The 57,671-nt window shown below is 33.9% G+C and carries 62 protein-coding genes and 1 tRNA gene (1 of these 63 running past the window's edge); 31 read left to right on the top strand and 32 right to left on the bottom strand.

All coding sequences use genetic code 11. From position 1 onward, the window contains the following. Nucleotides 1-567 carry the 5' portion of a Sir2 family NAD+-dependent deacetylase gene (gene cobB, locus ACGH6Q_RS08470; RefSeq protein WP_174798930.1) on the bottom strand. The gene continues 117 nt to the left of window position 1, outside the view, so the window shows 567 of its 684 coding nt (coding positions 1-567); its start codon is at nt 565-567; its stop codon lies off the left edge, out of view. Nucleotides 568-1,081: 514 nt separating this feature from the next. On the opposite strand from cobB, the gene murJ reads away from it, so the two are divergent. Continuing rightward, on the top strand, nt 1,082-2,620 hold the full coding sequence (gene murJ, locus ACGH6Q_RS08465; protein WP_411592600.1) for a murein biosynthesis integral membrane protein MurJ: 1,539 nt from the start codon (nt 1,082-1,084) through the stop codon (nt 2,618-2,620). 309 nt (nt 2,621-2,929) lie between these two features. After that, on the top strand, nt 2,930-4,306 hold the full coding sequence (gene ppnN, locus ACGH6Q_RS08460) for a nucleotide 5'-monophosphate nucleosidase PpnN (RefSeq protein ID WP_034913512.1): 1,377 nt from the start codon (nt 2,930-2,932) through the stop codon (nt 4,304-4,306). A 99-nt stretch (nt 4,307-4,405) separates the two neighbouring features. Here ppnN and radA read toward each other — a convergent pair whose 3' ends face one another. The 4 genes from radA to ACGH6Q_RS08440 form a co-directional block, all read right to left on the bottom strand. Further along, nucleotides 4,406-5,785 (bottom strand): DNA repair protein RadA, encoded by a 1,380-nt coding sequence (gene radA / locus ACGH6Q_RS08455; RefSeq protein WP_065626240.1) that lies wholly within the window; start codon nt 5,783-5,785, stop codon nt 4,406-4,408. A 9-nt stretch (nt 5,786-5,794) separates the two neighbouring features. Next, complete coding sequence (gene serB / locus ACGH6Q_RS08450) at nt 5,795-6,769, bottom strand: phosphoserine phosphatase (protein ID WP_411592599.1); 975 nt, start codon at nt 6,767-6,769, stop codon at nt 5,795-5,797. Nucleotides 6,770-6,915: 146 nt separating this feature from the next. After that, on the bottom strand, nt 6,916-8,205 hold the full coding sequence (gene rsmB / locus ACGH6Q_RS08445; protein ID WP_411592598.1) for a 16S rRNA (cytosine(967)-C(5))-methyltransferase RsmB: 1,290 nt from the start codon (nt 8,203-8,205) through the stop codon (nt 6,916-6,918). Between the two features lie 37 nt (nt 8,206-8,242). Next, on the bottom strand, nt 8,243-9,586 hold the full coding sequence (locus ACGH6Q_RS08440; RefSeq protein WP_411592597.1) for a Na+/H+ antiporter family protein: 1,344 nt from the start codon (nt 9,584-9,586) through the stop codon (nt 8,243-8,245). 185 nt (nt 9,587-9,771) lie between these two features. On the opposite strand from ACGH6Q_RS08440, the gene ACGH6Q_RS08435 reads away from it, so the two are divergent. The 22 genes from ACGH6Q_RS08435 to ACGH6Q_RS08330 all read left to right on the top strand — a co-directional run bounded on the left by ACGH6Q_RS08435 (nt 9,772) and on the right by ACGH6Q_RS08330 (nt 24,416). After that, nucleotides 9,772-10,644 (top strand): shikimate dehydrogenase, encoded by an 873-nt coding sequence (locus ACGH6Q_RS08435; RefSeq protein ID WP_411592595.1) that lies wholly within the window; start codon nt 9,772-9,774, stop codon nt 10,642-10,644. A gap of 110 nt (nt 10,645-10,754) precedes the next feature. Then, entirely contained in the window at nt 10,755-11,519 is a 765-nt protein-coding gene (gene aroD, locus ACGH6Q_RS08430) for a type I 3-dehydroquinate dehydratase (protein WP_411592594.1), read from the top strand. 336 nt (nt 11,520-11,855) lie between these two features. After that, complete coding sequence (gene plsB / locus ACGH6Q_RS08425) at nt 11,856-14,270, top strand: glycerol-3-phosphate 1-O-acyltransferase PlsB (protein WP_411592593.1); 2,415 nt, start codon at nt 11,856-11,858, stop codon at nt 14,268-14,270. 95 nt (nt 14,271-14,365) lie between these two features. Then, a complete protein-coding gene (locus tag ACGH6Q_RS08420) occupies nt 14,366-14,890 on the top strand; it encodes an SMI1/KNR4 family protein (protein ID WP_411592592.1) in 525 nt (174 codons plus the stop codon). 179 nt (nt 14,891-15,069) lie between these two features. Next, nucleotides 15,070-15,498 carry a CPCC family cysteine-rich protein gene (locus tag ACGH6Q_RS08415; RefSeq protein ID WP_411592591.1) on the top strand — a complete coding sequence of 143 codons (429 nt, stop codon included), beginning with the start codon at nt 15,070-15,072 and terminating at the stop codon, nt 15,496-15,498. A 177-nt stretch (nt 15,499-15,675) separates the two neighbouring features. Then, complete coding sequence (locus tag ACGH6Q_RS08410; RefSeq protein ID WP_208610458.1) at nt 15,676-15,984, top strand: hypothetical protein; 309 nt, start codon at nt 15,676-15,678, stop codon at nt 15,982-15,984. 68 nt (nt 15,985-16,052) lie between these two features. Continuing rightward, nucleotides 16,053-16,502 carry a hypothetical protein gene (locus ACGH6Q_RS08405; RefSeq protein WP_085164995.1) on the top strand — a complete coding sequence of 150 codons (450 nt, stop codon included), beginning with the start codon at nt 16,053-16,055 and terminating at the stop codon, nt 16,500-16,502. Nucleotides 16,503-16,580: 78 nt separating this feature from the next. Then, the gene (locus tag ACGH6Q_RS08400) at nt 16,581-16,886 is read left to right on the top strand and encodes a hypothetical protein (RefSeq protein WP_034913541.1); all 306 of its coding nucleotides are present in this window, start codon (nt 16,581-16,583) and stop codon (nt 16,884-16,886) included. A gap of 211 nt (nt 16,887-17,097) precedes the next feature. Further along, a complete protein-coding gene (locus tag ACGH6Q_RS08395; protein ID WP_411592590.1) occupies nt 17,098-17,481 on the top strand; it encodes a hypothetical protein in 384 nt (127 codons plus the stop codon). Nucleotides 17,482-17,488: 7 nt separating this feature from the next. After that, nucleotides 17,489-17,983, top strand: coding sequence for a hypothetical protein (locus ACGH6Q_RS08390; protein ID WP_411578608.1), 495 nt, complete (start codon nt 17,489-17,491; stop codon nt 17,981-17,983). 172 nt (nt 17,984-18,155) lie between these two features. Continuing rightward, nucleotides 18,156-18,485, top strand: a complete 330-nt coding sequence (locus ACGH6Q_RS08385) for a hypothetical protein (RefSeq protein WP_085165003.1) — start codon at nt 18,156-18,158, stop codon at nt 18,483-18,485. Nucleotides 18,486-18,518: 33 nt separating this feature from the next. Beyond that, complete coding sequence (locus ACGH6Q_RS08380) at nt 18,519-18,797, top strand: hypothetical protein (protein ID WP_065575069.1); 279 nt, start codon at nt 18,519-18,521, stop codon at nt 18,795-18,797. A 102-nt stretch (nt 18,798-18,899) separates the two neighbouring features. After that, entirely contained in the window at nt 18,900-19,232 is a 333-nt protein-coding gene (locus tag ACGH6Q_RS08375) for a hypothetical protein (RefSeq protein ID WP_296300422.1), read from the top strand. Continuing rightward, a complete protein-coding gene (locus tag ACGH6Q_RS08370; RefSeq protein ID WP_141672707.1) occupies nt 19,219-19,611 on the top strand; it encodes a hypothetical protein in 393 nt (130 codons plus the stop codon). The genes ACGH6Q_RS08375 and ACGH6Q_RS08370 overlap by 14 nt, the downstream gene beginning before the upstream one ends. Before the next feature lie 41 nt (nt 19,612-19,652). Next, nucleotides 19,653-19,922 carry a hypothetical protein gene (locus tag ACGH6Q_RS08365; RefSeq protein WP_085165008.1) on the top strand — a complete coding sequence of 90 codons (270 nt, stop codon included), beginning with the start codon at nt 19,653-19,655 and terminating at the stop codon, nt 19,920-19,922. A 97-nt stretch (nt 19,923-20,019) separates the two neighbouring features. After that, entirely contained in the window at nt 20,020-21,147 is a 1,128-nt protein-coding gene (locus tag ACGH6Q_RS08360; protein ID WP_411592589.1) for a hypothetical protein, read from the top strand. Nucleotides 21,148-21,249: 102 nt separating this feature from the next. Next, entirely contained in the window at nt 21,250-21,549 is a 300-nt protein-coding gene (locus tag ACGH6Q_RS08355; RefSeq protein ID WP_065575016.1) for a hypothetical protein, read from the top strand. 86 nt (nt 21,550-21,635) lie between these two features. After that, the gene (locus ACGH6Q_RS08350) at nt 21,636-21,956 is read left to right on the top strand and encodes a hypothetical protein (protein ID WP_296302157.1); all 321 of its coding nucleotides are present in this window, start codon (nt 21,636-21,638) and stop codon (nt 21,954-21,956) included. Between the two features lie 3 nt (nt 21,957-21,959). Next, on the top strand, nt 21,960-22,508 hold the full coding sequence (locus ACGH6Q_RS08345) for a hypothetical protein (RefSeq protein WP_065589876.1): 549 nt from the start codon (nt 21,960-21,962) through the stop codon (nt 22,506-22,508). A 667-nt stretch (nt 22,509-23,175) separates the two neighbouring features. Then, the gene (locus tag ACGH6Q_RS08340) at nt 23,176-23,499 is read left to right on the top strand and encodes a hypothetical protein (RefSeq protein WP_143421966.1); all 324 of its coding nucleotides are present in this window, start codon (nt 23,176-23,178) and stop codon (nt 23,497-23,499) included. 52 nt (nt 23,500-23,551) lie between these two features. Next, on the top strand, nt 23,552-23,845 hold the full coding sequence (locus ACGH6Q_RS08335) for a hypothetical protein (RefSeq protein ID WP_065589874.1): 294 nt from the start codon (nt 23,552-23,554) through the stop codon (nt 23,843-23,845). A gap of 19 nt (nt 23,846-23,864) precedes the next feature. Further along, nucleotides 23,865-24,416 (top strand): hypothetical protein, encoded by a 552-nt coding sequence (locus ACGH6Q_RS08330; protein ID WP_065589873.1) that lies wholly within the window; start codon nt 23,865-23,867, stop codon nt 24,414-24,416. Between the two features lie 292 nt (nt 24,417-24,708). Here the strand turns inward: ACGH6Q_RS08330 and ACGH6Q_RS08325 are convergent. Further along, nucleotides 24,709-24,785, bottom strand: a tRNA-Pro gene (locus ACGH6Q_RS08325). Between the two features lie 72 nt (nt 24,786-24,857). Continuing rightward, nucleotides 24,858-25,994, bottom strand: a complete 1,137-nt coding sequence (gene tgt / locus ACGH6Q_RS08320) for a tRNA guanosine(34) transglycosylase Tgt (protein ID WP_065589872.1) — start codon at nt 25,992-25,994, stop codon at nt 24,858-24,860. A gap of 137 nt (nt 25,995-26,131) precedes the next feature. Between tgt and ACGH6Q_RS08315 the strand changes: the two genes are divergently transcribed. Then, nucleotides 26,132-26,806 carry a M48 family metalloprotease gene (locus ACGH6Q_RS08315; protein WP_174798918.1) on the top strand — a complete coding sequence of 225 codons (675 nt, stop codon included), beginning with the start codon at nt 26,132-26,134 and terminating at the stop codon, nt 26,804-26,806. 78 nt (nt 26,807-26,884) lie between these two features. On the opposite strand, the gene queA is transcribed toward ACGH6Q_RS08315, so the two are convergent. Then, nucleotides 26,885-27,925 (bottom strand): tRNA preQ1(34) S-adenosylmethionine ribosyltransferase-isomerase QueA, encoded by a 1,041-nt coding sequence (gene queA, locus ACGH6Q_RS08310; RefSeq protein WP_296302158.1) that lies wholly within the window; start codon nt 27,923-27,925, stop codon nt 26,885-26,887. 152 nt (nt 27,926-28,077) lie between these two features. On the opposite strand from queA, the gene ACGH6Q_RS08305 reads away from it, so the two are divergent. Next, nucleotides 28,078-28,836 carry a M48 family metallopeptidase gene (locus ACGH6Q_RS08305; protein ID WP_411592588.1) on the top strand — a complete coding sequence of 253 codons (759 nt, stop codon included), beginning with the start codon at nt 28,078-28,080 and terminating at the stop codon, nt 28,834-28,836. A gap of 80 nt (nt 28,837-28,916) precedes the next feature. Here ACGH6Q_RS08305 and ACGH6Q_RS08300 read toward each other — a convergent pair whose 3' ends face one another. From ACGH6Q_RS08300 to rpsU, 14 genes are all read right to left on the bottom strand, one after another. Next, nucleotides 28,917-29,369 carry a hypothetical protein gene (locus tag ACGH6Q_RS08300; RefSeq protein ID WP_174798915.1) on the bottom strand — a complete coding sequence of 151 codons (453 nt, stop codon included), beginning with the start codon at nt 29,367-29,369 and terminating at the stop codon, nt 28,917-28,919. Nucleotides 29,370-29,430: 61 nt separating this feature from the next. Continuing rightward, complete coding sequence (ribD, locus tag ACGH6Q_RS08295; RefSeq protein ID WP_411592587.1) at nt 29,431-30,561, bottom strand: bifunctional diaminohydroxyphosphoribosylaminopyrimidine deaminase/5-amino-6-(5-phosphoribosylamino)uracil reductase RibD; 1,131 nt, start codon at nt 30,559-30,561, stop codon at nt 29,431-29,433. Between the two features lie 8 nt (nt 30,562-30,569). After that, complete coding sequence (gene nrdR, locus ACGH6Q_RS08290) at nt 30,570-31,022, bottom strand: transcriptional regulator NrdR (RefSeq protein ID WP_034914085.1); 453 nt, start codon at nt 31,020-31,022, stop codon at nt 30,570-30,572. Between the two features lie 218 nt (nt 31,023-31,240). Beyond that, nucleotides 31,241-32,530 (bottom strand): threonine synthase, encoded by a 1,290-nt coding sequence (thrC, locus tag ACGH6Q_RS08285; RefSeq protein ID WP_296300429.1) that lies wholly within the window; start codon nt 32,528-32,530, stop codon nt 31,241-31,243. Between the two features lie 110 nt (nt 32,531-32,640). After that, the gene (thrB, locus tag ACGH6Q_RS08280; protein WP_034914092.1) at nt 32,641-33,579 is read right to left on the bottom strand and encodes a homoserine kinase; all 939 of its coding nucleotides are present in this window, start codon (nt 33,577-33,579) and stop codon (nt 32,641-32,643) included. Then, nucleotides 33,580-36,036 carry a bifunctional aspartate kinase/homoserine dehydrogenase I gene (gene thrA / locus ACGH6Q_RS08275; RefSeq protein WP_411592585.1) on the bottom strand — a complete coding sequence of 819 codons (2,457 nt, stop codon included), beginning with the start codon at nt 36,034-36,036 and terminating at the stop codon, nt 33,580-33,582. A gap of 348 nt (nt 36,037-36,384) precedes the next feature. Then, entirely contained in the window at nt 36,385-36,714 is a 330-nt protein-coding gene (locus ACGH6Q_RS08270; RefSeq protein WP_034914101.1) for a hypothetical protein, read from the bottom strand. Between the two features lie 137 nt (nt 36,715-36,851). After that, a complete protein-coding gene (locus ACGH6Q_RS08265) occupies nt 36,852-37,607 on the bottom strand; it encodes an SDR family NAD(P)-dependent oxidoreductase (RefSeq protein ID WP_411592584.1) in 756 nt (251 codons plus the stop codon). Nucleotides 37,608-37,787: 180 nt separating this feature from the next. Further along, nucleotides 37,788-38,240 (bottom strand): universal stress protein UspA, encoded by a 453-nt coding sequence (gene uspA, locus ACGH6Q_RS08260; protein WP_065589863.1) that lies wholly within the window; start codon nt 38,238-38,240, stop codon nt 37,788-37,790. A 65-nt stretch (nt 38,241-38,305) separates the two neighbouring features. Beyond that, complete coding sequence (pitA, locus tag ACGH6Q_RS08255; RefSeq protein ID WP_065589862.1) at nt 38,306-39,820, bottom strand: inorganic phosphate transporter PitA; 1,515 nt, start codon at nt 39,818-39,820, stop codon at nt 38,306-38,308. A gap of 70 nt (nt 39,821-39,890) precedes the next feature. Next, nucleotides 39,891-40,862: a bile acid:sodium symporter family protein gene (locus ACGH6Q_RS08250; RefSeq protein WP_034914119.1), complete on the bottom strand. Its 972-nt coding sequence runs from the start codon at nt 40,860-40,862 to the stop codon at nt 39,891-39,893. A gap of 73 nt (nt 40,863-40,935) precedes the next feature. Beyond that, on the bottom strand, nt 40,936-42,777 hold the full coding sequence (gene rpoD, locus ACGH6Q_RS08245) for an RNA polymerase sigma factor RpoD (protein ID WP_411592583.1): 1,842 nt from the start codon (nt 42,775-42,777) through the stop codon (nt 40,936-40,938). 80 nt (nt 42,778-42,857) lie between these two features. After that, nucleotides 42,858-44,639 carry a DNA primase gene (dnaG, locus tag ACGH6Q_RS08240; RefSeq protein ID WP_411592582.1) on the bottom strand — a complete coding sequence of 594 codons (1,782 nt, stop codon included), beginning with the start codon at nt 44,637-44,639 and terminating at the stop codon, nt 42,858-42,860. 143 nt (nt 44,640-44,782) lie between these two features. After that, nucleotides 44,783-44,998: a 30S ribosomal protein S21 gene (gene rpsU, locus ACGH6Q_RS08235; protein WP_034882800.1), complete on the bottom strand. Its 216-nt coding sequence runs from the start codon at nt 44,996-44,998 to the stop codon at nt 44,783-44,785. A 185-nt stretch (nt 44,999-45,183) separates the two neighbouring features. On the opposite strand from rpsU, the gene hemB reads away from it, so the two are divergent. From hemB to ACGH6Q_RS08220, 3 genes are all read left to right on the top strand, one after another. Then, nucleotides 45,184-46,197, top strand: a complete 1,014-nt coding sequence (hemB, locus tag ACGH6Q_RS08230; protein WP_411592580.1) for a porphobilinogen synthase — start codon at nt 45,184-45,186, stop codon at nt 46,195-46,197. A 284-nt stretch (nt 46,198-46,481) separates the two neighbouring features. Next, nucleotides 46,482-47,252 (top strand): IS1 family transposase, encoded by a 771-nt coding sequence (locus ACGH6Q_RS08225; protein WP_174798909.1) that lies wholly within the window; start codon nt 46,482-46,484, stop codon nt 47,250-47,252. Between the two features lie 28 nt (nt 47,253-47,280). Further along, nucleotides 47,281-48,090, top strand: coding sequence for a hypothetical protein (locus ACGH6Q_RS08220; protein WP_296300435.1), 810 nt, complete (start codon nt 47,281-47,283; stop codon nt 48,088-48,090). Here the strand turns inward: ACGH6Q_RS08220 and nudC are convergent. The 6 genes from nudC to epmB form a co-directional block, all read right to left on the bottom strand. Then, nucleotides 48,087-48,890, bottom strand: coding sequence for an NAD(+) diphosphatase (nudC, locus tag ACGH6Q_RS08215; RefSeq protein WP_174798907.1), 804 nt, complete (start codon nt 48,888-48,890; stop codon nt 48,087-48,089). The two genes, ACGH6Q_RS08220 and nudC, sit on opposite strands and share 4 nt — an antisense overlap. Before the next feature lie 58 nt (nt 48,891-48,948). Then, entirely contained in the window at nt 48,949-50,571 is a 1,623-nt protein-coding gene (gene yidC / locus ACGH6Q_RS08210; protein WP_411592577.1) for a membrane protein insertase YidC, read from the bottom strand. Further along, nucleotides 50,571-50,813: a membrane protein insertion efficiency factor YidD gene (gene yidD / locus ACGH6Q_RS08205; RefSeq protein WP_034914994.1), complete on the bottom strand. Its 243-nt coding sequence runs from the start codon at nt 50,811-50,813 to the stop codon at nt 50,571-50,573. The genes yidC and yidD overlap by 1 nt, the downstream gene beginning before the upstream one ends. A gap of 47 nt (nt 50,814-50,860) precedes the next feature. Next, nucleotides 50,861-51,217: a ribonuclease P protein component gene (rnpA, locus tag ACGH6Q_RS08200; RefSeq protein WP_411592575.1), complete on the bottom strand. Its 357-nt coding sequence runs from the start codon at nt 51,215-51,217 to the stop codon at nt 50,861-50,863. Between the two features lie 11 nt (nt 51,218-51,228). After that, nucleotides 51,229-51,369, bottom strand: a complete 141-nt coding sequence (gene rpmH, locus ACGH6Q_RS08195; RefSeq protein WP_025314679.1) for a 50S ribosomal protein L34 — start codon at nt 51,367-51,369, stop codon at nt 51,229-51,231. A gap of 210 nt (nt 51,370-51,579) precedes the next feature. Continuing rightward, entirely contained in the window at nt 51,580-52,608 is a 1,029-nt protein-coding gene (gene epmB, locus ACGH6Q_RS08190) for an EF-P beta-lysylation protein EpmB (RefSeq protein WP_411592574.1), read from the bottom strand. 33 nt (nt 52,609-52,641) lie between these two features. Between epmB and efp the strand changes: the two genes are divergently transcribed. Together efp and ACGH6Q_RS08180 are read left to right on the top strand one after the other, a co-directional pair. Continuing rightward, nucleotides 52,642-53,208 (top strand): elongation factor P, encoded by a 567-nt coding sequence (gene efp / locus ACGH6Q_RS08185; protein WP_034914965.1) that lies wholly within the window; start codon nt 52,642-52,644, stop codon nt 53,206-53,208. Nucleotides 53,209-53,454: 246 nt separating this feature from the next. After that, nucleotides 53,455-54,015, top strand: a complete 561-nt coding sequence (locus ACGH6Q_RS08180; protein ID WP_065589853.1) for a hypothetical protein — start codon at nt 53,455-53,457, stop codon at nt 54,013-54,015. Nucleotides 54,016-54,133: 118 nt separating this feature from the next. Here the strand turns inward: ACGH6Q_RS08180 and ACGH6Q_RS08175 are convergent, their stop codons facing one another. From ACGH6Q_RS08175 to ACGH6Q_RS08160, 4 genes are all read right to left on the bottom strand, one after another. Further along, nucleotides 54,134-54,661 (bottom strand): STY0301 family protein, encoded by a 528-nt coding sequence (locus ACGH6Q_RS08175; protein WP_174798905.1) that lies wholly within the window; start codon nt 54,659-54,661, stop codon nt 54,134-54,136. Between the two features lie 160 nt (nt 54,662-54,821). Continuing rightward, complete coding sequence (locus ACGH6Q_RS08170) at nt 54,822-55,310, bottom strand: STY0301 family protein (RefSeq protein WP_034914955.1); 489 nt, start codon at nt 55,308-55,310, stop codon at nt 54,822-54,824. A 430-nt stretch (nt 55,311-55,740) separates the two neighbouring features. Then, complete coding sequence (locus ACGH6Q_RS08165) at nt 55,741-56,478, bottom strand: carbonic anhydrase (RefSeq protein WP_034914950.1); 738 nt, start codon at nt 56,476-56,478, stop codon at nt 55,741-55,743. Nucleotides 56,479-56,874: 396 nt separating this feature from the next. Next, nucleotides 56,875-57,671, bottom strand: a 797-nt coding sequence (locus tag ACGH6Q_RS08160) for a hypothetical protein (RefSeq protein ID WP_411592572.1), incomplete at its 5' end; no start/stop codon positions are given.

The raw sequence follows: 57,671 nt of genomic DNA, 5'->3' as shown, positions 1-57,671 counted from the left end.
TATTTGGTTAGCGATTTGTACAAAACCAGCAGCAGGATAGACATTACCTGATGTGCCAATGGATATAAAATAATCAGCTTGTGAAAGCGCATCATAAATTTGTTCCATTTGTAGCGGAATTTCACCAAACCAGACTATATGTGGGCGAATGAATTTGTTTTGTTGATAATCCACATCGTTAAAGCAATCAATTATCTGTCCTGTTTTTTCATTACGCACTTTTAATAATTCACCATGCATGTGAATAATATTTTTAGAGCCAGCTTGTTCATGTAAGTTATCCACATTTTGTGTCACAATTAAGAGGTTATCACTACCTAATTTCTGTTCTAATTCAGCTAGCGCAAAGTGGGCTGCATTAGGCTTAACATCTGGATTTTGTAATTTACGGCGTAACATATTATAAAAATCATGTACCGCTGTTGGGTTGCGTATATAGCCTTCGTAAGTTGCTACATCATTAACATCATAACCTTCCCATAATCCATTTTGGGCACGAAAGGTTGATAAACCCGATTCAGCCGAAATACCGGCACCGGTTAGAATAACTATTTTTGGTATCTTCATAATTGGTATATGCTCTTTTTTCAGATTTTCGCCAAAATAAATATTAAGCAGTATTCACCTTATATAACTTAATTTCATTTTTGTGTGACAATATTCAACCATTGGCGGAATGTCGATGAACTTGATTATAATAGATTTCAATATATTCAAATAGCGCTTTATTTGCTTATTCTCGTTTGTGTCAATGTTGATTTCTATTCCGGCTTTGTGTTTATGACATGATTGGCTTACCAAAAGATGTTTATGCGACATTATTAGTAATGTCTTGTATTAGCTTATCGAATTGAAGAACTCAATTTTGATGATTGTTAGTTATTCGCCCTGCCTATAAAGATATCGTTGAATTCGTGCTGTTTACACCTTAAGAAGATCGTTAAACCAAACATTCGCCAGTATTTGCTGGCGGTATCAATAAAATTAAGTTTATTAAAAAAGCATGGTTATTTAAAGTAATAGTTTGTAGACTATGCTTCATTATCAGTTTTAGGCTGTATACTTTGTATATAATTTGAATATGAATCTTTTAAAATCTTTAGCTACTGTCAGCTCAATGACGATGGTGTCTCGTGTATTAGGTTTTGTGCGTGATGCCATTATTGCACGTTTTTTTGGCGCAGGTATGGCCACCGACGCATTTTTTGTTGCTTTTAAACTTCCTAATTTACTCCGCCGTATTTTTGCAGAAGGCGCTTTTTCACAAGCGTTTGTACCAATTTTGGCTGAATATAAAAATCAACAAGGAACTGAGGCAACTCGCACATTTATTGCTTATATTGCTGGATTATTAACTTTAGTCTTGGCGTTGGTCACGCTAATTGGAGTTATCACTGCGCCTTTTATCATTATGCTAACTGCGCCTGGATTTATGCAAGAATCAACTGAAAAATTTGAACTTGCAACTACCATGCTACGCATAACCTTTCCTTATATCTTTTTTATATCGCTAGCTTCATTGGTTGGGGCGATATTAAATACTTGGAATCGGTTTTCAGTCCCCGCATTTGTACCAACCTTGCTGAATATCAGCATGATTATATTCACACTCTTTCTTACGCCTTACTTCAACCCACCAGTATTAGCACTGGCGGTATCGGTGGGTGTTGGTGGGATTTTACAATTGCTTTACCAGCTACCTTATTTAAAGAAAATTGGCATGCTAGTATTACCGCGTATTAGCTTAAAAGATAGCGGTGTTTGGCGGGTTTTAAAACAAATGGGACCAGCAATTTTAGGGGTGTCTGTAGGGCAAATATCTTTAATTATTAATACTATTTTTGCTTCATTTCTAGTTTCAGGCTCGGTTTCGTGGATGTATTATGCTGATCGCTTAATGGAGTTTCCTGCTGGAGTGCTTGGTGTAGCATTAGGCACCATTTTACTGCCATCATTAGCAAAAAGCTTTTCTAAAGGTGATCATAAACAATATTGTGAATTGTTAGATTGGGGATTACGCCTTTGTTTTTTATTGGCTCTACCGAGTACAATTGCATTAGGGGTTATTTCTCGCCCACTTATATCAACGCTATTTGAATATGGACAATTTACCTTAAATGATACCTTAATGACACAGCGAGCCTTAGTTGCTTATTCTATAGGTCTACTTGGGTTGATTTTGATTAAAGTGCTAGCTCCAGCCTTTTATTCGCGTCAGGATATTAAAACACCAGTTAAAATTGCAATTATTACATTAATTTTAACACAGCTAATGAATCTTGCTTTTATTGGTCCATTACAACATGCTGGTCTTTCGCTATCAATTGGCTTAGCCGCTTGCTTTAATGCTGGATTATTATATTGGCAGTTGCGTAAAAAACAGCTTTATCAACCCCAACCTGGTTGGCGTTGCTTTTTGAGTAAAATCGTCATTGCGGTAATTCTAATGTCTGCAATATTGTGGTTCGGTTCACAGTTATTACCTGATTGGTCAACTGGTTCAATGTTGATTCGTATCGGGCGATTATTTTTATTGGTTATTGTGGGTATTTTAGTCTATTTTGCATCATTGATTGCCATGGGATTTAAGATAAAACACTTTATTAAACGAATTGATTAATAATAAGCATTGGATAAAAATAAATTGACTTTTTGTCAAAAAGTTTCAGGTTACTATGTGTTTTAGTAAAAAATTAATAAAGATATAAGATAAAAGTCTCTTTCTTTACTCTATTCATTATAGGTAGTCTAATTTAATCTACTCATAGTTTAGTGGTAGAGACTTTAGTGAGTTTAATTCTGTTTGGATTTTGTTGTATCACTTTAAACTGTTAATCTGTTATCAAGAAGATTTATCAACTTTACCTATTCAGTCAGTTTAAGTATATAATAGTCGCCTTGCTGATAAAATAGTCAAATGGAGGTTGTAATGATCACCCATATTAGCCCATTAGGATCAATGGATTTACTTGCTCAGGCAGAAGTCGATATTCTGAAAAAATCTGCCAATAGCGAACTTTATAAATTATATAGAAATTGTTCGTTAGCAACACTAAATGCAGGTAGTAAAACCGATAATACAAAAGATCTGTTAGATAGATTCCAGTCTTTCGAAATTAATGTGATTAGTAAAGAGCGAGGCGTCAAGTTAGAGTTGGTTAATGCTCCAGAAAGCGCTTTTGTTGATGGTCGGATTATTCGTTCAATTCAAGCTAATTTGTTTGCAGTATTACGCGATATCCTTTTTTTGAATAGTCAAATCAGTGCAGTTAAAGAGCTTATTTCCGATTTCAAATTTGAACGGGATCATTCGTTTTATATTACAAACCTTGTTTTTTCTATTTTACGCAATGCCAATGCGCTCCATGTGGGTGAAGAGCCAAATTTGGTTGTCTGCTGGGGTGGACATTCGATTAACGAAAATGAATACTATTATGCTCGTCAAGTCGGTATGCAACTTGGTTTGCGTGAACTTAACATTTGTACTGGTTGTGGTCCAGGTGTTATGGAAGCACCAATGAAAGGAGCTGCCGTTGGTCATGCGCAACAGCGTTATAAAGAAAGCCGTTTTATTGGTATGACCGAACCGTCAATTATTGCAGCAGAACCGCCTAATGCATTAGTCAATGAATTGATTATTATGCCCGATATCGAAAAACGCCTTGAAGCGTTTGTACGAATGGCTCATGGTATTATTATCTTCCCTGGTGGACCGGGAACCGCTGAGGAGTTGCTTTATATTCTGGGTATTTTATTAAACCCTGCAAATAAACACCAAACCCTACCTCTTATTTTAACTGGACCTAAAGAATGCGAAGATTATTTTGCTTCAATAGATAATTTTATTCGTAGCACATTAGGCGATGAGGCAACTAAACTTTATCAAATTATTATCGATTCACCTGAACAAGTAGCTCGTATTATGAAAGAGGGTGTTAAACATGTTAAAGCTTCACGCTTAAAAACAGGCGATGCTTATGGGTTTAATTGGCTATTAAAAATTGATGAATCATTACAACATACTTTCGAACCTACTCACGCTAATATGGCCTCATTAAATCTTCATCGTGAGCAGCCTGTCGAGCTGTTAGCCGCTGATTTGCGTCGTGCGTTTTCTGGTATTGTTGCAGGAAATGTTAAAGAATTTGGTATGAAGCAAATTGCCGAAAATGGTCGATACAAATTACAAGGTGATATTGAAATTATGCAGCAACTTGATAATTTATTGCGTAGTTTTGTTAAACAAAACCGAATGAAATTGCCAGGAGGAAGCGCTTATCAACCTTGTTATGAAATTTGTTATTAAACAATAATATTAACTCATTTAATAAAATTGAATCCAACTTTAATCCGCCGATAATCTTATTGGCGGATTAATTTTAACTATTACTATTTTATCTGGTTTTTAAAAATCACCTAAAATATCTAGTGCTTCTGACACTTTTTTAACTGCAAAAATCTGCATATTTTCGGGCTTCTTCTTCGGCATATTGGCAATAGGTACAATTGCTTTTTTAAAACCATGTTTAGCCGCTTCAGAAATTCGTTCTTGTCCGCTTGGTACTGGTCGAATTTCGCCACCAAGACCAATTTCACCAAAAATAACGATATCTTGTGGCAACGGGCGATTGCGAAAACTTGATACAAGTGCTGCAATCAATGCCAAATCCGCACTTGTTTCGGTAACTTTTACACCACCAACAACATTAACAAAAATATCTTGATCGGCCATTTGCAATCCCCCATGCCTATGCAATACTGCAAGCAATAATGCAAGCCGATTTTGATCTAATCCTACAGTCACTCGTCTTGGATTACCATACATCGAGTGATCGACTAGCGCTTGGATTTCGACCAGTAATGGGCGAGTACCTTCCCACAATACCATTACCGAACTACCCGGTAGCATTTCATCTCCACGGCTTAAAAAGATTGCTGATGGGTTGCTAACCTCTTTTAAACCTTGTTCTGTCATAGCAAATACACCCAGCTCATTTACTGCTCCAAAACGGTTTTTATGACTGCGTAGAGTTCTAAAACGAGAATCAGCATCACCATCTAATAAAATTGAACAGTCAATACAGTGCTCAAGTACTTTTGGGCCAGCAAGAGAGCCATCTTTAGTAACATGCCCCACCATAATAATAGCAATGCCTTTTGTTTTAGCAAAACGAGTTAAATAAGCCGCTGTTTCGCGTACTTGTGCAACACTACCAGGCGAAGATTGGATATCAGTAAGGTGCATCACTTGGATAGAGTCAATCACCATTAATTTAGGCTGGGACTGATCAGCCAATAAACAGATTTGCTCAATACTGGTTTCGGACAACATATTAATATTATCCGCAGGTAACCCTAATCGATGGGCACGCATTGCAACTTGTTGGAGGGATTCCTCACCTGTAACATAAAGTGTATTCATTTGTGATGAGAGTTTACTCATGGTTTGCAGTAACAACGTACTTTTACCTGCTCCGGGATTCCCTCCTATGAGAATGGCACTCCCCGGTACGACACCACCACCAAGCACACGATCAAATTCTGAAAAACCAGTTGAAAATCTTGGCAGTGCCTCTAAACTGATCTCGGACAATTTTTGAATTTTAGCTTGCCCAATCCCGCTACCTGCATAACCCGTTAATCTGTCGTTACGTGAAGAGGTGCTTGCAAGCCTAACTTCGGTAATGGTGTTCCAAGCATGGCATGAGCTACATTGCCCTTGCCAACGTGGGTAATCTGCTCCACAATCATTACAAACATAAGCACGTTTTACTGCTTTTGCCAATTTAATCTCCTAACCTTCACTTAATAAACTAGTGGATAAAATACACCATAAACCTGTTAAATCTGCATAATTAATACTAATTCGTGCTTTTTCGACAACTTTAGGTTTACCATGATAAGCAACACCTAGACCAGCAATACGAATCATCATCAAATCATTGGCTCCATCACCAATTGCGACAGTTTGTTCAATGGGAATTTCCAACGATGCTGCTAGTTGTTGTAATGTCCTTGCTTTATATTTTGCATCAACAATTTGACCAGAAACTTTACCAGTTAATTTTCCATGTTTGATTTCTAATTCATTAGCATAAACGTCAACTAATTTTAACTTTTGCTTTAAATGATCCGCAAAATAGGTAAAACCGCCTGAGGCAATAGCTACATGCCAATTTTTTTTATGCAGTTCTTTTACTAAATAAGTAAGCCCAGGAGTAAGTGGTAAATTATCTTTAACTTGATCTAAAATAGATTGATGCGCCCCTTTTAAGGTTGCCACACGTTTTCGCAAACTTGTGGCAAAATCAAGTTCACCACGCATAGCTTGTTCAGTTACCGCTGCAACTTGCTGCCCTACACCATGCAATTTGGCCAGTTCATCAATACATTCAATGCCAATCGCTGTCGAATCCATGTCCATAACAAGTAACCCTGGGGAGCGTAGCGTGGGTAAATTATCGATTGGGGCAACATCAATACCTAATGCTAATGATATCGATTTAGCTTTTTTAGGTATCATCCCTGCAATACGAACAATCTGATAAGTTTTGATTTTCCATGATGAAACAATCACCATTGGCATAGCAAGTTGATCTTGGAACTTTGATAAGACTGTTTTATTTAACTTTTTACCATAAATAATCCAGCCTGTTTTACCTGCATTATAATCTAAAGGAACCACTTCACAGCCATTTAATGACAGCGGTAAACCTTGCCAATGTTGGATATTTTCAGGTAAATCATTGTAGGTGAGAGTATAAGCCATATCTGAACATCTTTATAAGATAAAACAAGCCCAAAATTTATCACAACTACTAAAGATTGTCCAAATTAGGATTGTGTGATTTTTTTAGTTTTTTATACTTAAACACATAGTTACCTGAAACTTTTTAACAAAAATAAAAGGGCAAATTATACTTTCTTTAATACTGCATAAAAGAAACCATCACCACCATTTTCAGTAGGTAAAAATTGTTTAAGTTCACCTTGTAATTTGGCACTGGTGTTTTCATGCAAAAAACGCTCAATTTGTAATTTATTTTCGTCTGGTAGGATTGAACAAGTGGCATAAACCAAAGTACCACCAGTTTTTAAATAAACCCAGATTTTAGTTAAAATAGCGTATTGTAATTCAGTCAACTGCATGATATCACTATCTCGGCGTAACCATTTTATATCGGGATGACGGCGGATAACGCCTGTTGCTGAACAAGGCGCATCAAGTAAAATGCGATCAAATTGTTGCCCTTCACACCATAGTTCTGGGGTTAATCCATCACCAACTTTAACTTCGGCATGTAAGTTTAATCGAGTTAAATTTTCGTGAATGCGCTTCACTCGGCTAGGCTCAATATCCACCGCTAAAACTTGTGCTTTTGGAGCAACTTCTAAAATATGTGTGGTTTTACCACCAGGTGCTGCGCACATATCCAAAATGAGCTCGCCATTTTGCGGTGCTAACAAATAAGCGGCATATTGAGCAGACAGATCTTGTACCGTGACAGCACCCTCATCAAAATAGGGTAATTTATTTACATTGATAGGCGACAATAATCGCAGAGCACTAGGTAACTCTGGAAAGCTATCAGATTCAATTTGTCGTTCAGCAAGTAGTTGTTGGTAATCACTTACTGAATATTGGTTAAGATTAACTCGCAACCACATTGGTGGCTTTTGATTATTAGCATGAACAATAGCATGCCACTGCTCTGGATAGGCCTGCTTAAGGCGTGTTAATAACCAACTTGGGTGTAATGTCTGCTGGTTTTGTTGCTTGCTGTCTTGCATAAATTGTTGCTGTAATGATGTTTGTTGGCGCAAAAACTCACGCAATACACCATTTACAACCCCTTTAAGCTGTGTTTTTTTGAGAGTATTGACCGCATTAACTGTCTCACCAACTGCAGCATGTGCAGGAATACGGGTATAAAGAATCTGGTAAATACCCACTAACAATAGGTCATGTAAAATTCTATTTTTACCCGTTAACACTTTACTCATCAAGGTATGAATATAAAAGTTGAGTTCTGGTAATACTCGCATCACACCAAAACAGATTTCTTGCACTAACGCCTTATCTTTATCGGCTATTTTGTGGTTTAAAGTTGTCAATGTAGCGCCTAATGACTGTCCTTCTTCTAACACATTAAAAATAGCTTGCGCACAAATAGCTCTAATATTTTGGGATGATTTTTTATTCATAATGAATAACGACCTTAATTCATTTAATTGGATTAACTTATAAAATTAACGAGCCAATCCAACCAGCAATAAATAATGGAATATTAAAATGGGTAAATGTTGGAATAACACTATCACGAATATGATCATGTTGCCCATCACTATTTAGCCCAGAAGAGGTCGCTAAAATAGTATCTGATGGTGGCGATCCCGCATCACCAATTGCACCTGATGCACCAATTAAGCATACGGTGGCAATTGGTGAAAAACCGAGTTGTACACAAAGTGGGACATATACTGCAGCAATGATAGGAACTGTCGAAAATGAAGATCCAATACCTAATGTAATAACCAGCCCAATTAGCATCATCACAAAAGCGGCAATCACTTTATTACCAGCAAATAATGCTGCACTGTTGTTAACCAAAGATTCTATTTCATGAGTCTGTTTTAACACTTCGGCAAAACCTTGCGCTGAAATCATTACAAACCCAATCATAGCCATCATTTTGATGCCGTCCGTAAAAACGCCATCAGCTTCGCCCCATTTAATCGAACCCGACACAATAAAGCAAATAAAACCAATTAAGGCACCTAAAATCATTGAACCAGTATAAAGTTGAACAGTAAAAGATAGAATAATCGCCAATAATGAAACAATAAGAGAGCGCTTACTCACATCTTTTAAAGCATCTTGATTTGCCTCTCCACGAATAATTTTATATTTTCTAGGCTTACGATAACTAACAAAAATAGCCCATAATAGACCAGCAAACATGCCTAATGCAGGAATTGCCATTGCATGCATTACATTTACATGGCTAACATCCATTCCTGATGCGGTAATATTTTTTAATAAAATTTGATTTAAAAAGATATTCCCAAATCCTACTGGTAAAAACATATAAGGCGTAATTAATCCAAATGTCATAATACAAGCAATCATTCTTCTATCAAGCTGTAAGCGGGACATCACGTATAAAAGCGGTGGAATTAAAAGCGGAATAAAAGCAATATGAATAGGAATAACATTTTGCGATGAAACACTTACTAACCCAATAATAACAATCAAAATCCACTTGATACGTTTTTTGGCATCGCTTGATGTAAGTTGCTTAATAGCTTTATCAGCCAATAATTCGGGTAAGCCAGATTTTGATATTGCCACTGCAAACGCACCTAACATAGCATAAGAAAGTGCAATATTAGCTCCATTGCTGATCCCAGTATTAAATGCATCAATGGTTTCTTTTAACGATAAATGGCTAAATAGTCCACCAACAAATGCGCCAATTATTAAGCTAATAACGACATGAACACGGCAAAGAGATAAAATTAACATGCAAATTACCGCAACTACAACCGCATTTATTGAAGAAAACAAATCAAGCACTGTATTCATAAAATAAATTCTTATTTAAGAAGAAAACTTATTATTTTAGGCGATAGATGTTGAAAGTGCAATCGATAGTGTATACTCACTCTTTCATCTATATATAAATATATATAAAATTAAAAATGTGTTAATAAAAAATTCTAAAAATAGAACCCTTAACTAAACTGTAGGGCTATTGTGGAGAGTTGTTAATGAGAAATAATATCGACGGACATTTTTTATTGATTGGTTTAATGGCTTACCCTATTCGCCATAGCTTATCCCCTCAAATGCAAAATACCATTTATTCTAAATTAAAGATACCTTATGTTTATTTAGCATTTGAAGTTGACCAAAAAAAACTCCCTGACGCAATTAAAGGAGTTCGAGCATTAGGATTACGCGGCAGTGCCGTGTCCATGCCCAACAAGCAACTAGTCTGCCAATACCTTGATAAGTTAACACCTGCTGTGGAAATGAGTGGTGCGTGTAATACTATTTCAAACGATAATGGTGTTTTAACAGGCTATAACACAGATGGAATGGGCTACATGCGCATGCTCAAAGAAGCCAACATTGATGTGATAGGCAAAAAAATAACCATCCTAGGCGCTGGAGGGGCTGCAACAGCCATTGTTGTGCAAGCTGCTCTTGATGGCGTAAAAGAGATCACTGTCTTTAATCAAAAGGATGAGTGCTATACAAAAATAGAAGCTATTGCGAAAAAATTAAATCAAAATACTCCATGTTATGTACGCGTTATCGATCTGGCCGATAAAGATAAGCTACGCAAAGAAATTTCAGATAGTGTCGTACTTTGTAATGCTACAGGTGTAGGAATGAAACCATTAGAAGGAAAAAGCTTAATTACAGATCCGACAATGTTAACTCCCGATCTTGTCGTTACAGATTGTATTTATAGTCCGCGTAAAACAAAGCTACTTGAAATAGCTGAGCAACAAGGTTGTAAAATATTAAATGGTATTGGCATGATGTTATGGCAAGGTGCAGCTCAAATAAAAATTTGGACAGGCGAAGATGCCCCTATTGAATATGTGAAAGAGCAAATGGGTTTTAATGATTAATAAATAATTTCTTATGCTAATGACTTCATTCTACTGTTTTATTTAATACAAAATTAAAACCAGATAAAATTATGGTCTATTAACGGAATTTTTAGCTAACAGGATACAAAATGAAAACACTTACCATCAAAAAACTTGAAATCGGTTCAGGCGCACCCAAAATTATTGTGCCAATTATCGGTAAAACTGAGGCAGAATTAATTGATGAAGTACAGTTTTTACAATCAATTGATTTTGACGTTTTAGAGTGGCGTGTTGATCACTTTATCCACGTTGATAATCTTAATACTGTAAAGTTAGTCGCTAAAAAAATAGCAGATTTACTACCAAATAAACCTATTTTATTCACTTTTAGAACCGCAAACGAAGGTGGAGCTAAGCCATGGCCATTAACATCTTATGTCCAATTGAATAAAGAAATGGCTTGTAGTGGGCTTATCGATCTGATTGATGTTGAGATGTTTATTGGTGATGACTATGTAAAAGATATTATCGATGTCGCACACAAACATCAGGTATTTGTTGTGGTATCAAATCATGATTTTGAAAAAACGCCATCTAAGAGCGATATTGTCTATCGACTAAAAAAAATGCAAGAACTTGGCGCAGACATTCCCAAAATTGCAGTTATGCCCAACACCGAGGATGATGTATTAACCTTACTAGCTGCCACCACAGAAATGAACAAAAAACACTCAACCACGCCGATTATTACCATGTCAATGGCTGGGCTTGGAACTGTTAGTCGTATTTCTGGTTCGACATTTGGTTCAGCAATGACTTTTGGAGCGGCTAAGAATGCATCGGCACCAGGTCAATTAGATGTTAAACAATTACGATATATTTTAAACGCATTATACCAAAGTCGTAGTTAATTCAACTGAAACTATTTTATTAATCAATTAGCTAAAGAAAGCAAAAAACAGAGAGAGCCATGTAGTTGATATCAATAAACCTTTATATTAGACTTGGATATTGTTATATAAGTTGTTTTTATCAGCTAATTACATGGACTAAAGATTGTGCAAATTTACTAACAGATAAGCAGTAAGAAGTATATACTGCATTAACTATTAAATGCTTTTGCAGACTAAAAACAAAACTGCTTTAAATTTTTAATTTAAACATTCATTTCTCAGTTTAGTTAGAAAGTGCAGAATCTAAGTTAGTTAAATGGATAATTAATAAAAACGTATGAGGTTTATTTTTTTATGTTTTCTTGGTGGACTAAAGTTTATTTTTTTCTAATCCAAATTTTGGTGAAGCTTTTTGTTAAAAGCAAACCAATTCCTACCGATCCAATAACAGAATTAGACCTCGATACCAACAAGCCAATTTTATACGTACTTCCTTATAACTCTCAAATTGATTTGATGGTGGTTCGATCTCTTTGTTTGCAATATAGTTTACCTGATCCATTAGTTGGCATAGATATTAATGGTAAAGTTATTCCAGCTTATATCTATATTGATAAAGGACCTGGTATTTTTGCATCCAATCAACAAAAAAATAAAGCGATTGAAATTTTAAGGGATTATATTTCTGCACATCAACAAAATCATGATCTTGATATTCAGATGCTACCTATTTCGGTCATGTTTGGTCGCCGCCCTGATAAAGAAGGAGAAAAAAAACTTTCACTGCAAGTACTTGGTGCACCTAGTAAATTATTAAAAATAATGACATCAGGCAGAGACTGTTATACACGCTTTTCTCGTACTGTTTCGTTTAAAGATATTCATGTCGATAAACAAGATCTTTCAGTGTTAGCACATAAATTGGCTCGCGTTGCGCGTATTCATTTTGCAAAGCAAAGGATAGCTTCTGTCGGCCCCAAACTGCCCATTCGCCAAGAAATGCTTAATAAATTATTAAATAATCCTGGACTGTCAGAAGCAATACAAGAAGAGGCTAAAAGCAAAAATATTGATATTGATAAAGCGAAAAAAAATGCTTTAGCAATGCTAAACGAAATTGCCGCAAATTTTTCTTATCGTATGTTAAGAATAACTGATTTTGTTCTCACTTGGGCATGGAATAGGCTCTATCAAGGTCTTAAAGTGACAAACGCAGATCCAGTTCGTGAGCTTGCGCAAAACGGACACGAAATTGTGTATGCTCCTTGTCATCGTAGTCATATGGATTACCTTTTATTATCCTATGTGCTTTATCGACAAGGTTTAGTTCCTCCTCATATTGCTGCTGGCATTAATTTAAACTTTTGGCCAGCAGGTCCTATTTTTAGGCGATTAGGTGCATTTTTTATTCGCCGCTCATTTAGAGGAAATAAGCTCTATACTGCCGTTTTTCGTGAATATTTGGCTGAACTATTTATCCGTGGTTATTCTGTTGAGTATTTTATTGAAGGTGGACGCTCACGCACAGGCCGGTTACTCGATCCTAAAACAGGCATGTTGATGATGACAATCCAAACATTATTGCGTGGTGATGCACGCCCAATTACTGTTGTTCCTGTTTATATTGGTTATGAACATGTTTTAGAAGTTGCAACTTATGCCAATGAACTCCGTGGTGCAAAAAAAGAAAAAGAGAGTTTAGGACGCACAATTAAAGCATTTTTCAAATTAAAAAAATTAGGGTTTGGCTATGTTAATTTTGGCCAACCTATACCTTTGAATCAATTTTTAAACCAACAAGTTCCTGATTGGCGAAATGAAATAGAACCAACTGGTACACAGCGCCCTAGTTGGTTAACACCAACAACCAATTTACTTGCTAAACAAATTATGGGGCATATTAACTCTTCAGCTGCAATTAATGCGATGAACTTATGCTGTTCAATATTATTGGCCGCAGACCAACGCGCACTAACCAAAGTAAGGTTACTGGAACATATCGATTATTTTTTAAAATTATTAAAAAATATTCCTTATTCAGATTTGATAACTATTCCAGATCAAACACCTGAAGAATTATTTGAACACGCCAAACAAATGGGTAAATTCATTATTACTACCGATGAAGTTGGTGAAATGGTTGGACTTACAACTGAACAAGCAGTATTAATGACCTATTACCGAAATAATATTCAGCATTTACTGATTATTCCTGCAATCGTAGCTAGAATTGTGCTCAAATATAACCAAATATCATCTGGCGAAATATTAGAACAAGTAAGACGATTTTTCCCTTTAATAAAATCAGAACTATTCCTTTATCATAATGATGAACAGCTAACTGTATATGTACAACAAATCATAGCAACTTATGCCAAATTGAATTTAATTAGCGACTCGACAGATAAATTGACAGTAAATTCTTTAAAAATTTCGGGATTACAATTAATTGCTTCATCTTCTAAAGATACTTTACAACGTTATGCTATTGCGTTTTCTTTATTGCAAAAAGATCCAACTATTAGCCGTGCAAAACTAGAAAAAGAGGCGCGTCTCATTGCTGAACGGTTATCTGTTTTGCATGGTATTAATGCTCCAGAATTCTTCGACAAAGGTGTATTTTCAACATTAGTCGCATCACTACGAGAGCAAGGTTATTTAGATGATCAGAATGATACCAACTTAGGAAAAATTGAAACCATGAATACAATACTTAAGCCTCTAATTACAGCACGAGTAATGCAAACTATCGACGAAATCAATTTATAACTCAAATAATAAAAAGTCCATAATGAAGCTATTAAACAAAAAAATAATAAGTCATGCTTTTTAGTTAATATGGTTTGGGTGAAAAGAAAAAACAGATGGTATTGAAACTCGAAGAAACACAACAACAATTAACTGATGAAGAACTCAACGAATTTAGTCAATTCGTTGGGAATAAAATTCCCGATGATTTTATCAACTTTTACCGCCAATTTAACGGAGGAACTTTTATACAACTTGATAGTAAAATGAGTAATTATGTTGATGACAAGTTTTTGATTAATTTTTTTAGCATAAAATATGGCCTTACAATAGAAAATATTTATGCGCAGTTTAAACGAGATTTCCCGCAGCTACAAGATATGCTCCCTTTTGCTTCTGATCTATACTTGAATTGTTACCTGCTTTCATTAAGGCCTCAAGATAATGGTTGTGTTTACTACTGGTCAGTCGTAGAGCAAAAATTAACACTGCAATTTGAATCATTTAACTGTTTTATTTTATTTTTGGATGAGGTATTACAATCTCTTGACAAAAAATATAAGAAAGATCGCCAGCTAGATATTCTTATATGGGTTTGGGTTATTGCTTCAATTGCGCTTTACATTTATTTCAAAAAATAACCGTTTGTGATAATTATATTTTTGCTAAATAGATAATTAGCATTATAGCGTTCATTTAACTATGAGCTTAATAGAGGCATAGCAACATTATGTGTATATCTTTTTTGCGTAATGAGGTCATCAATTTTTTAAGTTATCATGCGTTATTTAGTTTAAGCTTACAAGCTAGAACAACATATTTGTTTGAAAATGGCATAATAAACCAGCAATCTTGCGAGCATGCTAAACAAGCAATATTTAATAATGATATTTTTGATAATTATAAACCCTCACCGTTATTAAAAAATCGTTATCTCAAAACAAAAATAGAGCAAATTACCGGTAATAAAATAAAGATTATAGATCACCCAGATAGTGGAATATCAGGGGTAGCTTGTGCTTGTTGCCAATTTGTGGTGTTCGAAAATGCTGAAGATGCTATTTTTGAAATATGCCCTGTTTGCAATTGGCAGACGGATACATTGGATAAAAATGGTTATAGCAAATTAAACAAAAGTTACTTAACAGATTATAAAAATAATATCGTCACAAAAGAATTGATTGAGCAATACAGTGATGTATTTATAAGAAGGTATTCACCTACCAGCTTAAAATTGAAGCAAGTGTAATTTTCTATATAAATTTTCCTATCACAATGAAAGTATGTAAAATCTGATTTTTTAAACAAAAAACAATCTTTATGGCTAAATAAAATTTGATAATTTATTATTAAGAAGGCTATTAAATAAATTGGTAAACACATTAAAAAATAACAGAATAACAAATGACTAAATAGGAATCTAAAAATGCTACATTCGACAGTTAATGTCAAAATTTATTGGCGATCCATACAACAAGGTGGAAAAAAAACGCTTCCTATAAATACAAAATACTATCCGATCACTGAACCGCTTAAAGATAAGCAGGGTGATATGACAAGTTGGTCATTGGTAATAAATGTTAAAAATAATGAGGACATTAATACTCATGAAAGAATAGGTTTTGGTGAAGCCCATTTTTTAATGAAAAATGCGCCCAGTTACTTACTCAATAAAGGGTTTAAAATAATTATTTATGAGGGACCTAAACAAGTGGCAACTGTTGAAGTACTTTAATTACTGTCTTAAAATACAATTACAAGCTAAAAACATCTACCAACTAGAAAAATAAAGGTAAAATCACATTGAATAAATGGGAGTTTAATCATCAACTCAATCAATTAATTGCTATATTGACTTCCAAAGGTTTTGTTACCAAAGGCTGTAATGACCAACAATTGGCTCAACTTGAACACCAATATGGTCGGCTTCCTGTATATTATAAAATTTTTTTGTCAAAACTAGGCATTAATGCAGGTGATTTTAAACTTGGTACAGCTATATTATTTCATGAAATTGATGATATAAACCAAGGCTCTTTAGTTTTACTGGTCGAGAACAATATTTCTATTCCCACTAATTTCTTTGCTTTTTTATTACATCAAGGTTATTCAAGTCTATTCTTTATGGATAGACATGATGATCCTATGGTCTATTGTTATACAGAAGGTGACGTAATAAAAAATTTAAATTGCAAATTTAGCCAATGTATATCGGCTGAAATAGCATTGTATAAAACGTATCAGACTGAGTAAATGATTTGTTTTTATGCTTTAGTGCATGACAAACCTATTAGGCTCTAAAATCATATTGAATAAAAAGGTTATGGTTATATGAAATATACTAAAGATGAATATATTCGATTAGGGCGAACATTACAAACAACAATTATTGATGATCTTCCCAATAATGCTTCACAATTTACTACTATTGCTATAAATTTTAAAAATAAAAAGTATAGGGTTCTTTACGAAGTTATAAAACTAGTCGATGGTGTGGATTTTTTCGACGAACATGAAACGATTATTGATGAAATTCATGAATTCAATTTGTATCAACAAATGATAGATTATTTAGGCTCTATTGGTATTGATATAGATCAATTGGGGCCAGCAAAAGGATCAAAGATAATATTTTGATTTGGGAAAAGTATTAAGGTTATTAAATTCATTTTTTATATCAAATCATTCATTTCACGAAATAATGCAATCAATATCATACAATCACAAACCAAGATAATTATAGGATAATACAACTGAATTTTAGTGATCTTATGCATCTGGATGTTCTGTTATTATATCCCCTAATTATGCGATCACTCACTAGTCACAATCAAACATGGAAAAAACAATGAAATATTACGCAAAGCTAGTTGCTATAGATCCATATATTGAGGAACAGGCTACTTTTGATTTTGGTCAATATCAACTTTGCTGTTTTATCAATTCTTCCGCTTGTGCGCTAAATCAGGGCAATATTTATCTATTAGAACTTAATTTGTGTTTTATTGACAAGATAAAGCCTGAACGATCTGGAGATAAGCATTTTTCTATTATGCAACAAGCTGATACTTTTGTTCATCATATTAATGGTTATCTATTTGAAAATAGATTAATACTATCGAATCTTGTTTTTCAAGATGATTTATTTTATGATTTTGCTTACTTAAGTGGTGATTTTATTAAGTTTAGTGTTGATAGGCTTTCTATTGATATTTTAAATAACATTTTTTAGATTAAGTATGATAAAAATGATATCCAATGTTGTAGTAAAGCGATTACCTCTCAGGAAACCTGGCGAAATCTATTCACTTGTTGAAGTTGATGGTGTTTGCTGTAATGAAAAACTGAAAGGGGGCTATTTAGAAGCGGCTTTTAGTTATAATGATGATTATATCTTACTTTTTTTGTCACAAAATGGTGACGCTTGGGAAGAGATTTTATCTATTTATTTACTTGATTTAAAAAGGAATAAATTTGTCGATCGAGCTAGAATTGGTGGTGGCTACTCTTCTTGGTTTGCTGGGAATGGTATTGATGATATTAAAATTTTATCCGATAATACGATAAGTTTTGAATTTATGTCGTTTAAGGATTCTGATGGTTGGTTACTCGAACTTTTTAACAAACCTATAAAAACCTTTCCGTTTGCACTTAGATATCTACCTTACATTTCCCGTCCAATTTCTTCCAAACGCTATTTTTTGATTAAAAAGAATAAAATATCACTTAACTAAAATCTTTGTATTGAAATACTAGATAGTTGTTAAGATGAAAAATTGTTTATAATAAATTATCTATATATTTTTTGAATATTGGTAATCAATATAGCGATGATCGTTGTTGCGAGTTAGGATTTATCTTTAAATAACAATTATATTTACCTTACAATATTACTAAAGAGGCGAAATGGTAGCTAAAATCATTCTGCAAGATACGTTCAATGAGCAAGATTTTCTACGGTTTGCCGAAAATTGGCAGCAAAATGCATCGATCATCATTGAATCAATATTACAACACAACGACGCAAAAAATCGTATTTTTAACTTTGTCTTAAATCATATTCCAGATTCATTTGCCGAAGCAGTGATTGATATTTTTCTGGAAGATAGTGATTTTATTATTAGTGATGAGGATCTGCTAAAATGTGTAAGGCAAGGCTCCATCGGTTTAAAACAGAGCATACGTTATCGAAAAAAGACACCTCAATATATTCTTAATTTATGTAACCAAGAATAATCAACGCATTACCAATATCAAGGAATATAAAAGATGCTAGATTTTTCCTACTTATCAGATCAAAAAGACAGTAAGCCATCTCTTGTGTTAAGTGATAAAAAAGTGCAATTACTTGAGCAAGCTTTTATCGATTTAAAGCGGAAAACAGGCATCATGATTGATGTCTATGGTCGAAACAGAATCTATCCCGATCATCAAAAAATATTAATCAACTTGTTACAAAAACATAACGACAGCGAAATCCAAAAACTAATTATGCTACTTAAGCAAGCTGTGAGTGAAGACGAAGTGATTATTGCCGATGGTGATTAAATGAATACATTGCTTATTGAAATATACTGACAATCATTTAATATGCCATTATACTGATGTCTGAATATTGAAAGTATCTTAACCTTTTAATTTTTTTTGAAAATGATGAATTTTATTACTATACGAGATATGCTTTCTAACATAGAAGACATGCCATACAGTTTTTTTTATCTTCCCGCTGATCACTCATCTTGGACACTTGATACCCAAGGAGTTTTTAGTCTTGAGGATGAAGATATTTTAGATGATGATGATTCAAACCTGCCTAAACAAGCTATAGAAGAAGGTTGGATACCAACGCTAGAAAAAGCCGAAATTGAAGATATTATTAGCGTGGCTAACAATGAATTAGATAATCCAACATTAGAGGATTTATTTAGCTCTTTTGTCTTTTATTTTAAAAACGATGCTTTTTTACAGTATGATGATTTATAACAATAAAAAAACAGTTGACTTGATATCAAACTTATCTGATAAACTCAATCAATTAGGTATTTTATTACAATCGAATATTGCTAGGCAGTTTAAATTAACTGATATGGCTAGTTATGTACATGTTAATATCTTGAAACAACAAATTTATCTGCGTTTCAAATTATCAATTAACAGTATGGAACTATTTGATAATGATATTGTTAATATTCGCATCACAAACGATATGATACATATAACTTGCCTTGTCTATTCAAATTATGGTGTGGATAAAGTAATGGAATATCAAGATAATCTTAATAATTTTGAATTATCTATTTTCGACAACATTGCTCTTAAACTACTGTCATGTTTTAAATCACATATTAATTTTATAGCATAATACCATGTTGCAACCAGAATTGATTAAATAGGATAGCAAAAATGAAAGAAATATGGGTATTTAATGGTGAAGGAGCAAACTTTCCTGCTGGTATATTCACCTCGTTAACTGAAGCTAAAACTTGGATTGAAAAACATCAATTATCTGGTGTGTTAACCCGTTATCCTGTGAATACTGGGGTGTATGATTGGGCCATTGCTAATGATTTGTTTACTGCCAAACAAACGTGGCATACAAAACCTGCCTTTATTGAATCTTTTACCTGTGCCTCAATGGAACACTACCATTTTGAAGCAGGACAACAGCAATAGCACTAAAACATTACTAATCATTAAAACTATTCTGTATAGAAAAAAGCCAAGTTATGTACACAACAATCCATTAACGCATTGACAAAAAAGGAAATAAGTGGTGGAAAAATTTTTCATATTACTTAAAAAAAAGGGAATAAATTATTTTGTTAAAAACAATAAAATAACCATTAATGGTAATGTGGACTTATATCATACAAATATTAAGACACTTCCTAATAATTTATCAATTAGTGGGCATCTAAATTTAGCTCATTCACATATAGAAGAATTACCTCAAAATTTAACGATTGGTGGCAATCTAAATTTAAATTATACCCATATCCAGACATTGCCTGATAATCTATCAGTTGGTGGTAATTTATATTTAGCTTACAGCGATATTAAAACATTACCTAACACTTTTTTTTGTGGAGGAAATTTAGATTTAGACTCATCAAAAATAGAATCGTTACCTGATAACTTAACCGTACTTGGTAACTTAATTTTGCAATATACTAAGATAAAAGCATTACCTGAACATATCACAGTTAAGGGAAATTTAAATTTATACGATACTCAAATTGAAGTATTATCAACATATTTATCAATTGGTGGGGGATTAGATTTAAGCTATACAAATATCACAAGTTTACCAGAAAAGTTCTCTATTAATGGTAATTTAGCATTAAGTGGCACTAAATTAACAAACCTGCCTGAAGGCCTTTCTGTTTCTGGAAGTTTAGAACTTGAATATACTGAGATTCAAACATTGCCACGTAATCTTACTATAGGTGGTAATTTAGATTTATTTCACACGCAAATCAATAAATTATCAGAAAATTTATCAGTTGGAGGTTATCTAAGTTTACAAAATCAAAAAATTAACACCTTGCCCGAAAATTTATCCGTAAACGGAACTTTATACATTGATGAGACAGAGATTAAACGATTACCAGAAAGTTTACAGGTAAATCATGTACTGATTTTAGATATCGAAAAAATCGAAAATATTGTTTATTATAAAAATCTTGAAGGGTTTGCTTCAACAATTTTCGCTTGTTGGATCAATAATGAATTTACTATTGTTGCCGCTCGTTTTTTAGGTGCACTTAAAACATTTGAAGAATATGTTGATAAAAATGAATCCTATGAAAATGCAATCAATTACAAAATCGCAGCTAGAGAATGTGTAGAAAAATTAGCTAAAAAACTGAATAAACCTTTTTTATCTAACAGCCTCTAATCTGTCTGATAATTATGGTAAAAACAAAGATATTAATCCAGTAATCTTGTAAATATGTAAGATAATATCTTACTATTCATTACCTAATAGGTATTTAAATTTATGGCGCTAGATTTTATTATCAACTTTGACAATCAGCAATCAGAAATATTTACCATGAGCGAAGATCTTCATGGAAAAATATTTAGTACATCAACCTGCTGGAAAAGTCTTAAACAATTAAAAAGAATTCGTGACTATTACACCGTTAATGTTGTGTTTAATGCTAGCAATTTGGCAATATTGATAACTGATTTAACGCAAATTATGTCACAAATTGAAAATTTTACTCCTGAACTGCAACGGATCATCATCACGCTCAAACAAAAAAATATTAAACAATTACGTGTTACTGGTGATTAACTATTTAGTTATTGAATAATGGATATCAAATACTTAGCCATACGTTTTAGTAATAAAACTTATTATGATAGGGATAACACCACTCAATGTCAGCCGAGTTTAGATTAGTGTTTATAAATCACACATGGTATCAGCAAAATGCCTGTGATATTGCCAATAAAATTTTATCATTACCCACTTATATTGCTAAAAATAACGCATACTGTTTATCTGGCTCACCATATTGGGATAATAGTAAGAGTAGATTGTTCGATGTCAGACTATTTTTGGAAGATACTCAAATTTTTATTGAAATAAGTGCTCATCCGCCTAGGATCGAAAAAGATTTAGCGCAGTTATTTACATGGATAAGAAGTCAGACTGAGATTAAAATATTAGACGACGATGGGCAAACGTCAGGGTGGTAAGTCATGATCGCATTGAATGCTAACATTATTAGCTATAAATCAATAGGAAACATTCAAATTGGTGATAACATTCTCACTTATTTGGATGAAATGTACCAACGGTTTGATGTTAAATGTCAAGAATGTGAATTGTATTCTCCACCTGGTGAGCAAAATAGATGGTGCTTCTATTCGTTAAACGATGGCACATTGACAATCACTACCACTTTTGACGGAGACATTATTGGAATAGGATGTAACCAAAATTACCAAGGCAAATATATAAATAAATATCAAAACGAGTTATATGCTGGCATTACCATGGAAGAGTTGTGCTATCTAACTAAGTTTCGAGCTATCTTACTTGGCATGCTGATTGTTGATGATGATTATGGTCTATCTTTCACACTACCTTCACCTTACGATGAAATCGCTGACAATATAAAAGACATCCCCTATGATTTAAAACTTAATGAACTTTATGTCACGGATTATTCTCAATGGAAGCCCAAAGCATATAAAAAGAAAACGCCGAAAAAACGCCGTATACCTAAACCTTATTCTTATTTTTAGTGTTAATTTAAAACATAAGCTATAAACGCCCTCTTCCTAAATTTTGTGTATTTTAAAGTTAAAGGTGACGGATGCTCAGTCAATTATTCATTTAATGCAGTTTCAATTACCTGTTTATTCATAAAACCCGTTAATTTACCTAAATCCTCCTGCATTTTTATGCTGTTAGCCAGCTAGCTACCATTCTTCTTAGTTTTTGTTCATCCATTTTAAGTTGTTGCATTAGCTCTAGTATTTGGCTTGTTCTTTTTTAAATTATTTTTAATCTTTTTAGAAAGAAATACCACAACGCTAATTAAAATAAAATTAATAACAAAATCAAAAATGAACGTACCTGCCGATGTTAATATGCTTTTTTTGTAAATGGAAAAAATAAGAAAACTAACTAATGTAATTATCCACGTTATCCTTATTATTGAAAAACATTATATATCATTCGCCCATCCCATTGATTAATTAAAATATATAAATTAAACACGCAATTAACTTAACTTGTTACTTTTTAAAAATTTTTGAAAGATTATAACGATCAGTAAGGTTAATTGTGATAGATAAAACCTATTATAATATATTTTATTGATCTGCGAAACCGATCATAATACAATAGTCAATCTTTTTAACTTAACCTTTACTTTACTTTTAATAAATTTTTATAGATAAGGAGAAAATGATGCTTGGTAGAATTTTGAACGGTTATTATTCTGATCTTGACGGAGATTATTATATTACAACGAATCCTTTAGTTAGAGATGGTATAGCTTTGCTTTATTGGATTGGGTTTACTTTAATTATTTTTGATAAATTTTTGGGACTAGATAATCCTATTAAAGTTTTTATGGCACTTTACGATATGTTTCATAATTTAGGCGGTTTACAAGGGTTTGGGATTTTGATTATTTACTTTTTCTTTACTAGCTTTATTTTTGGTTGGCTTCCAAGCATGTTTACATTAAGAATTTTAAAAATTTTAGAAAACTTATCTGGTAAATAAATAACTATTTAAATAATGAGGCTTATTTGTGTTAATTACAAGGAATAAAATAATGAAAAAAATAATTAGTTTTGTGTGTGTTAGTGTTTTAGGTTTTGTTTTGGTGGGATGTGGTGATAAAAACACAATTATTTATGATTTAAAAACAGGTAAAGCAACAGCAAGTGGTTTTGATTCTCAAGCTCCAGATTTAACTGGAGTTGGTTATATGAAAATAATGAATGAGATTAGTAAAAATTGTAATCTTGATACTGTAACACTTGCTATAAATTTAAATACTGATGGTAAATACACAACAAAAGTTTGTAAAAACGGCATTACTTACAAATTAATTAATGCTAAGTAAAAAAGAAAGGGGTTAAATAATGAAAAAAATAATTAGTTTTTTTTGTATTAGTGTTTTAAGCATGATGTTGGTTGGTTGTGGTGATGATGAGTTTGTAAAATTTGCTAAAGAAGCAATAAAAGATCAAAAAGAATGGGCTATGCTTTATGATTTTAAAAATAACAAATTCTATCAGTATCATACTTATTCAATTCGTAAAAATCAAGAACCATCTTTTATAATTGATCGTGAATTGAAAAATTGCTCAGTTTCAAAAGAAGAAATAAATAAAGTAATATTATCTGACGATTCAATTAATTTAACTTGTGATTCATACTTTGTTGGTGATTTAAAAGTAAAAGTGAAAATTGTTGGTAAAAAATCATCATATGATCAAAATATTCTTGATAATGATTTTAATTATCTATTTAACTTTAACACTAACAAAGTATATTATAAAATTTCAGGTGATACAGATGAGCAAATGAAAAAAAATGCAGAAAAAACAAAAAGTTCATGTCACTCAAAAGATAAAGAAATTTATGACGATTGCGGTCTCTTTAATTCAAGAGAGAAAATAATTGGTTTATAAGTAATAATAAAAAGAGGGGATTCCCTCTTTTTATAAAATTGTTGGGAGTTTTACCTTTTTATTTTGTATATGTTGTATATCTTCTTCTTCTTCTTTTTCAATTTTAAACTTATTTAATAAATACTCTTTTTCTTTCAAATTACATTTTTTAGTAATTTCACTTCTGCTAAAATATAAAAAATAACTTATTTTATAATAAGTTAGCTTTAATTTTTTATTTTTATTAAATAATGTAATTATGTTATTTTTTAAGGTATTAATGATGTTAAAAAAGGGTTTTGAAAGGAAAAAATGGTCGGCGAGAGAGGATTCGAACCTCCGACCCACTGGTCCCAAACCAGTTGCGCTACCAAGCTGCGCTACTCGCCGTTGGAAGCGCATAATACTGCGCTTCCTAAAAAGTGTCAATACCTACGATAAAAATTTATATCTGCTATGTCTTTATTTCGATAAAGGTGCTGGTGTTTTACCAATTCGTTGATAAAATTCAATGACAAAATTTTCGTAACGTTTATTCGCAACAGCTTCACGAATTTCAGCCATTAAACGTTGATAATAACGTAAATTGTGGATGGTATTTAGTCGTGCACCTAAAATCTCACCACACTTATCTAAATGATGAAGATATGATTTAGTATAATTTTTGCAAGTATAACAATCACAATGAGGATCAAGCGGAGTAGTGTCGTCTTTATATTTTGCATTACGAATTTTAATTACACCATTTGTGACAAATAAGTGACCATTACGTGCATTACGGGTTGGCATCACACAGTCAAACATATCAATACCTCGACGTACACCTTCAACTAAATCTTCAGGTTTACCCACGCCCATTAGGTAACGAGGTTTATCGGCTGGTAATTGTGGGCAAGTACCCTCCAAAATGCGATGCATATCAGCTTTAGGCTCTCCAACAGCTAATCCACCAACAGCATAGCCATCAAAGCCTATTTCGGTCAATCCTTTAATTGAGATATCACGTAATTCTTGATGTATTCCGCCTTGCACAATACCAAAGAGTGCATTTTTGTTGCCTAATTCATCAAAACGCTTTCGGCTACGTTTAGCCCAACGTAAAGACATTTCCATTGATTTTTTGACATAATCCCAATCAGCAGGAAACGGGGCGCATTCATCAAAAATCATCACAATATCAGAACCAAGATCATATTGAATTTCCATTGAAACCTCAGGTGATAAGAAAATCGAATCACCATTAATCGGATTACGGAAATAGACACCTTCCTCTTTGATTTTGCGGATATCACCTAAACTAAAGACTTGAAACCCTCCCGAATCGGTCAAAATTGGGCCATGCCACTGCATAAAATCATGTAAATCACCATGTTTTCGCATGATTTCTTGTCCAGGCCTTAACCATAAATGGAATGTGTTGCCTAGTAATATTTGAGCTCCAGTTGCAGTAACCTCTTCAGGGGTCATACCTTTTACCGTGCCATAAGTACCAACAGGCATAAATGCTGGTGTTTCAACGGTATATTCAACTCCACGACGATCGAATTTCATACGTCCTCGACGAGCAAGCCCATCGGTATTGTCTAGTTCAAATTTCATTTTTTTGTTAACCTCTTGCGACCAAATAAACAGTTTGGCGCGAATTATTGTTATAATACGTCACCGTATCATTAATTTTCGGTGTTAGTTTATCGTGCTAGGCATCAATAAACAATATTTGAAAGGATTTAAGACATTTGAAGCATATTAATTTATTTTTAATATCATGTTTTTCAATTAGTTTATTAGTTGGTTGTCAAAACTTCAATAATGAAGTTGCGCTAATTATTACATCAGACAAAATTAAACATTTATCTGAACAAGACATCGAGGCTATTGGAGCACAAGCGTGTGCTGACTCAGATAAACGATCTGTTATTGCTAATGAAAGTAGTTGGCTTACCCAAAAACTTGAAAAACTAACTCAAACGTTGCCTAAAAAGATTAATGATATTGAAGTAAATTACAAAGTTTATTTAAATACTGATCCTAATGCATGGGCAACAGCTAATGGTTGTATTCGCATAAACAGTGGATTAATAAAATTATTAAACGATAATGAATTACAGGCAGTTTTAGCTCATGAACAAGCTCATATTGCTCTTAAGCATGCTATAAAATCATTTAAACTAGCCCCTTATGTTGGGATAACCAATAAAGAGGTAATAGTTCTTGTTAAAGAAGATATTGCTCAACAATATGAGTTTGAAGCCGATCATTATGCCTTGGAATTATTAATGAGCAGTAATATTAACCCAATCGGGCTTGTAACTATGTTAAAAAAAATGCCGATTCATTCAAAAACAAAAACATCGCATCCATCAAATACAAAACGTATTGATCGTATTTTAGATCAATTAGGCAATAAATAAGTATTTATATAGATAAGCTTAATATAGCCATAAAGTTTGAACTTAGCTTAATTACATTGGATATTTATTTGATATTTATTAATATTTATTACTTTTCGCTGTAATAAACATAGCATCACCATAACTAAAAAATCGATAGTTTTCTTTAACAGCATGTTGGTAAGCTTTCATGGTGTTTTCATAACCAGCAAAGGCAGAAACAAGCATAATCAAAGTTGATTCAGGTAAATGAAAATTAGTTATGAGCGAATCAATGACCTTAAATTGATACCCCGGATAAATAAAAATTTGGGTATCGGCAAAAAAAGGAGCTATTTTTCCTGTGTTTTGTGCTGCACTTTCTAAAGCTCGAACAGAAGTTGTTCCCACAGCGATAACTTTTTTGTTTCGTGCTTTACATGCTAACACCGCTTCCACAACAGTTTCTGGCACTTCAGCATATTCAGAGTGCATAATATGGTTTTCAATGTTTTCAACCCTAACTGGTTGGAATGTTCCTGCTCCAACGTGTAAAGTGACAAATGCCATTTCGACGCCTTTCTGTTTTAGTTTTTCTAATAAAGGTTTATCGAAATGAAGACCAGCCGTGGGTGCAGCAACGGCTCCTGGCACTTTACTATACACTGTTTGATAAACTTCACGATCTTGTTCATTATCTGGGCGATCAATATATGGCGGTAATGGAATATGACCTATCTTATTTAAAACACTAAGCACATCGTCAGGAAATTGCAATTCAAATAAAGCATCGTGGCGTGTTAGCATGGTAACCTTAATAGGGTTATTTTCACCTAATATTAGTTCAGCACCTGCTTTGGGTGATTTTGAAGCTCTAATATGCGCTAGAGCTCGGTTATTATCTAATATTCTTTCAATTAATATTTCAATTTTTCCACCTGAAGCTTTTTTTCCATATAAGCGAGCAGGAATAACTTTAGTATTGTTGAAAATAAGTAAATCACCCGGATTGATTTTATCGATAATATCAGTAAATACATTATCTTCAACTTTACCTGTATGGCTATCAAGAGATAAAAGTCGGCATGCACTTCTGTTTTTTGAAGGATGTTTGGCAATTAGTTCTTTAGGAAGATAAAAATCAAAATCGGATAGTTGCATAATCGTGTTCCTCAAAAATGAGGCATTAGTCTAAAGCCCGGATATTGTCTAATCAAGCAATTATTTGTTGATTATTATAAAAGTTACGTTAAAATTTAAATTGTCTAAAGAAATTAGGCATTTGACATTTATATTAATATAAGGAAAAGAGTATGAATAAACATCAAAAAACATTGTTAGTTGCACTACCTCTAGTTGCAGCAATGTCACTCGCTGGTTGTAAAAATATGAGCGCAGATGACTTAACTAGTCTTGGCATGAAAAGTTTGCAAGCTGCTACTCTAAGTGATAATGATGTTAAAGCATTAAGTCAACAATCATGTGCTGAAATGGATGCTCAATCAAGAATTGCTCCAGCAAAAAGCGCTTATACTAAACGATTAAATAAAATTGCAAAAACACTTGGTAATAATCTAAACGGTACACCAATCAACTATAAAGTATACATCACAAAAGATGTTAATGCATGGGCAATGGCTAATGGTTGTGTTCGTGTATATAGTGGTCTAATGGATATGATGACTGATAACGAAATTCAAGGTGTTTTAGGTCACGAATTAGGTCACGTAGCTTTAGGTCATAGTAAAAAAGCAATGCAAGTTGCTTATGCGACTGAAATTGCACGTGATGCAGCAGCAGCATCTGGTAATGCAAAAATTGCCGCTCTATCGAAATCTAGCTTAGGCGCTTTAGCATCAGCAGTGATTAATTCTCAATTTTCACAAAAACAAGAACAAGATGCGGATAACTATTCTTTCGATTTCTTAGTTAAGAAAAAAATTAATCCAGTAGGTCTTGCAACTGCATTTGATAAATTAGGTGGCGGTGACGCTTCAATCTTAAGTAGCCATCCATCTTCAACAGATCGTGCAAACAATATTCGTAAAAAAATCGCTGAACTTAAAAAATAAGCACAGTAATTTTTAATCAAAAGCGCTATTAATGGCGCTTTTTTTATTTGTTACCAATAAAATAAAATTTGAAGACGAAGCTAAGATTTAAAAGTTTCAAGGCGATTATTGATAATACATTGATCTTTAACCATTTCAAATGAAACCAAAACCCCTTCCAAATTAATACCTAGAGTAATCAAAATGTTATCGAAAACATAATAGTAACGCATGTGCTCTTCATAGATATGATCTTTAAATCTATAATTATGATTAAACTGATTGGTTAACTCAAACGGCTGACCAATTTTAAAGTCAAAACCAAGAAAATCTAAAATTTGATTTGCTTTATCACATAAGAAAGTGTTGTCTATAACTTCATCAATTGATAATGCCTCAACATTATCCGAAATATAAAAAAAGAGAATTTGATAACCACAGACTTTTCCTATTCCTGAAATATCACCATAACCGAAGTCTTCGATAATACGATACTCATCTAAATTAAAAAAAAGATCGATATCAAGTGTGGCGAATCTTGTTATTTGATACATACCGGCTAACTTACTATTAAATTTTTAGTTTTGAATGTTACTGAAAAAAGTTATTAACTCTTTACAAAGTTGCAAGTAATTTTCTTTTTAAAATAAGTCGAAGATCATCGCCCACCATAGCAATCGATTCAAATTGAAATTGTGGTGCTAATGAAAGCTTTTGCAGATTTGGCAATATACACATATCTAACGCATTATGACCAAGTAATTTTGGTGCATAATAAATAATTAATTCATCCACTAAATCTTGTTCTATTAGAGCTCCAGCCAGATGAGCACCAGCTTCAACCCAAACCGAATTTATTTGTTTTTCGGCTAATAATGCAAACAATTTAGATAAATCTATTTGTTTACAACTAGATGATTCTATAATTAATTTGGTATTTTGTTTTGCAATAAGGTTATCTTTTTTTCGTACTACCCATGTTTCACCTGGCTGATTGAAAATATTTTCAGTACCTGTTAGCTGATCTTGACTGTCAATAATTACACGAACAGGTTGCCGGATTTTTTCTGGAAGGTAGATTTTTTTTATTTCATCAGGTAATTCGTTATATCTAACTGTTAAACTTGCATTATCAGCTTGCACAGTCGCACGAGTACTTAAAATACAGCTTGCTTGAGCTCGGAACTGTTGCACATCTTCTCTTGCCTTATTTGATGTTATCCATTTGCTTTCACCAGATGCCATGGCAATTTTACCATCTAATGAGGCGGCTAGTTTAAGTTGAATATAAGGCAAACCTGTTCGCATGAGTTTTAAAAAGCCTTTATTAATAGCTTCTGCTTGCTCAGTTAAAACGCCAATGGTGACATCTATTCCTGCTTCTTTTAAGCGTTTAATACCATTACCTGCAACATTAGGGTTAGGATCTTGCATCGCAATTACTACACGAATGATGCCAGCTTTAATAAGCGCATCAGCACAAGGAGGTGTTCGACCAAAATGACTACAAGGCTCTAATGTCACATAAGCTGTTGCGCCGATTGCCTCATCACCAGCCATTTTTAGTGCATGAACTTCGGCATGAGGCTCACCAGCTTTTTGGTGATAACCTTTGCCAATTATTTGATCATCTTTAACAATGACACAGCCAACATTAGGATTTGGTGTTGTTGTAAAACGACCAAGCTTAGCCAAATCAATGGCTTGTTGCATATAGAAGTGATCTTTATTGCAAATTGCAGTCATATTGTTGATTATTTTTGTTGTAACTTTGCAATTTCATTACTAAATTGTTCGATATCGTCAAAACTAAAATAAACCGAAGCAAAACGAATATAAGCAATTTTATCTAGATTTTTAAGTTCTTCAATCACATAGTCACCAATTAATTTTGCTGGGACTTCACGTTCACCTGTTGCTCTTAGTTTAGATTTTATACGTGTAATCGCATCTTCAATGGCATCAAAACTCACTGGGCGTTTTTCAAGAGCCCTTTTCATACCATTGCGTAATTTATCTTCATTGAATGGTTCGCGAACTTTATTGCTTTTAATGACATTAGGCATAATTAATTCAGCAACTTCAAATGTAGTAAATCTTTCATTACATTCAACACATTGCCGTCTACGACGGACTTGAAATCCTTCACCGATAAGACGTGAATCAATCACCTTTGTATCATCTGCATTACAAAAAGGACAGTGCATAAATGTATCCTTATGGCAACAAAATAATCATTACAATATCTGAAAATTTTGATTTAAACAAGGGTCTAATTGTTATGACGTTAATCATTATACTAGAAAAATAGGTATGGTTTATTCACCTTAAATGTTAGTTTTATCATCGATAGTATTAAAATACATGATGATGAAGATTCACCAAACATTCAAAAATTAGCCACCTATTTGGTGGCATAAAACACTTACCAATTTAATTTAATGAGAAAATCTCTTAATTTAGCAAAATCATCAGGCATACAATGAGAAAGCAATGTCATATCAGCTCGCTCTGCTAACTCTTTAGGCAATGGAACTGATTTACCTAAAATATCTTCAACCACTTCTTTAAATTTAGCAGGATGTGCCGTACCTAAAAATAGTCCATATTCACCCTCTTGTAACTGATCACGCAGTGCTCGATAAGCAATTGCACCATGAGGTTCAGATAAGTAACCTTTTTGATCAAGTTCACAAACAGTTTGCTTAGCAACTTCATCCGAAACAGTAGCATGACCGAGTGATTTAAGATCCCATCCCTCACGCTTATAAATCTCTTCGATACGTGGCCAGTTATTTGGTTGGCTTACATCCATTGCATTCGATAATGTTGCAATGGTTGCGTGAGGTTCCCACTTACCAGTTTCTAAATAACGAGGTACTGTATCATTGGCATTCGTTGCGGCAATAAAGCGTTTAATAGGTAATCCCATTGTTTTCGCAAGTAGACCTGCTGTTAAGTCACCAAAATTGCCACTCGGCACAGAAATAACCAGCTGTTCACGTTGAGTTGATGTGAGTTGTGCAAAAGCTTCAAAATAGTAACAGATTTGTGCTAATAATCGGCTAATATTAATTGAGTTAGCGGAGTTTAAACCGATTGTTTTTTTCAAATCTTCATCATCAAATGCTTTTTTAACTAAGGCTTGACACGCATCAAAGTCACTTTGAATAGCAATTGTATGTATATTATCACCTAAAGTACAAAATAACTTTTCTTGTAATGGACTAATTTTACCTTCTGGGTATAAAATCACGACGCGAATATTTGGTAAATGATAAAACGCATGAGCAACGGCCGCACCAGTATCGCCAGAAGTAGCAGTCAAAATAGTAATTTTTTTGTCAGCAGCAACTTGCACTAAAGCTTGCGCCATAAAGCGTCCACCAAAATCTTTAAATGCTAATGTTGGTCCATGATATAGTTCTAATGAACCAATGTCTGCTTCCACAGAAGTTACTGGAGCAGGGAATTGAAATGCATTTTTAACAAGTCTATGCATATCATCACAGCTAATCTCATCACCAATAAAAGCAGATAAGATCTTGGCACTTCGAGTAATGAAATCAAGTTTTAATAACGACTCAATTTCGGATGATGAAAATTTAGGTAATTGTTGAGGAAAGAATAAACCTTGCCCTCTTCCTAATCCTTGTTGAACTGCTTGTGCAAAGCTAACTTGCTGGGAATGATCTTTTAAGTTATATAATTTCATAATATTTTCCGGTTATCTTTATGCTGTAATATTTCACTCTTCGTAATATCAACTTGTTGAATAATAGTTGGCAATTTTGTTATATTTAACTCTACTTTTTATAGTAAACATTAAATAACTCTTGTTCCTTGAGTATCAATTTTACAAATATGAGTAAAACCTTCATCATTTTGCAAATAATATTTTTTAAGTAATAATTCAATTTGCTGAGCTGTTTCAAGTTTATCTGCAATCACAAATATTGTTGGCCCTGAACCTGAAATACCCGATGACAAAGCACCAAGTTGCTTAACCCGTTTTTGAGTTTCATCAAAATTAGGTAATAATTGTTTACGATAAGGCTCAGCAATATTATCAAAAAGCATTGTGGCAGCCAGCTTAGGTTGTTTGGTATAACAAGCATGCAAAAATCCCCCCACATAGCGACCATGTGCTACACAATCAGACCTTTGATATTGAGCAGGTAAAATTGCACGTGCTTCAGCCGTTGATACCTTTATTCCTGGATAAGCCATCACCCAATACCAATCATCAAAATGCGGAATCGACTCACTAATAATACCCATCTCATTAAGAATAAGTTGCATCCCACCTAAATAGCATGGCGCAACATTATCATAATGCACACTGCCCGAAATACGACCTTCAAGTTCTCCCATCATGGATAACATTTCAAATTCATTAAAAGGTTTATCAAAAAACTCATTTAATGCAACCAATGCACCAACTACTGAGCACGCACTTGAACCTAAACCAGAGCCAATTGGCATATTTTTTTCAAGAGTCATACTAACAGGTAAAGTTTTCCCCATTGCTTGACAAAATCGCTGCCAACATTGAAATACAATATTACATTTTGGATCACGTGGTAGCTTTTTGACAAATTGACCTTTGCTAGTAAGGGAAAATTCGTTAGCAGATTTAACAGTAATACAGTCACCAAGCATAGCGCCACTAATCGGGCTAATTGCTGCGCCCAATATATCAAAACCAACGCTAATATTAGCCATTGATGCAGGCGCATAAACAGTTAAAGATTTATGACTCATTTAACCTCCGATTTTACCTGATGTTGTACGTAAAATATCAGCAAAAACACCTGCTGCAGTAACATCATTACCAGCACCATAACCACGTAATACAAGAGGAATAGGTTGATAATAACGAGTATAAAAAGCTAAGGCATTTTCGCCATTTTTGACTTTATAAAGAGGATCTTCGCTATCGACAGCTTCAATTCTAACACTGCATTGATGGTTTTCTATGCTACCCACATAACGTAGAACTTTACCTTCTTTTGCTGCTTGTTCAGATTTTGCTTTAAACTGTGCATCTAACTGCGGTAATTTGGTCATGAAATCATCAATGCTACCTTGTGCATATTCAGGAGGTAATACGGATTCGACATTGATTTGATCCAATTCTAATTGTAAACCTGATTCTCTAGCTAAAATAAGTAACTTTCTAGCTACATCGGTTCCAGATAGATCGTCTCGAGGATCAGGTTCAGTAAAACCTTTCTCTTTAGCCAATTTAGTTGCTTCAGACAGTGACATGCCTTCGTCAAGTTTACCAAATATAAAAGAAAGCGATCCAGATAGAATTCCCGAAAACTTGATTAACTCATCACCTGCATTAAGTAGATTTTGAAGATTTTCAATTACCGGTAACCCAGCCCCTACATTGGTATCATATTGGAATTTACGCTTATTTTTTGCAGCTTCTTGGCGTAAGCGTAAATAGTAGGCCATTGAGCTAGTATTTGCTTTTTTATTTGGTGTAACGACATGAAAGCCATTAGCTAAAAAATCAGCGTATTTGTCAGACACTTCGCTACTAGAAGTACAATCAACGAGAATCGGATTAAGTAGTCGATTAGACTCAGCAAACTCAATAATACTATCCAATGAATATTTAGTATCACTCTGTTTGATTTGATCACGCCAATTACTAAGATCAATACCGTCTCTATTGGTTATGCTGTGTTTAGAGTTAAACAAACCACATACTCGCAAATCAATCTGTTTGTTTTTAAGCCATTTCTGTTGACGTCCAATTTGGTCGACAAGCGCACCACCGACCCCACCAACACCAATAACAAAGACATCAAGCATTTTATCAGTACCAAATAACATCTGATGCGCAACACGAACGCCCATTACAGCAACATCATTATCAACTACAACTGAAATTGAGCGTTCAGATGAACCTTGTGCTATAGCAACAATATTAATATTAGCTCTGGCTAATGCTGTAAAGAAATTAGCTGATAAACCACGTAAGGTACGCATGCCATCGCCTACTACAGAGATAATAGCAAGCCTTTCAATCACCTCGATCGGTTCAAGTAATCCATCTTTTAATTCTAAGAAAAATTCATCACTTAAAGCTTCTTCTGCACGATAAAGTTCTGTTTGTGGCACACAAAAACTAATGCTGTATTCAGATGATGATTGAGTAATAAGTACAACTGAAATGCCAGCATAAGACATCGCAGAAAAAACACGTGCCGACATACCAACCATACCTTTTAATCCAGGACCTGAAACATTGATCATTGCCATGTTATTTAAATTGGTAATACCTTTTACAGGTGTGGTTGAGTCAACAATATTAGCACCAATTAATGTGCCTGGCGCATCAGGATTATTTGTATTTTTGATTAAACAAGGAATCTGAAATTGGGCAATAGGTAAAATAGTTCTTGGATGAAGTACTTTTGCTCCAAAATATGAAAGTTCCATCGCCTCTTGATAAGACATTGTTTTTAGTAATTTGGCATCTGGTACAATACGGGGATCACAAGTATAAACTCCATCAACATCGGTCCATATTTCACAGCTATTTGCTCTTAAACAAGCTGCTAATACGGCAGCAGAATAATCAGAACCATTTCGTCCAAGCACAACTAATTCACCTTTTTCATTACCAGCGGTAAAACCGGGCATTAGAATAAAATTGTCTTGTGGAATGTGCATTTCAGCAATTCGATGAGTCGATTCAGGTATATTAACAGTCGATTCTAAATAACCACCTTCTGCAATAAGCATAGCAACAGGATCTATTACCGTGATCGTATGGCCTCTTGCTTTGAGAAGTTCTTGCATAATAGCAATTGATAGCTTTTCTCCACGACAAATAATTGATGCATTGATACTATCAGGACATTGACCGAGTAAACGGATACCTTCAAGTAATTGCTTAACATGCTTTAATTCATTAAGAGCAAAATGCTTCATCTCTTCATAAGCAAAATTAGGGTGAGCTTTTGCAAGACCTGCTAATAGATCTGCAAATATCTTTTCAGCATCATAAATGTTACTTTTGATATCTTGCCCAGCAACCGTTTTTTCAACCATGGCTACTAAATGGTTGGTAATTTTAGCAGGTGCCGATAAAACAGTGGCGGTTTGCTCTTGTTTAGCATTATTTTCAATAATTTCTGCAACTCGCAAAAAGCGTTCTGCGTTAGCAACAGATGTTCCTCCAAATTTTAAAACTTTCATATCACACCTTACTTATTATCTTAGTTTATGCCCATTACTATCTATAATTATAGTTTTTAGAACTTATTTATAGGTATTAAAAATCTTGTAGTCTTATCATGCTAATTCTGTTTTTAATTTTTTTGCACAGGTTAACTACTTTATTTCCATGCAAAATAAAAAACCCGCCTTTAGGGGGCGGGTTTTTTAATATTTATTGAAAAAATCAACCCGCCCTAGATAGCATAATAGTACCTAAGGTGCTAATAATTCCTGTCATACTAACTAAAATTATCATGATTTTCCCTAAAAAATATTTAATTAAACTAAAAACAAAACAGCCCAACATTTTCATGTCAGGCTGTAATTTTAAAAAACCTTTTTGCTATTTTCGTATTCATTAACAACTTTATTCAATGCTTGATATATGCACTTTTCATCTTGTTTTTTTAATGCTTCATCTAAAATATTAAGATACGATAACATTAGCTTTTGATTATCTTCGGCAAATTGCGGCGATACTTCTTGATCTTCATATAACATAACATACGTACGAGCAAATCCAAAAATCAAAAAATAAACCGATGCATTTTTTGGATCTTCTTGAATTAATGCTCTCATTGCCTTTCTTAACTTTACATAACTATCAGTACCAGGCAAACTTGTCGCAAATGTTTTCGTTACTTCAGAAAATGTCATTGCCATAAACCTCAATCAAAATCACAAGAAGAAAGAATAACAACCCATTAGCATAAGTGCAAGTCTATTTTGTTTGCCAAACAAATTTTTTTAATTTTCGCTAAAAATCAGCAAAAAACTTAATAATGGAAGTTATATTATTTAGCCTCTTTACAAACAGACAATCCTGCCGATGCTTGTGCAACAGGCATTATTTCAATTGAGTTAACATTAAAATGATTTGGTGTATTAATTAACCAAGAGACAGTATTAGCTATATCTTCGGGAGTAATAAATTCAACACCTTGATAAACCTGTGCGGCTTTCTGGTTATCGCCATGAAAGCGAACATTTGAAAACTCTGTACCACCACATAATCCCGGTTCGATATTAGTAACTCTAACCTTTTTCCCTAATAAATCGGTACGCAAATTAGCACTAAATTGTTTAACAAAAGCTTTAGATGCACCATAAACATTTCCGCCTTTATAAGCATAAGTACCAGCCACAGATCCAAGATTAATAATATAACCAAAATTGCGCTCAACCATTTCTGGTAAAATTTGTCGAGTTAGGTTTACTAGCCCAATAATGTTAGTTTCAATCATTGTTTCCCAATCGTTATAATCTGCTTCATAAGCAGGTTCTAAACCTAATGCTAGACCTGCATTATTTATTAAAATATCTATGGGCTTAAATTCATTTGGTAGTTGCAATAAAATAGTATTTACTGCATCTTTTTTAGTTATATCTAATGGTAATGAAAGAAAATTAGCACCTAAGTCATCTGCAAGGTTTTGTAGTTTATCTGCACGTCTAGCTACGCCTACAACTTTATAACCATCTGCTATAAGTTTACGGCAAATAGCTTGCCCAAAACCAGAGGATGCACCAGTAACCAAAGCTATATTCATATTAAATCCCCTTATAAACTAAGTTAAAACTGGAGTATATTTCGATAAACGACTATATGCATAAACAAAAAGTAGTACATAAAAATATACTGAAACACATAGTTACCTGAAAGTTTTTTACAAAAAACTATCTAATATCTATAAAAAACCCGCTAATTAAGCGGGTTGATATTTAATACTTCATTTAGCAGGTTCTTCTGCTGGTTCTTCATCTTTTAGCGGAACAATCAAGGTATCAATATGTGTATTATTGATAAGTTGACGAGCAGAAGACATCAACTTACTCCAAAAGTCTTGATGATGACCACACACGACAAGATCAGCGCCATATTCATGAATTGCTTCGATTAATACTTGGTCAAATTCACCATTCCCAGAAAGAGTATGAGCTATAGGATATCCCGCATCATTGGCTAGTTTATTTAATGCAATATGCGCATCTTCAGTAATTCGGTCTTTCATATCATTCATATTAATATCAACTAAACCAGTATAAAGATCCGAATAATTAATACCAACATGAATCAAAGATATTTGAGCATTATATGGCCTAGCCATAGAAACTGCTTTTTCGACAAGAACTTCACTTTCAGGTGATAAATCTACTGCAACTAATATGTGTTTATAAGCCATGATACATTACTCCTTCCAATTTAACGGTCAGATAAAACTACAAAATTGATACTCTCTTTTTACTACTAAATCAATTTTTGAGCAAGCCAAAAAAGTGACCCAGATAACAAAATTGAAATTGGAAGTGTTAAAATCCAAGTTAATGCAATATTTTTAATGGTCTTACTTTGAACGCCACCACCATCAACAATCATTGTACCTGCCACAGATGAAGAAAGAACTTGAGTTGTTGAAACAGGCATACCAGTATAACTTGCAATCCCAATTGATAAAGCCGTAGTGATTTGTGCCGACACGCCTTGTGCGTAAGTCATCCCTTTTTTACCAATTTTTTCACCAATAGTAATAGCTACACGACGCCATCCTATCATTGTTCCAATTGCTAGCGCTGAAGCTACCGAAATAATGATCCAAATCGGCGCATATTCAACAGTTTTAAGTAAATCGTTATTCAAAGATTTCAGATATTGTTTTTCCTCTGCTGTTACATTAGCTTGTTTAGCAACATGCGAAACAGTATCCGATAAACATAATAATATGCGTCTAGCTTGTGAACGTTGTTCAACAGTGAGTGATTCATAATTATTCATTTTATTAAATAAATTATGAGCAATACCCAGTGTGATAAATGAATGTGAATAGTCACAATGATACTTATTCAAATCGCCTTCTGGAATACTTGTGTCTAATGCAGGTTGTTTACCTATTATCGTAGTTAGATCATCATTGTGAGTAACAAAGTACTCCTGAATATTATCAATAGCATTACGAGTGTTAGTAATATCATAGGTAGACGCATTCATATTAACAATAAAGCCAGCAGGAGCGATACCCATCAATACTAACATTAATAAACCAATACCTTTTTGTCCATCATTAGCACCATGAGAAAAACTCACACCTGCAGCAGAAATAATAAGCATTATTCGGATCCAAAAAGGTGGCTTTTTCTTACCATAAAGTTTTTCTCGCTGCTCTGGAGTCATAAAGATGCGTTCTCTTTTTTTACTACTCTTTTTACTTTGCCCTTTACGTGTCCAATACTTACGCAGACAAAAAATCATTAACCCAGCAATAACAAGACCAACTATTGGTGAAACAATCAAGGATAAAAAGATTTGAATCATCTTAGGAATATTAAGCGCATCAATAATTGATGTATCCATAACCAATGCATTTGCAAGTGCTACGCCAATAATAGAACCAATTAAAGTATGTGAACTTGATGCAGGAATACCAACAAACCAAGTACCTAAATTCCAAATGATTGCTGCAAATAAAATAGAAAATACCATAGCAAGCCCATGAGTAGAGCTTACATTAAGTAATAAATCAGTTGGTAACAAATGCACAATGGCATAAGCCACACTAAGCCCACCAAGTAGTACGCCAAAGAAATTAAATACTCCGGCCATAAAAACGGCAAGTTGTTCTTTCAATGCCCTTGTATAAATAACAGTGGCAACAGCATTAGCAGTATCATGAAATCCATTAATAGCCTCATAAAAGAGTACAAAAAGTAAAGCTAAGACTAATAATATAATGGTTGAAAATTCTAAATCAGCAAATAGATGAAACATAATATATCTTTCTGTTGTTAATTAGCGCCACTATTATCCTTGAGAATAAGCTAATGAGCAAAACAATTTTTTACATTTTTCGTTTAGCATAACGTGCCGCCAAAAAAGCACAAATCATTAATTGGATTTGATGAAAGATCATTAAAGGTAGGATCAAAATACCCATCATCGACATGGGGAAGATAACACTTGCCATTGGAATACCACTTGCTAGGCTCTTTTTTGAACCACAAAATACAATTGTGATTTCATCTTGTTTGCTAAAACCAAAAAATCTTGCACTATAAGTGGTAATAAATAAAACTATAACTAACAGAATAATTGAGAAAAATATAATATTTAACAAAGATAAAAAACCGACTTGCGACCATATACCATTAACAACTGCATCACTAAACGCTACATAAACCACTAATAAAATCGACAAACGATCTGTTTTAGAAATAATATTTTTATACTTATCTACCCATTGACCAATAAAACGTCTAGATAAATGCCCGACAACAAATGGCAACATCAGTTTCAGCATAATAGAGGTAATGGCATCAATTATGTTCATTGATGCCGAGGTTTGAGTATGTATTAACAATCCAACTAAAAGCGGGGTAATAAACACCCCCAATAACGTTGATGCTGAGGCACTGCAAATAGCTGCTGCCACATTACCTTTAGCTATTGAAGTAAATGCTATTGCAGACTGCACTGTTGCTGGTAAAACACAAAGATAAACAAAACCTAAATAAATATCATGTGATAAAAAAGTGGGCACTAATAACTGCATCATCATGCCTAAAACTGGGAATATTACAAATGTAGTTGTAAATATTAACAAATGTAATCGCCAATTTTTTATACCAGAGACAATTGCTTGAAAAGAAAGTTTTGCGCCATGCATAAAAAATAGCAAGCCAATAGCAAAAGTTGTAAGGTATTCAAAAACCGTTTTAGCCTGTCCTTCACAAGGAAAAAAGCTAGCTGTAATCACAACACAAATTAGAATCAATAAGAATGAATCAATCTTAACACGTTGAAATATATTCATGATTTTTAATATCTTTGATTAACAAGAATAAAAAAATCGCCACAAAAGTGGCGATATACAAGAAAGATAAAATTTATTCTAAGAAACTACGAAGCACATCAGATCGACTTGGATGACGTAATTTTCTCAGCGCCTTAGCCTCAATTTGACGAATACGTTCACGAGTTACATCAAATTGCTTACCAACTTCTTCTAGCGTATGATCTGTATTCATATCAATACCAAATCGCATACGTAACACTTTCGCTTCTCTAGGCGTTAATCCTGATAAAATATCGCGAGTTGCGCTACGTAAACTCTCAGAAGTCGCCGCATCTAGCGGTTGCTCAAGAGCTGTATCTTCAATAAAATCACCTAAATGCGAATCCTCGTCATCACCAACTGGTGTTTCCATCGAAATTGGCTCTTTAGCAATTTTAAGCACTTTACGAATTTTATCTTCAGGCATTTGCATGCGTTCAGATAACTCTTCAGGTGTTGGTTCACGACCGATTTCCTGTAACATTTGACGAGAAATACGATTTAACTTATTAATTGTTTCAATCATATGTACCGGAATACGAATTGTCCTTGCTTGGTCAGCTATAGAACGAGTAATCGCTTGTCTTATCCACCAAGTTGCATAAGTTGAGAATTTATAACCACGACGATATTCAAATTTATCAACTGCTTTCATCAAGCCAATATTACCTTCTTGGATAAGATCTAAGAATTGTAATCCTCGGTTGGTGTATTTTTTCGCAATAGAAATAACTAGTCGTAAGTTAGCTTCTACCATTTCTTTCTTAGCTCGACGTGCTTTAGCTTCGCCAATAGACATACGTCGATTAATATCTTTGATTTGCTCAATAGAAAGACTTGTTTCAGTTTCAATTTGTTGTAACAAATCAACTTGAGCAGCAATTTGAGTTTCAAAATCTTTTAAATTATCCGCAAACGCACCTTTCGATGATAAAGCTTTCTTAAACCAATCCATGCTATTTTCATTGCCAGTAAAATAAGTCATAAATAGTTTTTTCGGCATTTTGCATTTTTCAACACAAATCCTCATAATAACACGTTCATGAGTTCTAACACGCTCCATCATGCTTCTCATGTTATTAACAAGAATATCAAACTGCTTAGCAACTAAACGGAATTGTTTAAATATTTCTGATAGATTTTCGATCTCTTTTTGTGCTTTTTTATGAGCACGGCCATATTTTTTAATAGCATCAGACGTTTTATCATGTTGCTCTTTTAATTCGGCAAATTTAGCTTTAGCAACCTCGGGATCGATAGAAACATCATCATCAGTCGATGCCTCGTTTTCATCATCCTCACTATCATCATCGCTATCATCGATTTCAATTTCGGTTTCACTAACGTCTAAATCTTCAGGTAACTCTTCAACAACTTCTTCAGCATTTGGATCAACAAAACCTGTAATTAAATCAGATAAACGAACTTGTCCACTTTCGATTAAATTATATTGCTCTAAAAGATAAGTTATAGCTTCTGGATATTCGGATACCGAAGTTTGAACTTGATTAATACCATCTTCAATACGCTTAGCAATATCGATTTCGCCTTCACGCGTTAACAGTTCAACCGCTCCCATTTCACGCATATACATACGAACAGGATCAGTTGTTCTACCAATTTCTGACTCAACATTAGATAATACTAATGCTGTTGCAGCTTCAACAGCTTCTTCATCAGGGACATTATCTGAAAGTAATAACTCATCAGAATCAGGGGCTTCTTCAAGAACTTGAATCCCCATATCATTAATCATTTGGATAATATCTTCAATCTGATCTGAATCAATAATCTCTTCAGGCAAGTGATCGTTGACATCAGCATAGGTCAGGTATCCTAGCTCCTTACCTCGAATGATTAGGAGTTTTAACTGTGATTGAGAATTTTGCTCCATAAAGGTATCCATTTTAGTTATTTGGTCATTTATATTATGCATGTAGAACAATATCTGGAATCTACACGTACTCTATATATTTAGTCTTTTTTTGATAAAACAAGTATTAAAGTCGCCAATTCTTTTTTCTCTGCGGTGCTTAAGCCGGAGACTCTCTCTTTTGCGATTAGTTCATCTTGCCTTTGGGCGAGTATATTATCATATAACTCTTTTAAAGTATGTGAAAAAATTGAGCCTATTTCGCCATCTTGATAATGACACTCCCAGGTGGATAAACGATTCAACTGCTTATAAAACGGTCTATCCATACACTCTATTAATATTTGTGCAGTAGTTATATTGGGATAACGTTGACATAGTTCAAGTAATTCAACAAAAATCTCGATCCCGGCCATTTTAACCTGGCGAATCACATTTATATCGGAAACTTGCTCAGCAAGATTAGGATATTGAAGTAATAAACCAATTAAAACTCGCATCGTTGTTAATTTCATTTGTGATGTAGGCGCTTTTTCATTTGCCTTTTCATCACGTTGGGAACGATTTTCTTGAATTAATTGTTCTAATTGAGATACATCAAGTAAACCTAAATAATTACCGAGCTTCTGCAGTAAATTTAATCTAAAGGCTTTTGCCTTAATTTGATCAAGTAGCGGTAAAGCTAGCGAACTCAATTTTGCTTTTCCTTCAGCCGTTTTTAAATCAACCTGTTTCAAAAGTTCATCAAATAAAAATTTCGACAAATTTGAAGATTCATTTAAATATTTTTCAAAATTATCCTTACCGACTTTACGCACAAAACTATCAGGATCTTCATCTTGAGGCAAAAAAGCAAAAGTTATTTTCTTACCATCGATTAAGCAAGGTAATAAAACATTAAGTGCCCGCCAAGCAGCGCTTCGTCCAGCATTATCGCCGTCATAACAAAATATTACCGAATCTGTTGCTCTAAATAATAATTTAATATGCTCCTCTGATGTAGCCGTACCTAAAGCAGCAACAGCATAATCAATGCCATATTGAGCAAGCGAAACCACATCCATATAGCCTTCAACCACCATCAGTTGCTGAGGATTACGATTGACTTCTAGCGTTTCATAAAGTCCGTAAAGTTGAAAGCCTTTATGAAAAATGGGGGTTTCTGGTGAATTAATATATTTTGCAGAATCATTAATGATAGTTCGTCCACCAAACGCGATAACATTGCCTTGTCTATCGCGAATAGGAAACATGATTCTTCCACGAAAACGGTCATATTGATTACCCCTATCGTGGCTGACTTGCATGCCGGCTTGTTCATAAAGTGCTTCTTCAGCTTTTGTTTTAACCACATTTTGTGAAGTTAAACGCCACTCATTAGGCGCAAAACCAATTCTATACCGTGCTATAATTTCTGCATTGAGTCCCCGTTGCTCAAGATATTTTTGAGCATCAGTAGATGTAGATAATGCTAATTGTTGCTGATAAAAATCAGTGATTTTGCCCATCAAAGTATATAGATCTCGACGTACATTTCTAGATTCAATGTGCTTTGATTGATCAATTTGATTTTTATCGTTATCAATATAAGGGACACGAATCCCTTGCAAGCTAGCTAACTCCTCAATAGCTTCAGGAAAAGATAACCGCTCATATTGCATTAGAAAATTAACAACAGATCCTGATGCGCCACATCCAAAACAATAAAAGATCTGTTTTTTTTCATTAAGAGAAAACGAAGCTGTTTTTTCATCATGAAAAGGGCAACAACCAAAATAATTATTCCCCTTTTTTTTCATTTTAACGCGTTTACCAATCACATCAAGAATGTTAGTTCGAGCAGTTAAATCCAAGATGAAATCGCGAGGAATAAGACCTTTCATGATAAAACTTTAACCAGTTATGGTGTTATAAAAAGACAACAAGCCGTATCAAAATACGGCTTGTTAGAATTCTTTATATCAAAAAGATAATAAATTGATTTTTAATATCAATTTTAGTTTTCAGTATAAATAATCTTAAAATATTAATATAAGCGAGTACGACGAGCGTTTTCTCTTTCTAATTTTTTAGCATGGCGTTTAACAGCTGCTGCTTTAGCTCGTTTACGAATAGTAGTTGGTTTTTCGTAAAATTCACGATTACGAACTTCAGCTAAAACTCCTGCTTTTTCACAAGAACGTTTGAAACGACGTAACGCTACATCGAAAGGTTCATTTTCACGTACTTTAATTACTGGCATGTGCCTCTCACCTCAAATTTGTTTAATATCACAAGGGATTAAAATTAGTGCGCAATTTTACCCTCAATCGATATATGTTGTAAAGTAAAAAATAGAATTATTACAAGATAACAAATTAATTTGCTAATCAGCATATAGAGTCAGATAATAAATCAAATCTAATTGAGAATAAACAGGAGTATTTCATGCCATCATTAATTACTGGTCAATATCCAAAGCGCCGCCTACGCCGTAATCGTGCCCATGACTTTAGTCGTCGTATGGTTGCAGAACATAGTTTGACGGCCAACGATCTAATTTATCCGGTTTTTATTGTTGAAGGAAATAATATTACTGAATCAATTACCTCGATGCCAAACGTTAATCGAATGAGTATTGACGTATTGTTAAAAGAAGCGGAACAAGTAGCTAAATTAGGAATTCCTGTTCTTTCACTATTTCCCGCTATTGAACCATCAAAAAAATCTTCATTAGCACAAGAAGCATATAACGAAAATGGGTTAGTACCAAAAGCTGTTCGAGCATTAAAAAAAGAAATTCCAGAGCTCGGTGTACTAACTGATGTCGCACTTGATCCATATACCACGCATGGACAAGATGGCATTATTGATGAACAAGGGTATGTACAAAATGATATCTCTGTTGAAACGCTTGTTAAACAAGCATTAATGCAAGCTCAAGCAGGTGTGGATATTATCGCACCAAGTGACATGATGGATGGACGCATTGGAGCAATACGTAACGAACTTGAAAAGCACGGTTTTTTTAACACACAAATTATGGCTTATTCCGCAAAATACGCATCAAGTTTTTATGGACCTTTTCGTGATGCTGTCGGCTCTGCGAAAAATATTAAAGGTGGTAATAAAAAAACTTATCAACTCGATCCTGCTAATAGTAATGAAGCATTACAAGAAATCTATCAAGATTTAAGTGAAGGTGCAGATATGGTCATGGTTAAACCTGGTATGCCTTATCTTGATATCGTTCGAAGAGTTAAAGACACCTTTGCTGTCCCAACTTTTGCTTATCAAGTTTCTGGCGAATATGCTATGTTAACAGCGGCAATTCAAAATGGTTGGTTAGATGAAAAATCAGCAATTATGGAATCTTTACTTTGCTTTAAACGTGCTGGTGCCGATGGAATATTAACCTATTTTGCCAAACAAGTAGCCGAATGGTTGCATCAACAAAAATAATATTTTTTGAAATACTGCTCTTTTCAAATTGGAAGGAGCATTTAATTACCTATCTAGTATCTCATATTCATCAAATCACATTATTAATCATATTATTTAATAGCACTTTTACACTTCTTTTTAATTCACCAGTATAAGAAATTTATAGATAAACATTAATTATCATATTTATACTTGGACAATTATTGTACTTTACTAGAAAATGTAAAAAAGTTTCAGGAAAGCTATATGTTTATGTAAAAATCTGATAATATTTACGGGGATAAGTGATAAGGGAATAAAAAATGATTTATGAACTCGTACCAAACGAATTACATGATGAATTTAAAGCTTTTCATCATGACCTAGAAGAAATAACATCGCAACATGTGCAATCTTGTCCCTTCTGTAAAAAAACTGAATTCTATATAATTCGTTCAAAACCTAATAAAACATATCGTTGTAAAGACTGTCATAAATATTTTACCGTTTCAACCAATACTCCTTTCTATCGTTTAATGCCCTATAATTGGTTAGAGTTTATTTTTACCAACCGAATAAATAAAATGGGCTATAAAGAAATTGCGGACCGACTCGAAACATCGCTCGAAAAAGTTATACGACGAGATCGAGCTATTATTAACTATCTTCAAAGCTATTATCCATCATTACATAACTGGTATACACATCAAAAACAAACAAAACTAATGCCATCTTTAGTGGAACAATACAATACCATTAAAGATAAAGTAACTGCCTTATTGAATGAACAAAATCCAACTTGTAAACACTGCGGTTCTAACGAAACAACCAAAATTGGTTCTCGCACTTGCTATCGCTGCAAACGGTGTCGACATAGCTTTAGTCTTTTAAGCAACACTAGTTTAAACCGTATACCCAAACCTGAATTGTGGTTACAATTCATTGAGTTACTTGTTTCTGGGGCTAATAACTCACAAATAGGAAAAGCTTTAAATTTACACAATGATACAGTACGTAAATGGCGCTCTGCTTGGTACTATATGATGAAAGATTGGCAATGTGAAGCACTTGCAGTATGGTGCAAAAATAAATAAGAAAACAGGATAAAAGGAAAATAGAACTATGAGAAAAAATAATTTATTTTTATATATGTGCATAATTAGCAGTACATTACTAATTAATGGTTGCGATGATAAAAAAACATCTGACAAAAAATCCTTACCACAACTACCAACAGCAGTTATTAATAGCTACCTTTTCCATACTGAGCCAGAGCTCTTACCATTTAGTAAAATGATTAAACAACAGCATATTCAAGGCTCATCAACTAAGATAATTAACTACAATGACAAAGGCTTTGTAGCTAATTATGATTTAGAAGGGCTACATGGCGAAATTAACTACGACACAGCTAAATATAGCTACGGCATGGGCGATACCAGAAACGTTTACGATATTACTTTTGATTCTTCACAAAATATACTAGGCATGAAAAACAATGAAAATGATATCGTCGCAAGTTCAGAGTTCGATGAACAAGATCGTTTAGTTGAAACAACTCTATCGCATTTTGCAGAAAATAATATCATTTTTAACAGCAAAATTATTTATGACAACAATCGTGTAGAACTCGTGTTATATAATGCCTATATTCCTGTAGATGAAAAAACAAAATTCCCTGTGTTGGCTCAAGAAAAAGAATTTGTATATAACGCAAACAATCAATTAGAAAAAACTATTATCAAAACCTTTAAATTATCATCAAATGGAGACATCATCATTAATGATAAAAACGAACAAGAGGTAGAACTAATAGAAACTTGTACTTATTCAGATTATAATCCAAACAGTGATTGGACTAAAGCTGTGTGTATTACAACAGGTGACGAATCAAAAACAGTTAATCTAACAAGAACAATTCAATATAATTAGTCATTGCCATATTCATCATATTCGCGGCAAAGTATAATTGTATCCTCAATTAAGCGTCTAGCAATGGTGCCATACTCAGGAATTTTAGGTAACTCTGTATAATGGTACCAATTTGCTTCAATGAGTTCGTTTTTATCTACCACTATTTCACCGCTATCATAATCAGCTAAATAAGCCATCATTAATGAATTTGGAAATGGCCAAGGTTGCGAACCAACATAACGAATATTTTTAATTTTTATTTTTGATTCTTCAAATACTTCTCGTTCAACGGCTGTTTCCATTGTTTCACCGATTTCAGTAAAACCAGCTAAAACGGTATATAAGTTATCTTGATTATGCCTAACATGTTTTGCTAATAAAATTTTATTATTATGACGAATAGCCACAATAATAGATGGTGAAATTTGTGGATAATAGCGCTCTTTGCAGTGATCGCATAGACAACACCATTCCGTGCTACTGATATACATCTCATGCCCACAATATCCACAATATTTGTGGGAACGATAAAACTCAGAAAGTTGCACAGCCCGACCAGCTAAATTAAATAATGATTGATCTGTTCTATCAAGTAATGAACGAACTGAACTCATCGCATTTTTCATTTCATCACAAATCAGCCAAGCTGTTTGCCCATTCCATTCACCTATTGGTTGAGCAATTTTATTGGTAAAACCAAATTCATCAGCACACCCAACAGGAACTTCACCATTAGGCAGCCATAATCGTCCATTAGCACTTACAAACCAATAACCGTTTTCATTACCTATTAAATTAAATTGTTGCTGTATATTCATATTATTAACACCAAAGATAAAAACAAAAAAGGAGGATTACTCCTCCTTTTAATCGATACTATTTCTTTTTCTTCTCGTGAAGTCCCTTTTTCTCAAGTTCCCAGTAAATAATTCGTTGCTGAGCAATTGTGAATAAGTTACTGACGATATAATATAAAACCAAGCCTGATGGGAACCATAAGAAGAACAACGTAAAAATTAATGGCATATAAGTCATTAATTTTTGTTGTAGTGGATCGGTAACAGGTGTTGGTGACATTTTCTGAATTAAAAACATACTGACACCCATTAATAAAGGCAAAATATAGTACGGATCTTGCGCTGATAAATCATAAATCCAAAGCGCAAATGGCGCATGTCGTAGTTCAACTGTACTACTTAACATATAGAACAACGATAAAAAAATCGGCATTTGGATAATTAATGGCAGACAACCACCTAATGGATTCACTTTTTCTTGCTTGTAAAGCGCCATTGTTTCTACACTAATTTTTTGCCTATTATCGCCATAACGCTCTTTTAAAGCTTGTATGCGAGGCTGTAACAACTTCATTTTTGCCATTGAACGATACTGAGCACGAGTTAATGGGAATAAAATACCTCGAACAATAAATGTGATAACAATAATTGAGAAGCCCCAGTTACCAACAAAACTCTGAATAGACTCCAACAAATCAAACAACGATTGTGATAAAAACCATAACCATCCATAGTCAACAACTAAATCAAGATGATCGGCTGTTTCTTTCAATTGGCTTTGAATTTCTGGTCCTAACCATAATTTTGCACCAATAATTTGTGAACTCCCCGCAGGAATAACTGCTGATTCACTTTTGAAACCAATTGTTGCTTGAGAATTATTAGCCGTTGCACGAGAATAAAATAGATTATTTTTATCCTGTGCGGGTACCCATGCGGAAACAAAATAGTGTTGCAACATCGCAATCCAACCCGTTTGAGTCTCAACCGATAAAGCTTTATCTTTGATAGCATCAAAACTGTATTTACTATAATTAGAACTAGAACTAGAGTAAGCTGTACCACGGAATGCGCTTTGTCCTAATCCATTACCACCTTCGGTTGGAATATCATCAGGTAATTTAATTGTTTGTTTTAATTGACCATACATGGCAACATCAACAGGTGCACTGCTTTGGTTATTAATATCATACTGAACATCAATAGAATAACTACCACGGTGTAATATATAGTATTTAGTATAACTTACACCATTAACTTGATAAGTAAGAGGAACACGCAATTCATCTTGCCCATCAGCTAAAACATATTCTGACTTTTCAGTTTGATAGACTGGACGTTTTGATCCTTGATTTGCATTATCAGGACCATCCTTACCTGTTAATCCGCTTTCAGCAACATAAACAAAATCTGGACGAGATGTTAATAATTGGAAAGGCGTACCAGAATGAAGCGTTTGCTCATATTTCAATAATTGTGCAGCCTGAACATCCCCACCATAAGTATTAATAGTGAGTGACAGCACATCTGATTTTACAGTAATTGTTTTACCTACTGCGCCAGCTATTGAGCCATCATCACTTTGTTGTGTTAATTGGTTTTCGATCGGGGGTTTAGGTGTGTGATCTTCTTCCCACGCTTTCCAAATAAAAAAAGATACAAAAAGTAAAGCAATGACTAAAATATTACGTTGAGATCCCATTAGTGTTTTTCTCTATTGGTTTTAATTTTTGGAGGAACAAAATCTTCTCCTCCTTCATGTAAAGGATGACATTTTAATACACGTTTAACGGTTAGCCAACCACCTTTTATTAATCCAAAGCGTCTCAGTGCAATTATTGCATACTGTGAACATGTCGGTGTAAAGCGACATTTAGGACCTAATAAAGGACTAATAAAACGTTGATAAACACGAACAAAAAACACAAAAACATTAACTATCATATAGTTAAATGCATAAATATGCTGTTTAATAATCAATTTAAATTTATTCAAGCCTCGTATTTGGCTATGATTCGTTGGCATAATTTATTCAGTGTTTCAACGAGTTGCTGATTATTTAAGTCGATAACTGGCTGTTTGGCCATCACAATAAAATCAATATTAGGAAATTGATGTTGATGAAGCCGAAAATACTCTTTAGCCAGTCGCCTTATACGATTACGCTCATGAGCTCGTTTCACTTGTTTTTTAGCTATAGCAAACCCTAACCGCATATGATTGTAGTTATTTTTTCGTGCAACTAAAGTTAAAAACGGAGAACCAGCCCGAATGGACTCTTGGAAGACATAATTGAAATCAAAGGGAGTTAACAATCGCAACTCCCGAGGAAAAGTGAACTTAATCACCCAACTTTAAATCAGCTAGCAACGGTTAAACGAACACGGCCTTTAGCACGACGGCGAGCAAGAACTTGACGACCGTTTTTAGTTGCCATACGAGCACGGAAGCCGTGAGTTCTATTGCGTTTTAATACTGATGGTTGAAATGTGCGTTTCATGACGATTTATATCCAAATCTAATTATCAACAGGTTGCAGAGTAAAAACTCCACAGCATTAATTAAAGAGGTCGGAATTATAGTGCCTATTTTATTTTTCGTCAATGAGATTTTTACAGATAAATCCCATTAACCCTTAATTACCATACGATAAAATAAAATAGAATAAATAGATTATAAAATAATAAGTTATAACTAAAAAAACAATTAACTAATTCCAAAAAGTAAGTACTTGTTTACTTTTCTCACCACCGATTTCGCGCGCTAATTTAGGCACTAAATAACCAGATACTTGCTCGGCAAGCTGTTTCATTATTAATTTAGCTGAGTTATCATCAACTAGAAAATGAGCAGCTCCTTGTACTTTATCTAATAAATGAATGTAATAAGGCAAAATGCCAATATCAAAAAGTTTATTACTTAACTGAGCCAAAACATTGGCATTATCATTAATATTTTTCAGTAATACACTTTGATTTAGCACAATCACATCACTCTTTTTTAAAAGCCCAACTGCGTCAGCAACTGCATTATCAATTTCATTTGAATGATTAATGTGAGTAATTACTACAATTTGCAACCTACTTTCAACAAATAACCGACAAAGTTCAGCCGTTACTCGTGAAGGAATAACAACAGCCAAACGCGTATGAATCCGTAAACGCTTAACATGAGGGATTTTTTCAAGTGTATTAATCAAAAAAGCCATTTCATGATCTTTTGCCATTAACGGATCACCTCCTGATAAAATAATTTCATCAAGTTCAGGATGATTTGCAATATATTCAAGCGCAATGGCAAGATTCTTCTTAGATCCTTGATTATCATGATAAGGGAAATGCCGTCTAAAACAGTAACGGCAGTTAATTGCACAAGCGGTCTTAGTGATCAATAATGCCCGATTGTGATACTTATGCAATAATCCAGGAATGGCATTATCTTGCTCTTGTAATGGGTCATGACTATACCCTTCAACTTTTAATAACTCCCTATCATCACAAAGCACCTGTAACAAAAGTGGGTCATTACTATTACCCTTTTCCATTCGATTAATAAAAGCCCTAGGAACTCGAAGCGGAAACGCCTTTTTTGCTTGTTGCATGCGGATTGAAATGGTATTGGGATCTAGTCCTAAATAGGAGTATAAAACGTTGATATCTGTCACAACATTGGTCAGATCAAAAATCCACTCATCTTTATTATTTGGTAGTTCAACTTTTTGCTGTATAATACGACTCATTTTTTGTAATTCAGAATTTTAGTTGGAGCTTTTATGGCATCTTATAGTACTAATGAGTTTAAAGCTGGTCTTAAAATAATGCAAGACGGCGAACCGTGTGTCATTGTTGAAAATGAGTTTTATAAACCAGGTAAAGGTCAATCTATTAATCGTGTAAAAATTAAAAAATTACTTTCAGGCAAAACTGTCGACAAAACATTCAAATCAGGCGAATCAGTTGAAGCCGCTGACGTTGTTGATATGAATTTAACTTATCTTTATACCGATGGTGAATTTTGGCATTTTATGAATAACGATACATTTGAGCAACTTTCGGCTGACGCCAAAGCGGTTGGCGACAATGCAAAATGGTTAGTTGATCAAGCGGAATGTATTTTAACTTTATGGAACGGCCAACCGATTGCAGTAACACCACCAAATTTTGTTGAACTTGAAGTAATCGAAACTGATCCAGGTTTAAAAGGCGACACAGCAGGAACAGGTGGTAAACCAGCAACATTATCAACAGGTGCAGTTGTTCGCGTGCCTTTATTTGTACAAATTGGCGAGATCCTTAAAGTAGATACCCGTTCAGGTGAATACGTATCACGCGTAAAATAAATTAACATTTATCGCAGAACAAGAGAGGTTGCACTAACCTCTCTTGTTCATCTAAACAGCATAAATTTAATCTTACTGTTTTACGCCAATACAATGATTAAAACCTTTTAAAATCTATCCAAATTTAATTATCAACACAATTTTTACATACCCAGTAAAAAGTATAGTTTTAAGACAGCAACTAAATAAAATATCATTACTTTTCAAATATGTTAAAATTCAAATAAAATAAGATAAGGAAATAGAATGATAACAATTAATATGTTAACTCAGAATAAAAAGCTATCTGATTTTGAGGATGTAATAGAAATCTTTGATAAAATTTATGAATATATACCTTGCGAATCTGATCTAAGCACAAAGCTGGATCGCGATGCCTTTTATGCTTTTGTTGTCATTCATACCATCAGCCACTGGCAAAGTGATGGTTGGTGTAATCTTTTATGGAATTATGCTACAGCAAAATATATCGTACCCGCAATGAAAGCGGTAAATTTACCACAAATTGCAGATGCTTTTGAACAAGTAGAACAAACTTATCCCTTTTCCTATTCAGAATGTGAAAATGAAAAAGAATTATGTAGTTTAGCCAATTTTATTGAAAACCCACGGCAAAAGCGCAAATATATTTCTTCAGAAAGATTATTAGCCATTTCGGAAGAACAACGTCAAACCTACTCAAAAAATTTTATCACTAAATTAAAAATATTAGATGATCTGGTTACACCTTTATGGGATTATCAAGCACCAGAACAGGAAGTCTGGCGACCTGTCATTCATTTTATAAATCAACATATACAAAAGTAATCTATAACGATCTAATCCCAAAAAAGTAAGGGGGGGCACAACCGACCATCTTAATTAATCTTTAATGGACAATATTTTGTGGTAAATTTGAACACATTCCCGAATATCCAAACTAAAATTATTTTACCTTTTCAGCGCTACACACTAATTTAGCAAGTGTTCCTTGTTGCTGATCTTGGGTGTAAATTGCCCAACAAGTTTTCAGCGAGGCATCAATAGGCTTTATCAGTTGTACTTTGTTATTATAGCTATAATTGCAGCTAGCCCAAAAGCTCAATTTATTGGTATCATTACTACCATCTAACAACCAAACTGCCTTATATTTTTTCCCATTTATTGTCGCTGGCTTAGGTTTTATTTGTTTTGCGGAATCGGCTGATTTTCCTGAATATACTTCTACTTGATTTAGTCGACGTAAAGAAGTACTGTGAGCAATATCTTCTGGCAAAATTAAACTATCAATTTTTTTTATATCATAGCCTTCTTCAGACACTTCCCAACCATCAGGTACAACTTCTAAATCAGGTTTAGAATATTTTATTGTTACCGATTCGGGACAAACTATCTCTTCATTTGCGTTAACTGAATCACAAAAACTTGCCCCTATTATGGCTATTGTTGCTAAATTTAAAATTTTATTTTTCACGTTTTCTATTCCTAATTAATCGTATAAAAATAAGATGATTTTGACTAATTAACATCATCTTATTAAAAAAAATGCATTGACTATTAGCTATCCAAGCCAAGGTTATTTTTACTGTCTAATTTACTCACTGTGAAAACTTAAACTAACTTTATCATCACGTTTAATAAAAAGATTGTGGACCTTCATGTATTTTTTTATCGCAATTTAGTTTTACTTTCATTTTACCTTTTGCATCTTTTGAAGTTATTACCCAACAAGTTTTCATGGTCGAATCGATACGTTTTATCAGGCGAACTCGATTAAATGAATAAGAACAATTAAACCAGTAGCCAGTATCATTGGATGTATTATAACTAGTATCAACATGCCATGAATGTTTATATTTTTTACCGTTAATAGTAATTGTAAAAGGTATCATCTGTCCTAAATTCACTGGTTTACCAGAATATACTTCACCATCATCAACCTGCAAAAACTGATTTTTCTGTTCGAATATTTGCCACCCTTCAGGCAATATTTCTAGTTCCGTCGGAATGGATTTTACTTGAACTGAATCGGGGCAAGTTATCTCATAAATTGCGTTAACCGAAAAGGACATGCCAAACCCAGCTAATAATATTACTGTAATAGTAAAAATTTTATCTTTCATGTTAACTATTCCTTTTTAATCATAAAACATAATTTTTATTGGAAGATAATATAACTTTTTTAATAAGTTAATTCATTAATTAACTACATTATCTAATCGATTATTGATTAAGTATTATTACAAACCTAAGTTGTATTTTTAGTTTATTCTAGGGATTTTTAGTATTGTTATATTAGCAAACAAGATAATATCCTATCGTTAGAAAACTTTTCTTTGCTAGCTTAATTTAAATATAATCGCCTTCATCAATTAAGAAAGACAACGATAGTTAAGTGAACTAATTTAAGCTAACTAATAGTATTTATAGAATATGAGTTGTGACTATCAAGGCAGAAAATTACTTAAAAAATAAGCGATATATCTTACTTGTTGATAGATAATAAATGCACAAATTCAAGGCTCTATTCACACTAAACAGAGCCTAGAAACACTAATCAACAATCACTCGCCCATTTAAAGGTTGAGTTGGGCGATTATTGTTGTGATGCATGATTGAGTGGAATTTTTCGATTTGTTCAGCAGATGCACTGCTTTCTTGTTCTAACACAATCCATCGAACGCCTTCAGTACAAGGTGGAGTTGTTAGTGAACCGCTAAAGCGATAAAAATCCAATCTATTTGGCAATAAAGCCTTAATATCGACTGATTGAGATAATGTGGCGGTACTGCCTTCGTCTTCTGGCATTTGTTGCCAAGCTTTCGCTAATTCAGGATTAGGTTTTCCTTTATTAAACATCAAGGCGACAACCGTTAAGTCGCCATTTTTGTTTTTATAAACAAAATGAGCTTCCATCGGGAAGTATTTGCCTTTAATTTTATTTTCGCTTGGCGTATGAAAATGGAATTGTTGTAACGTAAACAGCTCGTTGTCAATTTCAAGCGTATTGCCATCATTAACATTAACTTGAATTGTATGACCGTTATTAATGATTTCCTGCTTGCTTAGTTTAAACGTCAGTTTAAGTTTATCGTGGTGCGTTTTAAAAACATGTTCAATGTTAATTGGTGATTGATTTTTTCCTGTTTCGCAGGTTGAAAACTCTGGCGAAAGGTGTCCCCAATTTTCTGGATTATTTTCGCCTTCATAACCCCAATGAAGGGCAGGTTCTGTTGCAGCACAAGATAGACTAGTAACCATTAAAGCCACAATTATTGCATTAAATTTCATCTTGGTTTTACAGCTAGAAAGTGATTAGTGGAACCAAATTATACGCCACAAAAAATTACCTTACTAGAATCGTATATCATCACTTTTTAATATTTTTATAAAAAAAATGTTTGACATTTAAACAAAAAAGTAAGCTACAAAATAACCTGTTTTATTTGTTGCTAATTTTACTCAATATTTATTATGATAATATTTAATTATATTAAGTTATCATTGCTTTGGCATCATCAGTCAGAAGCTTTTTTGACTTTTAGTCATTAAAATACTAGCCTCGCAGGCTTTGCCAGCTCGGCGCCCCAACTTGAGCGGGGGCTTTATTCTTGTCTATTTTGTCCCCTCAAAAGCACCATAACCACCTTCCGCGCCCTAAGGATTAAGGACTAAACGCTAAAAAAACTAAGGTGCGGTGCAAATAGTGTAAGCGCCAGTGTCGATTTTGACGGGGAAGACGTTGCCTTTGTAATCCCATTCGGCGTTGTTGCACGAGGCGACAGTGAATCGATAGATACCTTCTACCTCGTCGCTTGTCCAGTAGCTGAGGTTGTAGGACTCGACGTCGAGGAAGTTCGCATCAGCGTAGTAGCCCACGTCGCCCCACTCCGTGAAAAATCCTGCACCTATGTAACGCATGTAAAACGCAGTTCGTGACCACGGCTTGGCGCCACGTACACCATACATACAGGGGAAACCCGTGAGCTCACTACATATTGTATTGGTTAAATCGTTTACCCTCGGCATGCGATAACCCAAACCATTACACCATGCTGACGCCTCACTATAACGATCATATCTCAACCAATCCCCCCACCGAGGGAAGAACCACTGCCTCAATTCAAATCCATATTTTACTACCTCATCACCAGTATTAATATCTCTACCCACTAACTCAAACGTCTGTGGTAACTGCGGCATAACAATTGGGTTAGGATTCGGATTAGGCCATTGATTTCTTGCATCTGGACCTGTTAGCTTAACGCGTACAACTACTTCTCCTTTATCTTCTTGAGGAATCCACCTATCATTAGCTACAACATTTGTCACTGTTGCAGTGATTCCCCCCAAAGTAACGGGTTCCCATGTCAATTCATTTATATCTACTCCACTTATGAGTAAATCAAAATATAAATTATGCGCACCTGTAGTCGGAAAATTTAGGCTGTATGACTCAGGATTGATTGATTGTACTAAAAAGC

This window comes from Gilliamella sp. BG2 (assembly GCF_046635645.1).
Lineage (GTDB): Bacteria > Pseudomonadota > Gammaproteobacteria > Enterobacterales > Orbaceae > Gilliamella > Gilliamella bombi.
The sequence above is the reverse complement of the archived record's forward strand: the minus strand, read 5'-3'. Positions and strand labels throughout refer to the sequence as shown.

What these genes read in the sequence shown, in the direction of transcription:
- murJ (WP_411592600.1), top strand. Translation starts at nt 1,082, where the DNA reads ATGAATCTTTTAAAATCTTTAGCTACTGTCAGCTCAATGACGATGGTG.
- ppnN (WP_034913512.1), top strand. Translation starts at nt 2,930, where the DNA reads ATGATCACCCATATTAGCCCATTAGGATCAATGGATTTACTTGCTCAG.
- serB (WP_411592599.1), bottom strand. Translation starts at nt 6,769, where the DNA reads ATGGCTTATACTCTCACCTACAATGATTTACCTGAAAATATCCAACAT.
- rsmB (WP_411592598.1), bottom strand. Translation starts at nt 8,205, where the DNA reads ATGAATAAAAAATCATCCCAAAATATTAGAGCTATTTGTGCGCAAGCT.
- ACGH6Q_RS08440 (WP_411592597.1), bottom strand. Translation starts at nt 9,586, where the DNA reads ATGAATACAGTGCTTGATTTGTTTTCTTCAATAAATGCGGTTGTAGTT.
- ACGH6Q_RS08435 (WP_411592595.1), top strand. Translation starts at nt 9,772, where the DNA reads ATGAGAAATAATATCGACGGACATTTTTTATTGATTGGTTTAATGGCT.
- aroD (WP_411592594.1), top strand. Translation starts at nt 10,755, where the DNA reads ATGAAAACACTTACCATCAAAAAACTTGAAATCGGTTCAGGCGCACCC.
- plsB (WP_411592593.1), top strand. Translation starts at nt 11,856, where the DNA reads ATGTTTTCTTGGTGGACTAAAGTTTATTTTTTTCTAATCCAAATTTTG.
- ACGH6Q_RS08420 (WP_411592592.1), top strand. Translation starts at nt 14,366, where the DNA reads ATGGTATTGAAACTCGAAGAAACACAACAACAATTAACTGATGAAGAA.
- ACGH6Q_RS08410 (WP_208610458.1), top strand. Translation starts at nt 15,676, where the DNA reads ATGCTACATTCGACAGTTAATGTCAAAATTTATTGGCGATCCATACAA.
- ACGH6Q_RS08400 (WP_034913541.1), top strand. Translation starts at nt 16,581, where the DNA reads ATGAAATATACTAAAGATGAATATATTCGATTAGGGCGAACATTACAA.
- ACGH6Q_RS08395 (WP_411592590.1), top strand. Translation starts at nt 17,098, where the DNA reads ATGAAATATTACGCAAAGCTAGTTGCTATAGATCCATATATTGAGGAA.
- ACGH6Q_RS08390 (WP_411578608.1), top strand. Translation starts at nt 17,489, where the DNA reads ATGATAAAAATGATATCCAATGTTGTAGTAAAGCGATTACCTCTCAGG.
- ACGH6Q_RS08385 (WP_085165003.1), top strand. Translation starts at nt 18,156, where the DNA reads ATGGTAGCTAAAATCATTCTGCAAGATACGTTCAATGAGCAAGATTTT.
- ACGH6Q_RS08380 (WP_065575069.1), top strand. Translation starts at nt 18,519, where the DNA reads ATGCTAGATTTTTCCTACTTATCAGATCAAAAAGACAGTAAGCCATCT.
- ACGH6Q_RS08375 (WP_296300422.1), top strand. Translation starts at nt 18,900, where the DNA reads ATGATGAATTTTATTACTATACGAGATATGCTTTCTAACATAGAAGAC.
- ACGH6Q_RS08370 (WP_141672707.1), top strand. Translation starts at nt 19,219, where the DNA reads ATGATGATTTATAACAATAAAAAAACAGTTGACTTGATATCAAACTTA.
- ACGH6Q_RS08365 (WP_085165008.1), top strand. Translation starts at nt 19,653, where the DNA reads ATGAAAGAAATATGGGTATTTAATGGTGAAGGAGCAAACTTTCCTGCT.
- ACGH6Q_RS08355 (WP_065575016.1), top strand. Translation starts at nt 21,250, where the DNA reads ATGGCGCTAGATTTTATTATCAACTTTGACAATCAGCAATCAGAAATA.
- ACGH6Q_RS08350 (WP_296302157.1), top strand. Translation starts at nt 21,636, where the DNA reads ATGTCAGCCGAGTTTAGATTAGTGTTTATAAATCACACATGGTATCAG.
- ACGH6Q_RS08345 (WP_065589876.1), top strand. Translation starts at nt 21,960, where the DNA reads ATGATCGCATTGAATGCTAACATTATTAGCTATAAATCAATAGGAAAC.
- ACGH6Q_RS08340 (WP_143421966.1), top strand. Translation starts at nt 23,176, where the DNA reads ATGATGCTTGGTAGAATTTTGAACGGTTATTATTCTGATCTTGACGGA.
- ACGH6Q_RS08335 (WP_065589874.1), top strand. Translation starts at nt 23,552, where the DNA reads ATGAAAAAAATAATTAGTTTTGTGTGTGTTAGTGTTTTAGGTTTTGTT.
- ACGH6Q_RS08330 (WP_065589873.1), top strand. Translation starts at nt 23,865, where the DNA reads ATGAAAAAAATAATTAGTTTTTTTTGTATTAGTGTTTTAAGCATGATG.
- tgt (WP_065589872.1), bottom strand. Translation starts at nt 25,994, where the DNA reads ATGAAATTTGAACTAGACAATACCGATGGGCTTGCTCGTCGAGGACGT.
- queA (WP_296302158.1), bottom strand. Translation starts at nt 27,925, where the DNA reads ATGCAACTATCCGATTTTGATTTTTATCTTCCTAAAGAACTAATTGCC.
- ACGH6Q_RS08305 (WP_411592588.1), top strand. Translation starts at nt 28,078, where the DNA reads ATGAATAAACATCAAAAAACATTGTTAGTTGCACTACCTCTAGTTGCA.
- ACGH6Q_RS08300 (WP_174798915.1), bottom strand. Translation starts at nt 29,369, where the DNA reads ATGTATCAAATAACAAGATTCGCCACACTTGATATCGATCTTTTTTTT.
- ribD (WP_411592587.1), bottom strand. Translation starts at nt 30,561, where the DNA reads ATGACTGCAATTTGCAATAAAGATCACTTCTATATGCAACAAGCCATT.
- nrdR (WP_034914085.1), bottom strand. Translation starts at nt 31,022, where the DNA reads ATGCACTGTCCTTTTTGTAATGCAGATGATACAAAGGTGATTGATTCA.
- thrC (WP_296300429.1), bottom strand. Translation starts at nt 32,530, where the DNA reads ATGAAATTATATAACTTAAAAGATCATTCCCAGCAAGTTAGCTTTGCA.
- thrB (WP_034914092.1), bottom strand. Translation starts at nt 33,579, where the DNA reads ATGAGTCATAAATCTTTAACTGTTTATGCGCCTGCATCAATGGCTAAT.
- thrA (WP_411592585.1), bottom strand. Translation starts at nt 36,036, where the DNA reads ATGAAAGTTTTAAAATTTGGAGGAACATCTGTTGCTAACGCAGAACGC.
- ACGH6Q_RS08270 (WP_034914101.1), bottom strand. Translation starts at nt 36,714, where the DNA reads ATGACATTTTCTGAAGTAACGAAAACATTTGCGACAAGTTTGCCTGGT.
- ACGH6Q_RS08265 (WP_411592584.1), bottom strand. Translation starts at nt 37,607, where the DNA reads ATGAATATAGCTTTGGTTACTGGTGCATCCTCTGGTTTTGGGCAAGCT.
- uspA (WP_065589863.1), bottom strand. Translation starts at nt 38,240, where the DNA reads ATGGCTTATAAACACATATTAGTTGCAGTAGATTTATCACCTGAAAGT.
- pitA (WP_065589862.1), bottom strand. Translation starts at nt 39,820, where the DNA reads ATGTTTCATCTATTTGCTGATTTAGAATTTTCAACCATTATATTATTA.
- ACGH6Q_RS08250 (WP_034914119.1), bottom strand. Translation starts at nt 40,862, where the DNA reads ATGAATATATTTCAACGTGTTAAGATTGATTCATTCTTATTGATTCTA.
- rpoD (WP_411592583.1), bottom strand. Translation starts at nt 42,777, where the DNA reads ATGGAGCAAAATTCTCAATCACAGTTAAAACTCCTAATCATTCGAGGT.
- dnaG (WP_411592582.1), bottom strand. Translation starts at nt 44,639, where the DNA reads ATGAAAGGTCTTATTCCTCGCGATTTCATCTTGGATTTAACTGCTCGA.
- rpsU (WP_034882800.1), bottom strand. Translation starts at nt 44,998, where the DNA reads ATGCCAGTAATTAAAGTACGTGAAAATGAACCTTTCGATGTAGCGTTA.
- hemB (WP_411592580.1), top strand. Translation starts at nt 45,184, where the DNA reads ATGCCATCATTAATTACTGGTCAATATCCAAAGCGCCGCCTACGCCGT.
- ACGH6Q_RS08225 (WP_174798909.1), top strand. Translation starts at nt 46,482, where the DNA reads ATGATTTATGAACTCGTACCAAACGAATTACATGATGAATTTAAAGCT.
- ACGH6Q_RS08220 (WP_296300435.1), top strand. Translation starts at nt 47,281, where the DNA reads ATGAGAAAAAATAATTTATTTTTATATATGTGCATAATTAGCAGTACA.
- nudC (WP_174798907.1), bottom strand. Translation starts at nt 48,890, where the DNA reads ATGAATATACAGCAACAATTTAATTTAATAGGTAATGAAAACGGTTAT.
- yidC (WP_411592577.1), bottom strand. Translation starts at nt 50,571, where the DNA reads ATGGGATCTCAACGTAATATTTTAGTCATTGCTTTACTTTTTGTATCT.
- yidD (WP_034914994.1), bottom strand. Translation starts at nt 50,813, where the DNA reads ATGATAGTTAATGTTTTTGTGTTTTTTGTTCGTGTTTATCAACGTTTT.
- rpmH (WP_025314679.1), bottom strand. Translation starts at nt 51,369, where the DNA reads ATGAAACGCACATTTCAACCATCAGTATTAAAACGCAATAGAACTCAC.
- epmB (WP_411592574.1), bottom strand. Translation starts at nt 52,608, where the DNA reads ATGAGTCGTATTATACAGCAAAAAGTTGAACTACCAAATAATAAAGAT.
- efp (WP_034914965.1), top strand. Translation starts at nt 52,642, where the DNA reads ATGGCATCTTATAGTACTAATGAGTTTAAAGCTGGTCTTAAAATAATG.
- ACGH6Q_RS08180 (WP_065589853.1), top strand. Translation starts at nt 53,455, where the DNA reads ATGATAACAATTAATATGTTAACTCAGAATAAAAAGCTATCTGATTTT.
- ACGH6Q_RS08170 (WP_034914955.1), bottom strand. Translation starts at nt 55,310, where the DNA reads ATGAAAGATAAAATTTTTACTATTACAGTAATATTATTAGCTGGGTTT.
- ACGH6Q_RS08165 (WP_034914950.1), bottom strand. Translation starts at nt 56,478, where the DNA reads ATGAAATTTAATGCAATAATTGTGGCTTTAATGGTTACTAGTCTATCT.